Source organism: Streptomyces sp. NPDC039736 (genome assembly GCF_055596485.1).
The window spans coordinates 55,133-111,176 of sequence record NZ_JBVIUQ010000014.1; the positions used below are offsets into that span (position 1 = coordinate 55,133).

The 56,044-nt window shown below is 74.0% G+C and carries 49 protein-coding genes and 1 pseudogene (2 of these 50 cut by a window edge); 19 read left to right on the plus strand and 31 right to left on the minus strand.

Annotation, left to right across the window (positions count from 1 at the left end; all coding sequences use genetic code 11):
• From meaB to ACZ56L_RS32210, 5 genes are all read right to left on the minus strand, one after another.
• Positions 1-286, minus strand: partial view of a methylmalonyl Co-A mutase-associated GTPase MeaB gene (meaB, locus tag ACZ56L_RS32190; protein WP_468690645.1) — the start only. It extends 710 nt beyond the left edge of the window; the window shows 286 of its 996 coding nt (coding positions 1-286); its start codon is at positions 284-286; the stop codon falls past the left edge of the window.
• A gap of 7 nt (positions 287-293) precedes the next feature.
• Positions 294-2,525, minus strand: a complete 2,232-nt coding sequence (gene scpA, locus ACZ56L_RS32195; protein ID WP_471068151.1) for a methylmalonyl-CoA mutase — start codon at positions 2,523-2,525, stop codon at positions 294-296.
• Positions 2,525-4,411 (minus strand): methylmalonyl-CoA mutase small subunit, encoded by a 1,887-nt coding sequence (mutA, locus tag ACZ56L_RS32200; protein WP_471068155.1) that lies wholly within the window; start codon positions 4,409-4,411, stop codon positions 2,525-2,527. Before mutA ends, scpA begins: the two co-directional genes overlap by 1 nt.
• A 241-nt stretch (positions 4,412-4,652) precedes the next feature.
• Entirely contained in the window at positions 4,653-5,081 is a 429-nt protein-coding gene (locus ACZ56L_RS32205) for a VOC family protein (RefSeq protein WP_345225613.1), read from the minus strand.
• 231 nt (positions 5,082-5,312) lie between these two features.
• Positions 5,313-5,960: a maleylpyruvate isomerase family mycothiol-dependent enzyme gene (locus tag ACZ56L_RS32210; protein WP_471068159.1), complete on the minus strand. Its 648-nt coding sequence runs from the start codon at positions 5,958-5,960 to the stop codon at positions 5,313-5,315.
• An 85-nt stretch (positions 5,961-6,045) separates the two neighbouring features.
• Between ACZ56L_RS32210 and ACZ56L_RS32215 the strand changes: the two genes are divergently transcribed.
• Positions 6,046-6,987, plus strand: a complete 942-nt coding sequence (locus ACZ56L_RS32215; RefSeq protein ID WP_471068162.1) for a LysR family transcriptional regulator — start codon at positions 6,046-6,048, stop codon at positions 6,985-6,987.
• A gap of 84 nt (positions 6,988-7,071) precedes the next feature.
• On the opposite strand, the gene ACZ56L_RS32220 is transcribed toward ACZ56L_RS32215, so the two are convergent.
• From ACZ56L_RS32220 to ACZ56L_RS32230, 3 genes are all read right to left on the minus strand, one after another.
• On the minus strand, positions 7,072-8,127 hold the full coding sequence (locus ACZ56L_RS32220) for an enoyl-CoA hydratase/isomerase family protein (RefSeq protein ID WP_471068165.1): 1,056 nt from the start codon (positions 8,125-8,127) through the stop codon (positions 7,072-7,074).
• Between the two features lie 93 nt (positions 8,128-8,220).
• On the minus strand, positions 8,221-8,421 hold the full coding sequence (locus tag ACZ56L_RS32225; RefSeq protein WP_471068168.1) for a hypothetical protein: 201 nt from the start codon (positions 8,419-8,421) through the stop codon (positions 8,221-8,223).
• Between the two features lie 91 nt (positions 8,422-8,512).
• Entirely contained in the window at positions 8,513-10,069 is a 1,557-nt protein-coding gene (locus tag ACZ56L_RS32230) for an MFS transporter (RefSeq protein ID WP_345225624.1), read from the minus strand.
• A 179-nt stretch (positions 10,070-10,248) separates the two neighbouring features.
• On the opposite strand from ACZ56L_RS32230, the gene ACZ56L_RS32235 reads away from it, so the two are divergent.
• On the plus strand, positions 10,249-10,737 hold the full coding sequence (locus ACZ56L_RS32235; RefSeq protein WP_401763149.1) for a GNAT family N-acetyltransferase: 489 nt from the start codon (positions 10,249-10,251) through the stop codon (positions 10,735-10,737).
• Between the two features lie 149 nt (positions 10,738-10,886).
• On the opposite strand, the gene ACZ56L_RS32240 is transcribed toward ACZ56L_RS32235, so the two are convergent.
• From ACZ56L_RS32240 to ACZ56L_RS32265, 6 genes are all read right to left on the minus strand, one after another.
• Positions 10,887-11,108: a hypothetical protein gene (locus ACZ56L_RS32240; protein WP_468690624.1), complete on the minus strand. Its 222-nt coding sequence runs from the start codon at positions 11,106-11,108 to the stop codon at positions 10,887-10,889.
• A gap of 107 nt (positions 11,109-11,215) precedes the next feature.
• Entirely contained in the window at positions 11,216-11,596 is a 381-nt protein-coding gene (locus tag ACZ56L_RS32245; RefSeq protein ID WP_468690622.1) for a hypothetical protein, read from the minus strand.
• A 197-nt stretch (positions 11,597-11,793) separates the two neighbouring features.
• Positions 11,794-12,186 (minus strand): hypothetical protein, encoded by a 393-nt coding sequence (locus ACZ56L_RS32250; protein WP_471068173.1) that lies wholly within the window; start codon positions 12,184-12,186, stop codon positions 11,794-11,796.
• Positions 12,187-12,251: 65 nt separating this feature from the next.
• A complete protein-coding gene (locus ACZ56L_RS32255) occupies positions 12,252-13,112 on the minus strand; it encodes a C40 family peptidase (RefSeq protein WP_401763140.1) in 861 nt (286 codons plus the stop codon).
• A gap of 251 nt (positions 13,113-13,363) precedes the next feature.
• Positions 13,364-17,101, minus strand: coding sequence for an nSTAND1 domain-containing NTPase (locus ACZ56L_RS32260; RefSeq protein ID WP_471068176.1), 3,738 nt, complete (start codon positions 17,099-17,101; stop codon positions 13,364-13,366).
• A gap of 92 nt (positions 17,102-17,193) precedes the next feature.
• Positions 17,194-17,490, minus strand: coding sequence for a hypothetical protein (locus ACZ56L_RS32265; protein WP_468690616.1), 297 nt, complete (start codon positions 17,488-17,490; stop codon positions 17,194-17,196).
• Positions 17,491-17,608: 118 nt separating this feature from the next.
• On the opposite strand from ACZ56L_RS32265, the gene ACZ56L_RS32270 reads away from it, so the two are divergent.
• On the plus strand, positions 17,609-17,800 hold the full coding sequence (locus tag ACZ56L_RS32270) for a hypothetical protein (protein WP_345225640.1): 192 nt from the start codon (positions 17,609-17,611) through the stop codon (positions 17,798-17,800).
• 206 nt (positions 17,801-18,006) lie between these two features.
• Here the strand turns inward: ACZ56L_RS32270 and ACZ56L_RS32275 are convergent, their stop codons facing one another.
• Positions 18,007-18,426 (minus strand): CBS domain-containing protein, encoded by a 420-nt coding sequence (locus ACZ56L_RS32275; RefSeq protein WP_345225642.1) that lies wholly within the window; start codon positions 18,424-18,426, stop codon positions 18,007-18,009.
• 405 nt (positions 18,427-18,831) lie between these two features.
• Between ACZ56L_RS32275 and ACZ56L_RS32280 the strand changes: the two genes are divergently transcribed.
• From ACZ56L_RS32280 to ACZ56L_RS32290, 3 genes are all read left to right on the plus strand, one after another.
• Positions 18,832-19,833 carry a MerR family transcriptional regulator gene (locus ACZ56L_RS32280; protein WP_471068181.1) on the plus strand — a complete coding sequence of 334 codons (1,002 nt, stop codon included), beginning with the start codon at positions 18,832-18,834 and terminating at the stop codon, positions 19,831-19,833.
• Positions 19,834-19,950: 117 nt separating this feature from the next.
• Positions 19,951-21,144, plus strand: a complete 1,194-nt coding sequence (locus ACZ56L_RS32285; protein WP_401763131.1) for an acyl-CoA dehydrogenase family protein — start codon at positions 19,951-19,953, stop codon at positions 21,142-21,144.
• A gap of 215 nt (positions 21,145-21,359) precedes the next feature.
• The gene (locus ACZ56L_RS32290) at positions 21,360-23,627 is read left to right on the plus strand and encodes a serine/threonine-protein kinase (RefSeq protein ID WP_471068185.1); all 2,268 of its coding nucleotides are present in this window, start codon (positions 21,360-21,362) and stop codon (positions 23,625-23,627) included.
• A gap of 62 nt (positions 23,628-23,689) precedes the next feature.
• On the opposite strand, the gene ACZ56L_RS32295 is transcribed toward ACZ56L_RS32290, so the two are convergent.
• Positions 23,690-24,766: a copper resistance D family protein gene (locus ACZ56L_RS32295; RefSeq protein WP_471068188.1), complete on the minus strand. Its 1,077-nt coding sequence runs from the start codon at positions 24,764-24,766 to the stop codon at positions 23,690-23,692.
• 144 nt (positions 24,767-24,910) lie between these two features.
• On the opposite strand from ACZ56L_RS32295, the gene ACZ56L_RS32300 reads away from it, so the two are divergent.
• Positions 24,911-26,485 (plus strand): phytoene desaturase family protein, encoded by a 1,575-nt coding sequence (locus ACZ56L_RS32300; RefSeq protein WP_471068192.1) that lies wholly within the window; start codon positions 24,911-24,913, stop codon positions 26,483-26,485.
• A gap of 75 nt (positions 26,486-26,560) precedes the next feature.
• Here the strand turns inward: ACZ56L_RS32300 and ACZ56L_RS32305 are convergent, their stop codons facing one another.
• Entirely contained in the window at positions 26,561-28,384 is a 1,824-nt protein-coding gene (locus tag ACZ56L_RS32305; RefSeq protein WP_471068195.1) for a serine hydrolase domain-containing protein, read from the minus strand.
• A 118-nt stretch (positions 28,385-28,502) separates the two neighbouring features.
• Here ACZ56L_RS32305 and ACZ56L_RS32310 point away from each other — a divergent pair, with 118 nt between their 5' ends.
• Together ACZ56L_RS32310 and ACZ56L_RS32315 are read left to right on the plus strand one after the other, a co-directional pair.
• Positions 28,503-29,639 carry an NAD(P)H-dependent flavin oxidoreductase gene (locus ACZ56L_RS32310; protein ID WP_468690599.1) on the plus strand — a complete coding sequence of 379 codons (1,137 nt, stop codon included), beginning with the start codon at positions 28,503-28,505 and terminating at the stop codon, positions 29,637-29,639.
• Positions 29,636-31,201, plus strand: a complete 1,566-nt coding sequence (locus tag ACZ56L_RS32315) for an acyl-CoA synthetase (protein ID WP_471068198.1) — start codon at positions 29,636-29,638, stop codon at positions 31,199-31,201. Before ACZ56L_RS32310 ends, ACZ56L_RS32315 begins: the two co-directional genes overlap by 4 nt.
• 155 nt (positions 31,202-31,356) lie before the next feature.
• Here ACZ56L_RS32315 and ACZ56L_RS32320 read toward each other — a convergent pair whose 3' ends face one another.
• From ACZ56L_RS32320 to ACZ56L_RS32330, 3 genes are all read right to left on the minus strand, one after another.
• Complete coding sequence (locus ACZ56L_RS32320) at positions 31,357-31,530, minus strand: CsbD family protein (protein ID WP_471068201.1); 174 nt, start codon at positions 31,528-31,530, stop codon at positions 31,357-31,359.
• Between the two features lie 79 nt (positions 31,531-31,609).
• Positions 31,610-33,856, minus strand: a complete 2,247-nt coding sequence (locus ACZ56L_RS32325; RefSeq protein WP_471068204.1) for a terpene synthase family protein — start codon at positions 33,854-33,856, stop codon at positions 31,610-31,612.
• A gap of 175 nt (positions 33,857-34,031) precedes the next feature.
• Complete coding sequence (locus tag ACZ56L_RS32330; RefSeq protein ID WP_471068207.1) at positions 34,032-36,404, minus strand: penicillin acylase family protein; 2,373 nt, start codon at positions 36,402-36,404, stop codon at positions 34,032-34,034.
• 152 nt (positions 36,405-36,556) lie between these two features.
• Between ACZ56L_RS32330 and ACZ56L_RS32335 the strand changes: the two genes are divergently transcribed.
• The gene (locus ACZ56L_RS32335) at positions 36,557-38,065 is read left to right on the plus strand and encodes a fatty acyl-CoA synthetase (RefSeq protein WP_471068210.1); all 1,509 of its coding nucleotides are present in this window, start codon (positions 36,557-36,559) and stop codon (positions 38,063-38,065) included.
• A 6-nt stretch (positions 38,066-38,071) separates the two neighbouring features.
• On the opposite strand, the gene paaK is transcribed toward ACZ56L_RS32335, so the two are convergent.
• Positions 38,072-39,358, minus strand: a complete 1,287-nt coding sequence (gene paaK, locus ACZ56L_RS32340) for a phenylacetate--CoA ligase PaaK (protein ID WP_345225674.1) — start codon at positions 39,356-39,358, stop codon at positions 38,072-38,074.
• A 246-nt stretch (positions 39,359-39,604) separates the two neighbouring features.
• Between paaK and ACZ56L_RS32345 the strand changes: the two genes are divergently transcribed.
• A complete protein-coding gene (locus tag ACZ56L_RS32345) occupies positions 39,605-40,090 on the plus strand; it encodes a hypothetical protein (protein WP_468690586.1) in 486 nt (161 codons plus the stop codon).
• Positions 40,091-40,180: 90 nt separating this feature from the next.
• Positions 40,181-40,957: an alpha/beta fold hydrolase gene (locus ACZ56L_RS32350; RefSeq protein WP_471068214.1), complete on the plus strand. Its 777-nt coding sequence runs from the start codon at positions 40,181-40,183 to the stop codon at positions 40,955-40,957.
• Positions 40,958-41,008: 51 nt separating this feature from the next.
• Here the strand turns inward: ACZ56L_RS32350 and ACZ56L_RS32355 are convergent, their stop codons facing one another.
• Positions 41,009-41,212: a DUF4236 domain-containing protein gene (locus ACZ56L_RS32355; protein WP_345225680.1), complete on the minus strand. Its 204-nt coding sequence runs from the start codon at positions 41,210-41,212 to the stop codon at positions 41,009-41,011.
• Positions 41,213-41,342: 130 nt separating this feature from the next.
• Between ACZ56L_RS32355 and ACZ56L_RS32360 the strand changes: the two genes are divergently transcribed.
• Complete coding sequence (locus ACZ56L_RS32360; RefSeq protein WP_471068217.1) at positions 41,343-42,287, plus strand: ketopantoate reductase family protein; 945 nt, start codon at positions 41,343-41,345, stop codon at positions 42,285-42,287.
• A gap of 4 nt (positions 42,288-42,291) precedes the next feature.
• On the opposite strand, the gene ACZ56L_RS32365 is transcribed toward ACZ56L_RS32360, so the two are convergent.
• Positions 42,292-42,795 carry a DUF4232 domain-containing protein gene (locus ACZ56L_RS32365; protein ID WP_471068220.1) on the minus strand — a complete coding sequence of 168 codons (504 nt, stop codon included), beginning with the start codon at positions 42,793-42,795 and terminating at the stop codon, positions 42,292-42,294.
• A 113-nt stretch (positions 42,796-42,908) separates the two neighbouring features.
• On the opposite strand from ACZ56L_RS32365, the gene ACZ56L_RS32370 reads away from it, so the two are divergent.
• Positions 42,909-43,340, plus strand: coding sequence for an SRPBCC family protein (locus tag ACZ56L_RS32370; RefSeq protein WP_471068223.1), 432 nt, complete (start codon positions 42,909-42,911; stop codon positions 43,338-43,340).
• A 115-nt stretch (positions 43,341-43,455) separates the two neighbouring features.
• On the opposite strand, the gene ACZ56L_RS32375 is transcribed toward ACZ56L_RS32370, so the two are convergent.
• A complete protein-coding gene (locus ACZ56L_RS32375) occupies positions 43,456-45,072 on the minus strand; it encodes an acyl-CoA synthetase (RefSeq protein WP_471068226.1) in 1,617 nt (538 codons plus the stop codon).
• A 176-nt stretch (positions 45,073-45,248) separates the two neighbouring features.
• Here ACZ56L_RS32375 and ACZ56L_RS32380 point away from each other — a divergent pair, with 176 nt between their 5' ends.
• From ACZ56L_RS32380 to ACZ56L_RS32395, 4 genes are all read left to right on the plus strand, one after another.
• Entirely contained in the window at positions 45,249-46,070 is an 822-nt protein-coding gene (locus tag ACZ56L_RS32380) for a crotonase/enoyl-CoA hydratase family protein (RefSeq protein WP_468690577.1), read from the plus strand.
• A 282-nt stretch (positions 46,071-46,352) separates the two neighbouring features.
• The gene (locus tag ACZ56L_RS32385) at positions 46,353-47,294 is read left to right on the plus strand and encodes a Zn-ribbon domain-containing OB-fold protein (RefSeq protein ID WP_468690574.1); all 942 of its coding nucleotides are present in this window, start codon (positions 46,353-46,355) and stop codon (positions 47,292-47,294) included.
• 3 nt (positions 47,295-47,297) lie between these two features.
• Positions 47,298-48,383, plus strand: a complete 1,086-nt coding sequence (locus ACZ56L_RS32390) for a thiolase domain-containing protein (RefSeq protein WP_471068229.1) — start codon at positions 47,298-47,300, stop codon at positions 48,381-48,383.
• Positions 48,364-49,548, plus strand: coding sequence for a thiolase domain-containing protein (locus ACZ56L_RS32395; protein ID WP_471068232.1), 1,185 nt, complete (start codon positions 48,364-48,366; stop codon positions 49,546-49,548). Before ACZ56L_RS32390 ends, ACZ56L_RS32395 begins: the two co-directional genes overlap by 20 nt.
• Before the next feature lie 15 nt (positions 49,549-49,563).
• On the opposite strand, the gene ACZ56L_RS32400 is transcribed toward ACZ56L_RS32395, so the two are convergent.
• Positions 49,564-50,349 (minus strand): DivIVA domain-containing protein, encoded by a 786-nt coding sequence (locus ACZ56L_RS32400; protein ID WP_471068235.1) that lies wholly within the window; start codon positions 50,347-50,349, stop codon positions 49,564-49,566.
• Positions 50,350-50,563: 214 nt separating this feature from the next.
• Here ACZ56L_RS32400 and ACZ56L_RS32405 point away from each other — a divergent pair, with 214 nt between their 5' ends.
• A complete protein-coding gene (locus ACZ56L_RS32405; RefSeq protein WP_345225700.1) occupies positions 50,564-50,800 on the plus strand; it encodes a DUF397 domain-containing protein in 237 nt (78 codons plus the stop codon).
• Here ACZ56L_RS32405 and ACZ56L_RS32410 read toward each other — a convergent pair whose 3' ends face one another.
• From ACZ56L_RS32410 to ACZ56L_RS32435, 6 genes and pseudogenes are all read right to left on the minus strand, one after another.
• The gene (locus ACZ56L_RS32410; RefSeq protein WP_471068238.1) at positions 50,801-51,802 is read right to left on the minus strand and encodes an endo alpha-1,4 polygalactosaminidase; all 1,002 of its coding nucleotides are present in this window, start codon (positions 51,800-51,802) and stop codon (positions 50,801-50,803) included.
• A complete protein-coding gene (locus ACZ56L_RS32415) occupies positions 51,799-52,461 on the minus strand; it encodes a spherulation-specific family 4 protein (RefSeq protein ID WP_345225704.1) in 663 nt (220 codons plus the stop codon). Before ACZ56L_RS32415 ends, ACZ56L_RS32410 begins: the two co-directional genes overlap by 4 nt.
• 317 nt (positions 52,462-52,778) lie before the next feature.
• Positions 52,779-53,660: pseudogene (locus ACZ56L_RS32420) on the minus strand (NAD-dependent epimerase/dehydratase family protein); the annotation flags it as partial.
• A gap of 6 nt (positions 53,661-53,666) precedes the next feature.
• The gene (locus ACZ56L_RS32425) at positions 53,667-54,380 is read right to left on the minus strand and encodes a nucleotidyltransferase family protein (RefSeq protein ID WP_345225706.1); all 714 of its coding nucleotides are present in this window, start codon (positions 54,378-54,380) and stop codon (positions 53,667-53,669) included.
• Positions 54,381-54,472: 92 nt separating this feature from the next.
• A complete protein-coding gene (locus ACZ56L_RS32430) occupies positions 54,473-55,474 on the minus strand; it encodes an SDR family NAD(P)-dependent oxidoreductase (protein WP_401763073.1) in 1,002 nt (333 codons plus the stop codon).
• Positions 55,475-55,575: 101 nt separating this feature from the next.
• On the minus strand, positions 55,576-56,044 hold the 3' portion of the coding sequence (locus ACZ56L_RS32435; protein ID WP_471068241.1) for a hypothetical protein. 929 nt of this gene lie beyond the right edge of the window; only the last 469 of its 1,398 coding nucleotides appear in the window; its start codon lies beyond the right edge, outside the window — the gene reads right to left on this strand; its stop codon occupies positions 55,576-55,578.

Sequence of the window (56,044 nt, forward strand, 5' to 3'; positions counted from 1 at the left end):
GGCTGGAGGAGGGGTCCACGGCGAGCACCGCCACCCGGTGGCCCAGCCCCGTCAGCATCGTGCCGAACGCGTCGATGAACGTCGACTTGCCGACACCGGGGACCCCGCTGATGCCGACGCGGCGCGCCGAGCCGGAGTGCGGCAGCAGCGCGGTCAGGAGCTGCTGGGCGAGCACCCGGTGGTCGGCGCGGGACGACTCGACGAGGGTGATCGCACGGGCCACGAAGGACCGCTTCCCGTCGAGCACGCCCTTGGCGTACGCCTCGATGTCGATCTTCGGGGGCATGCGGTTCTCACTCCCCGCCCGGCGCCGCCGGCTCGTGGCCCAGGTCCGCCGCCAGCCGCCGCACCAGGTCGAACGCGGCGTCCGGGATGACCGTGCCCGGCGGGAAGACCGCCGTCGCACCCGCCTCGTGCAGCGCGGGCACGTCCTGCGGCGGGATGACACCGCCGACGACGATCATCACGTCCTCCCGGCCCTCCGCCGCCAGCTCCTCCCGCAGCGCCGGGACCAGGGTGAGGTGCCCGGCCGCGAGGGACGACACGCCGACGATGTGCACGTCCGCCTCGACGGCCTGCCGCGCCACCTCCGCCGGAGTCTGGAACAGCGGGCCGACGTCCACGTCGAAGCCCAGGTCGGCGAAGGCGGTCGCGATCACCTTCTGGCCGCGGTCGTGCCCGTCCTGGCCCATCTTGGCGACCAGGATGCGCGGCCGCCGGCCCTCCGCCTCGGCGAAGGCGTCGACCAGGGCACGGGTGCGCTCCACGGAAGGGGACTCTCCTGCCTCGTTGCGGTACACACCGGCGATCGTACGGATCTGGCCCGCGTGCCGCCCGTACACCTTCTCCAGCGCGTCCGAGATCTCGCCGACGGTGGCCTTCGCGCGCGCCGCGTTCACGGCCAGCGCGAGGAGGTTGTCGTCCAGGCCGCCGGAGGAACCGCGCTCGGCGGAGGCCGTCAGGGCGCGCAGGGCGTCCTGGCAGGCCGCCTCGTCGCGCTCCTCGCGCAGCCGCTTCAGCTTGGCGATCTGCTGGGCGCGCACCGAGCTGTTGTCGACCTTGAGGACGTCGATCTCCTCGTCGGTCTCCACCCGGTACTTGTTCACGCCGATCACCGGCTGACGGCCCGAGTCGATCCGCGCCTGGGTGCGGGCCGCGGCCTCCTCGATGCGGAGCTTGGGGATGCCCGCGTCGATCGCCTTCGCCATGCCGCCGGCCGCCTCCACCTCCTCGATGTGCTGCCAGGCGCGCCGCGCCAGGTCGTACGTCAGCTTCTCCACGTACGCGGAGCCGCCCCACGGGTCGATGACCCGGCCGGTGCCCGACTCCTGCTGGAGCAGCAGCTGCGTGTTGCGGGCGATGCGCGCCGAGAAGTCCGTCGGCAGCGCGAGGGCCTCGTCGAGGGCGTTGGTGTGCAGCGACTGGGTGTGGCCCTGGGTCGCGGCCATCGCCTCGATGCAGGTGCGCGGCACGTTGTTGAAGACGTCCTGCGCGGTCAGCGACCAGCCCGAGGTCTGCGAATGGGTGCGCAGCGACAGGGACTTGGGGTTCTTCGGGTCGAACTGCTTGACCAGCTTGGCCCACAGCAGGCGCGCCGCCCGCAGCTTGGCGACCTCCATGAAGAAGTTCATGCCGATCGCCCAGAAGAAGGACAGCCGGGGCGCGAACGCGTCGACGTCCAGGCCGACTTCGAGCCCGGCGCGCAGGTACTCCACCCCGTCCGCGAGGGTGTACGCCAGCTCCAGGTCGGCCGTCGCCCCCGCCTCCTGGATGTGGTAGCCGGAGATGGAGATGGAGTTGTAGCGCGGCATCTTCTGCGAGGTGAACGCGAAGATGTCGGAGATGATCCGCATCGAGGGCTTCGGCGGATAGATGTAGGTGTTGCGGACCATGAACTCCTTGAGGATGTCGTTCTGGATGGTCCCCGCGAGCTTCTCGGGCGGCACCCCCTGCTCCTCGGCCGCCACGATGTACAGCGCCAGCACGGGAAGCACCGCGCCGTTCATCGTCATGGACACCGACATCCTGTCCAGCGGGATGCCGTCGAAGAGCTGGCGCATGTCGTAGATGGAGTCGATCGCGACACCCGCCATGCCGACGTCGCCGGTCACCCGCGGGTGGTCGCTGTCGTACCCCCGGTGCGTCGGCAGGTCGAAGGCGACGGAGAGGCCCTTCTGCCCGGCCGCGAGGTTGCGCCGGTAGAAGGCGTTGGACTCCTCGGCGGTGGAGAAGCCCGCGTACTGGCGGATCGTCCACGGCTGGTTGACGTACATGGTCGGGTAGGGGCCGCGCAGGTACGGGGCCACACCCGGGTAGGTGTTCAGGAAGTCCAGGCCCTCGGTGTCCCGGTCGGTGTAGAGGGGCTTGACCGGGATGCCCTCGGGCGTGTCCCAGACGAGGTCCGCCACGTCGCGCCCGGTCGACTCCTTGACGGCGGCCTGCCACTGCTCCTCGGCGGGAGCGGCCTTCCCGGACGCGAGCGGAACCTGGGAGAAGTCGGGAATCCCCGGGGAGTCGGTGCCCATCACTTCACTTCCATACGGTCGAGGACGGAGGTGAGCGTCGCCACCGCGTCCGAGCCCGCGAAGACGAACGCGTCCACGCCGGCACTCCGGTACGTCTCTTCGGCTTCCCCGGGGCGGCCGGCGAGGAACACCGTCCGCGCCCCCGCGTCCTTGAGGGCGCGTGCCATGTCGGCCGCCTGCTCGGCGTACAGGGCGTCACTGGAGCAGAGGCAGGCGACGCCCGCACCGCTGGCGGCGAACGCCTCCGCCGCCGTCGCGGCGTCCACCGTCACCGGGTCGTGGACCGGCTCGATGCCGCCCGCCTGGAAGAGGTTCGCGGCGAAGGTGACCCGCCCGGTGTGCGCGGCGGCCGGGCCCAGCGCGGCCAGGAAGACACGCGGGCGCGCCCCGGTCCGTGCCAGGTGCGCGTCGGAGCGGGCCCGCAGCGCCTCGTACGCCTCGTCGCGCCGGACGCGGGGGAGCCCCCCGGCGGGCCGCTCGGGGGCGGGGTCGCGGCTGACCTCCCGCTCGGCGAGCAGCGGGAACTCGCTGACGCCGGTGATGGGCTCCTTACGCCGCGCGAGGTCCTTCGAGCGGCGCTCCCAGGCGGCGGCGATCCGGTCGGCGACCAGGCCCGAGCGCAGGGCGTCGGCCTGGCCGCCCGCCCGCTCGATCTCCTGGAACCACGCCCAGGCGGCCTCGGCCACCTGGTCCGTGAGCTGCTCCACGTACCAGGAACCGCCCGCCGGGTCGACGACCCGGGACAGGTGCGACTCCTCGACCAGGATCGTCGAGGTGTTGCGGGCGATCCGGCGGGCGAACGCGTCGGGGAGTCCGATCGCCTGGTCGAAGGGGAGCACGGTGACGGCGTCGGCGCCGCCCACCCCGGCCGCCATGCAGGCGATCGTGGTGCGGAGCATGTTCACCCAGGGGTCGCGGCGCGTCATCATCACCGACGACGTCACCGCGTGCTGCCGCTGGGCCCCGGCCTCCGGTGCGCCGCACGCCTCGGCGACCCGCGCCCACAGGCGGCGCGCCGCACGGAACTTGGCGATGGTCAGGAACTGGTCGGCCGTCGCCGCGTACCGGAAGTCGAGCTGCCCGCAGGCCGCTTCGACGCCGAGCCCGGCCTCGGTGAGCTGCCGCAGATAGGCGACCCCGGTGGCCAGGGAGCAGCCCAGCTCCTGGGCGGCCGACGCGCCCGCCTCATGGTACGGCAGGGCGTCCACCACCAGGGCGCGCAGCGACGGGTACTGACGTGCCGTCAGCTGTGCGAGCCCGGTGGCCGAGGCCGTCAGGGCGGGATCGTGGACGCCGGTACGGGCGGCGCAGCCCAGCGGGTCCGCGCCCAGGTTGCCGCGCACGTCCTGCGGTGCCAGGCCGCGCAGCTCGTACAGCCGGAGCATCTCCCGTGCGGCGGCGTCGAATTCGGCCCCCGCGTCCAGGGCGACGGGCGCCAGGTCCAGGAGGACGCCCTCCAGTGCCCGCTCCAGGCCGGACACCGGGAGCCCGGCGCCGCCGACGGCGAGCCAGAGCGAGGACACGCCGTTCTCCAGGTCCGCCAGCACGGCTTCGTTGGCGCGCGCCGGATCGGGGTGCTCGTGCCGCTGCCGTACGTCCCAGCCCCCCGCGGCCGTCGTGCCCGCGGCGAACGCCCCTCGGGTGAAAGGTGCGAAACCGGGCAGTCCGGGCGAGTCGCCCCGGTGGACGGCGTCGTCGGCGGTGTACAGCGGGCGTGTCGTCAGCCCGTCGTCGAGGGAAGTGGAGAGGGCTTCTTCGGCCGCGTGCCCCGTGACGTCTTTACCCGATTTGCGCAGCACGCCTTCCACCAGGCGCTGCCACTGCTCATGGGTCGCATCAGGGAACTCGGCGGCCAGGGAGAGCCCGTCGTCAGGCAGGACCGTCATGCTCAGATGCTAGGGCAGCCCGGCAAAGGAGCAGCAGGGGTAACCGTTGTGACCTTGACCTCTCCTGACCTGCCTTGATCCGTTCGGCCGAATGCCCTAGGGGAGCGGAGGCCGGGCCTTCCCGCGACCCGGCGGCCCCGGGAAGGGGCTGCCCGGCCCTGGAGCCCCCGGGGCGCCGTTCTCCGGACGCCGGACGCCGGACGCCGGAACCGGCCCCGCGCCCGGGGGGCGCGAACTGCGCTCAGGCCAGCCGCAGTTCACCCTCTGGCTGCTCCCGGCCGCCGCCGGTCGGCGAGGCGACCAGCGAGAAGGGGTGTCCGGCCGGGTCGGAGAAGCGGCGCACGTCCCGGCTGAGACCCGTGTTGTTCGGGGTCTCCAGTGGGCGGGCGCCCAGCCCGATCACCTCGCGCTCCGCCTCGTCCATGTCCTCCGTCGCCACCAGGATGCGCAGGTGCGCCTGCTGGGAGTCGTCGGGGCGCGGCCAGCTCGGCGGCGCGTACCCGTGGTCGCGCCGGATCGCCAGGTGCACCCCGTTGTGCCCGACGATCTCCACGAAGTCCATGTCCTCGCCCCGACGGGTCTCCGCGTCGAACAACCGGGCGTAGAACTGGGCCAGTTCGTCCGCCTCCGAGCAGTCCAGCACCAGTACCGTCCGCTTTTCCACCGCCATGTCCAAGCCCCGTCTCTGCTTCAGCCGCGCGATGCCGTGCCCGTCGTGCGACACCGCTGTGTGCTGCGAGTACCCCCGACGGGCGGGGAAACGCCATCGGGAGGGCGACGGACTTCCCGGGGCGGCGGGGCACCCGTACGCGGCACCCCGCCCCCGTGCGGACCCGCGAGTCTGCGGCACCCCGCCCCTGCGCGGACCCACGAGGGTGCGGCTCCCCGACCCCGCGCGGGCTCACGCGGAGGTGAAGCGCCCGGCCGCCTCGCCGCGCAGGCGTCCCGGCGGCACCTTCCGCCCGAACAGCACCGCCACCAGGTCCTGCGCCGCCCCGGTCACCTCGCTGCCGCTGCCGTACGACCACTCCAGGTCCTCCGCCCGCAGCCGTACGCCGCCCAGCTTCGCCCCGAAGAACCGCGCGCTCATCGGGCTCGCCGTGCCCAGCACCACGCGCAGCCGGTCCTGCGGCACCCGCCGGTCCAGGCCCAGCGGGATCGTGATGTCCAGGCCGTGCACCACGTCGTGGCCCAGCGCCGCCGCGACGCCGCCCACCGGGGGCGTCCACGGGTGCTGCGCGTGTTCCCGCAGCGCGGACGCCATCTCCTCGCGGGACATCCCCCGCGCCTCCCGGCGGGCGACCCGGTCGGCCATCCGGTCCATGCTGCCGCGCGCGCCCACCAGCTCCCGCACCACGCTGCGCAGGGGGTGGCGGAAGCCGAACGACAGGTGCGCCGCCACCTCCCGCACCCGCCACCCGGCGCACAGCGTCGGCTCGTCCCAGCGTTCCTCCGGCAGCCGGTCCAACAGGTCGGCCAGGTCACGGCGTTCGGCCGCGACGGCTTCCCTGATCGTCGCGTCATCGGCCCGCAGCTTCGTCTTCGCCATGCCGTCAAGGGTGGGCGGCCCGCGCGCACAAGTCCAAGAAGGGTTCCTGCTGGCGGTCAGCAGCTCGGCTTCTAGCATCACCGGCATGGAACTGCGCCAACTGCACTGCTTCGTCACCGTGGTGGAGGAGGCCGGCTTCACCCGCGCCGCCGCCCGCCTGCACCTCGCCCAGCCCGGGGTCAGCGCCCAGGTGCGGCAGTTGGAGAAGGAGCTCGGGCAGCGACTGCTCGACAGGTCGGGGCGCACGGTCGTCCTCACCGAGGCGGGCGAGGCGATCCTGCCGCACGCGCGGGCCGCGCTCGCCGCCGCCGACGCGATGCGCGAGACGGCCGCGCAGTTCGGCGGCCTGCTGCGCGGGCGGGTCAGGCTGGGCTCCCTGCTGGGCGCCCCGCCGGGGACGTTCGACCTGGCGGAGGCGCTGGCCGACTTCCACCGCACGTACCCGGGAGTCGAGTTCTCGCTGACGGAGGACACCTCGGAGCGGCTGCTGGCGGCCGTGCGGCGCGGCGCGCTGGACATGGCGCTGGCCTCGCCGGCCGAGGAGACGCCCCCGCCCGGCGTGGACCTGGAGATCCTGCTGGACGAACCGCTGGTGGCGCTGGTCGCCGACGCCGACCCGCTGGCCGGGGCGGCGGCCGTCCCGCTCGCCGCCCTCCGCGACCGCCCGCTGATCACCCTCCCGTCCGGCACGGGGGTGCGGGCGGTGTGGCAACGAGCCTGCGCCGAGGCCGGATTCGCGCCCCGCGTCGCCTTCGAGGCGTCCGCCCCGCAGGCTCTGCTGCATCTCGCCGCGCGAGGTTTCGGGGTCGCCGTGCTGCCCGCGGGCATCGCCCGGCAGCGCGGCCCCGGGCTGCGCACGGTCGCCCTCACCGACCCCGTTCCCCGGGCGCGCGTGGCCCTCGCGCACCCGGCCGGGGGACCGGCGGGCCCGGCCGCCCGCGCCTTCCTCGGCCACCTCTCCGGCGCGCTCCGGGACGGGTTCACGGGCGCGGGCACCGCGGCCGGCCCGCTGCCGCCTTCCGGATGATCCCCGCCCGGGCCCGTGGTCCTGCCGACGCCGACACGCGCATTCCGCCCACGGGCCGCCCGCGCCGAGGCCCAGCCGACGGACTCAGCCGAACGTCAGCTCCCGCCCCGGCTCGCGCGGCGCGAAGAACCCGGCCACCGTCTGCGCGTCCACCGCCTCCAGCGCGGTCGGCGACCACCGCGGGGCACGGTCCTTGTCGACGATCTGCGCGCGCACGCCCTCCACCATGTCGGGCCGGCGCAGCGCCACGCACGACACCCGGTACTCCTGCTCCAGCACCGCCTCCAGCGAGCCCAGCGCGCGGGCCCGCCGCACGGCCTCCAGGGTGACCTTCACCGACGTCGGGGACTTCGCCAGGATCGTCCCGGCCGCCTCCTTGGCCGCCCGCTCCCCGCTGTCGGCCAGCCGCCGGACGATCTCCTCGACGGTGTCCGCCGCGTAGCAGTGGTCGATCCACGCACGGGCCCGCGCGAGCACCCCCTCCTCCGGAGCCGACGCGTGCCGCCGTACCGCCTCCGCCGCCGGTACGGACGCCAGGTCGGCCCGCAGCGCGGCCAGCCGCCGCGCCGGTACGAAGTGGTCGGCCAGCCCGCACAGCAGCGCGTCCGCCGCGCCCACCGCGTCCCCCGTCAGCGCGAGATGCGTGCCCAGTTCCCCGGGCGCGCGGGACAGCAGGAACGTGCCGCCGACGTCCGGTACGAAGCCGATGCCGGTCTCGGGCATCGCCACCCGCGAACGCTCGGTGACGACGCGCACGCTGCCGTGCGCGCCGACCCCGACGCCGCCGCCCATCACGATGCCGTCCATGAGGGCGACGTACGGCTTGGGGAAGCGGGCGATCCGCGCGTTCAGCCGGTACTCGTCCCGCCAGAACTCCTCCGTGGCCGTCCCGTCGCCGTCGCGCGCGTCGTCGTGCATGGCGCGGATGTCGCCGCCCGCGCACAGGCCGCGTTCGCCCGCGCCGGAGAGGACCACGGTGTCGATGTCCGGATCCCGCGCCCAGGCGTCGAGCGTCGCGGCCAGGGTGCGGACCATGGGGTGGGTGAGGGAGTTGAGGGCCCGGGGCCGGTTGAGCACGAGGTGCCCGGCGCGGCCCTCGACGTGGACGAGGACCGGGGGCGGGGTCTGCTGATCGGTCATGCGTGCGCCTTTCGGGGGAGGGGAGGCGGAAGCGGGTCGCGGACGGTGCGCCGGCCGTGCGTGTCGGCGGCGGACAGCGGCCCGCCGCGGCCGTCACCGGGCCGGTGCGCGCGGATGCCGTCCGGCCTGCGTACGGCCCCGGCGGGGCCGTCCACCCGGGCAGAGCCCCGGGAGTCCGGCGGGGCCGCCGTCCGCGCGGAGCCGCAGAGCCCCGGCGGGGCCGCCGTCCGGGCGGGGCCCCACCACCTCGGCGGCTGTCCCGCGCAGGATGCCGGTGGGCTCGTCGATCCGCATGATCGCCAGGCTAACGGCACCCCGCGCGGCCCTCCGGCGCGGTCCCGCAGGTCCCCCCGGGCCTCGGCGGGCATTGTCCGCCGAGGCCCGGTCAGTGGGCGTTCTCCGTCGGCCGCAGGTCGCGCGGCACCCACGCCCACGCGATCACCGCCGCGCCCAGCGTGAGCAGCGCGCCGATCAGGAAGGCCGGGGTGATGGCCGTCGTGTACGCCGCCGAGACCGTCTCCAGCAGCGAGCGGCCCGCCTCGCCGCCCAAGCCCTGTGCCACGTGCGCGGCCTCGCCGACCGAGCCCCGGACGGTCTCCGCCGTCGCCCCGTCCAGGCTCAGCGCGGGCAGATTCGCGCGGTACAGCGCGGTGGCGAGGCTGCCCAGGAGGGCGACGCCGAGTGCCGCGCCCAGCTCGTAACAGGTCTCCTCGACGGCGGCGGCACCGCCGACCTCGTGCGCCGGGGTCGCCGCCATCAAGGTCACCGAGGCGACCGTGGTGGCGACGCCGACGCCCATGCCGAGGACCGCCAGCGCGACGGCGACCGCCGGGTAGCCGATCGGGGCGAACTGCTGCACCGTCCACGGCAGGGCGAGCCCGGCCGTCATCACGAGCAGGCCGAGGCCCAGCACGTGCCGGATCGGGAAGCGCTGCATCAGGGCGGGGGTCACCATCGAGGTGACGACCAGGCCGAGGGAGGCGGGCAGCAGGCGGACGCCCGCCTCCAGGGGCGTGTACCCCTGCCCGTACTGGAACCACTGCGTCACCAGGAAGAGCACCGCGCCCATCCCGACCATCCCGAGGAAGATCGACACGGCGGCGATGGAGAAGGACCGGTTGGTGAACAGCCGGACCTGGAGCAGCGGGCTCTCCAGGCGGAGCTGACGGCGCACGAAGACCGTCAGCGCGACGGCGGCGAGCACCAGCAGCGCCCACGGCAGCGGGTCGGCGAAGCCGCTCTTGCCCAACTGCTTGATGCCGCCCGCGAGGGCGAGCATGCCGACGACCGACTGGCCGACGCCCCACCAGTCCCAGCGGCCACTGCGCGGCGCGTGCGACTCGGGCAGGAACCAGGCGCCCAGCGCGATGACCAGGGCGGCCACCGGCAGGTTCAGCAGGAACGCCGACTGCCAGCCGAAGTCCTCCACCAGCAGACCGCCGACCACCGGGCCGAGCGCCATGCCGCCGCCGAAGACCGCCGCCCACACGGCGTACGCGAAGGCCCGCTCCTTGGCGTCGGTGAAGACGTGCCGGAGGATCGACAGGGTGGAAGGCATGATCGCCGCGCCGCCGACGCCGAGCAGCGCCCGCGCGCCGATCACGTGCCACGCCTCGGTGGCGAACACCGCGAGCAGCGACGCCAGCGCGAAGACCGCGAAACCGGTCAGCAGCATCCGCTTGCGGCCGAACCGGTCGCCCAGCGCGCCCGCCGTCACCAGCAGTCCGGACAGGGCGAGCGCGTACACGTCGATGATCCACAACTGCTCGACCGACCCCGGCTGCAGATCGGACACCAGCGAGGGGAACGCCACGTTGAGGATCGTGGTGTCCATCGAGATCAACAGCAGGCTGCCCGACAGGATCGCCAGAACGATCCAGCGCCGGGGGTCCGGCGACGGGGCGGCCTCGGCGTCGGGCCGGGTGGCGGCGGGGGAGGACATGAGACATCCGTTTCGGTGAGTAGGGCGTCGAGACGAGACTGGCCAGCCTCGTATGAGACGCCAGTGTCTCACACGGAAGAGTGATGTCCCACTTTTTTATGAGGGGGCCGCGCGCCCGTCTGCCGCCGGTACGGGAAAAGGGGCTGGTGGCGGGCCCCTCCGACCGGCACCCTGTCCCCATGCTGATCAGAGAAGCCACCGCCGACGACTGGGCCGCGATCTGGCCCTTCTTCCACGAGATCACCGCGGCCGGCGACACCTTCACCTTCCCCGTCGACCTCGACCGCGAGAGCGGCCGCGGCTGGTGGATGCTGAACGCCCCGAACCGCACGGTCGTGGCCGTGGACGACGACGGCACCGTCCTCGGCACGGCCAAGATGAACAACAACCAGCACGGCAACGGCGCCCACGTCGCCAGTGCCAGCTACATGGTCGACCCCGCCCACGGCGGCCGCGGCGTGGGCCGCGCCCTGGTCGAGCACACCCTCGACTGGGCCCGCGCCCAGGGCTTCCGGGGCATGCAGTTCAACGCAGTCGCCGCCACCAACACCCACGCCGTGCGGCTCTACGAACGCCTCGGCTTCGGCGTCGTCGGTACGGTCCCGGACGCCTTCCGGCACCCGGAGCACGGGTACGTCGGCCTGCACGTCATGTACCGCGCGCTGTGACCGGCTCCCGGCGGGCGCCCGGGACCGCGTCCGTACGGACCGTGCTGGACCGTGTGGTGCTGCCGGCGCTGGACGCGCTGCACGCGGACTGGGACACCGCGCGGGGCCCTGGACGCCGTACGGCACCCAGGGCCCCGCGGGGAACCGGATCAGCCCTGGTCGCGGCCGGGCTCCGACGCCGCGCGGCGGACCGGACCGGACCGGTCGCCGTCCGGGCGCTCCGCGCCGAGGCGTTCGGCCCGGCGTTCGACGGACGGGCGCGGGACGGCCTCGGGGGTGCGCTGCGCGATCGGTGACGGGCCGGTGTCGGAGGAGCGGCGGACCTCGGCGCGGATCATGGCGTTCAGGGCGACGAACGGGTCGAAGGGCATGGCTGATGTGTCCTTTGCGGTACGGAGGGGCCCCGCGCACCTCTGACGGGCGCGGGCCGGCACGGGGCGTACCGGCCACGACGAGCCGGAGCCGGTACGGGGCCCTCTCAGCAGCGCAGCACCGCCCACCGCGCCGCGTGCGGCGCGGAGCCACGGGCGGGGAAGGCGTGGGGCGGCCGGGCGGGCGAGGTGCGCGCCCTCCGCGTCGGCGGGCCGTTGCGGAGCCGCTCCCGGCCCGGGGCGGACAGGGGCTGAACCCGGCGCCCACCGCCCGGCAGCAGCCGCAGTTCGGGGTCGGCGGAACCGTCCGGGACTCCCTCGCCCTCGGCGGGCCCCGGACCCGGCAGCACGCCCGCCGACCGGGCGTCGGCCCCGGCGACCGCGCCGTCCGTGCCCGGCTCCGCGCCCACCAGCAGCGCGCACACGGCGGTGAACGCCAGCAGCGCGACGAGCACGCGCCGGAGCACCGTCCGCGAAGGGAGGGGCACGCAAGCCATGGGGCACAGGTCCCCCCGCGCGCCGCCGCGGCGGCCCCGCCGACGCCGTTTTCCCCTGATCGTAGTGCGCCGAACGGCGCAACGCCGCCCGTGCTCCGCCCCCGGCGAGGAGGGCGGCCCACGGGCGGCGCGTCCGGCAGCCCGTGCGGGGGCTGCCGGACCGGTGGCGGATCGGGCGGACGAGGGCCTCAGCACTCCTTCAGGTGGGGCGCCGGGTCGACCGGGGTGTGCACGTCGACAGCGGGCATGTTGCCCCACCGGCCGTTGTCGAGCTTGGTCCAGTACCAGATGTCGTTGCCGCCGTCGTGGCGGTCACCGCGGCCCCAGCACTGGAACCAGCTGAACGACGTGTTCATCTGCCCGCGCACCTCCGAGTTGAACGAACGGTGGGCGAACCCCCTGGCGCCCGGCCTGTTGCCGCAGTACAGCTTCCCGTCGGACCGCACCCCGCACTCGGCGGCGACGCCCTGCGGGGCGGCGACTGCCTGCGGGACGGCGGCCCCGGGGGCGCTCGCCGCGGTGAGCCCGGCGGTGAGCGCGGCGGCGGCGAGGGCGACGGCGAACTTCTTGGTGGGGTTCATGAACTGCTCCTGATTTCTCTGTCGGTGGGGGACCTGCGGGATGTCGGCAGAGCCGGCGTGCGAAGTCACGGGCAGGTCGGCACGCCGTCCAGCCAGGCCGGTCCCTTGATGTAGATGTTGGTGATCCACGACTTGTGGTCGGGCAGGTACGACCAGGCGTCGTTGGTGATGCCCTCGGCGGTCACCGGCTGGGCGCGCTTCTGGCACTGGATGCGCACCGCCGTCGGCCCGGCGAACTTGTGCACCCGCGGGCTCGTCGTGGACGGCTCGGTGTGCGTCCACACGTCCGTGCCCCAGGTGCTGTGGCGGGTGCCCTGGCCGGGAGCGGCGCTGACGCGCACCGCGCCGAAGTAGTCGCCGCCCAGCCGGACGTCACTGACCATGATCTTGGTGCCGGACTCCCTGGCCTCGACCATCTTCCCGGCGCCCAGGTAGATCGCGATGTGGTGCACCTTGCGGGCGTTGCCCCAGACGACGAGATCACCCGGCAGCAGCGGCCCGAGCCCCTGCGCGGCGGTGAAACGCGCGCTCACCCGCCCGGAGTTGTACTGGCTGTGCGCGTTGCCGTTGAGGATGTCCTGACCGGTGGCCTGCGCGTACGCCCACCGCACGAAGCCCGAGCAGTCGAACCCCTTGCGGTAGGGGTCCTGGGAGCTGTCCGGGTCGCTCGGGTCGACCTGGCCGTACGTGGGTCCGGGCTGCGGCCCGTGCCCGCCGCCCCAGGAGTACCAGACGCCGAGCTGTGTGCAGGCGGCCCGCACCGCCTTCTCGGCGGCGGCGGAGGCGCCGGAGGACAGGACGTCGCAGGCCGCCGGCGCCGGTGCCGCCGCGCTCGCCTGACCGAGCGTCAGCGGGGTCGCGGCGAGGGCGAGGGCGGTGAGGAGGGCGGCGGCGGTCCGGGTGGGATGGCGGGTGCGGTTGTGCATGGGAGGTCCCCGTTCGTCGTGGTGAGCGTGTCGCCGGAGGTGTGTCCGGCCCTTTCGAGACTGGGCGTCCGCCACTGTGACTGTCGAGACTCCTGGTGTCTCCCGACGCGAAGGGAAACGGGAAACGCCCAGGGAAACCGGGGTACGGGGACCTCGGGGCCACCAAGCCACCGGGCCGCCGAGCCGCCGGGACCACCGGGCCGCCGAGGCCGCCGGGCCGCCGAGCCCCGCCGACGACGCGTGACACGCGCTCAGTCCCGCGGGCACCCGGCCAGCTCGCACACCGCCTTCTCCCGGCGGTCCACCGAGGTGTCCCACAGCCGGACCGTGCCATCGTTGCTGCTGCTGGCGAGCAGGCCCGTGCCGCGGTCGAAGGCGATGCCCCACACCGCGCCCTGGTGACCGGCGAGGGTCGCCGTCGGCAGTCGGCGGGCGGCGTCCCACAGGCGCACCGTGCCGTCACTGCCGCTGCTCGCCAGGACGTCGCCGCCGCCGGGCGCGAAGGCCACCGCGCGCACCGCGCCGCTGTGCCCGGTGAGCGCCGCGACGGTGGCACCGCGCGCCAGGTCCCACAGCCGGACGCCGCCGTCGTTGCCGCCCGACGCCAGGGTGCGGCCGTCCCCGGCGAAGGCGAGCGCGCGCACCGACCCGGTGTGCCCGTGCAGCACCGCGCCCGGCCGCCCGTCCCGGACGCCCCACAGACGTACCGTCAGATCGTCGCCGCCACTGGCGAGAGTGCGCCCGTCGGGGGCGAAGGCCACCGCGTTGGCGAAGTCCCGGTGCCCGGTCAGCGTCGCGGCGGGCCGCAGCGTGCGGGCGTCCCAGAGCCGTACCGTGCGGTCCGCGCTCGCCGACGCCAGCCGGTGCCCGTCCGGCGACCAGGCGAGACCCAGCACCGAACCGGTGTGCCCGGTGAGGGACTTCAGCAGGCGGCGCGAGCCGATGTCCCACACCCGCACCGTGCGGTCCGCGCCCGCGGAGGCGAGCCGGCGGCCGTCCGGCGACCACACCACCTGGAACACCGACCCGGTGTGCCCGTCCAGCGACCCCCGGGGCCGGTGCGCGCGGGCGTCCCACAGCTTCACCGTGCGATCGGCGCTCGCGGCCGCCAGCCGACTCCCGTCCGGCGAGAACGCGGGCTGCCAGGACTCCGCGAACGGGCGCGTGGTCAGCGCCGCCCGCCCCAGGTCCCAGCGCACCACCGTCCCGTCGAAACCGGCCGTCGCCAGGACGGTGCCGCTCCCGACGGCGACCCCCAGCACGTAGTCGGTGTGCCCGGACAGCGTCGCCACCGTGCGTCGGCCCGCCACGTCCCACAGGCGGGCGCCGCCGTCACCGCCGGTGCTCACCACGGTGGTCCCGTCCCGGAAGTACGCCACGGAATTGACGTCGTCGCTGTGCCCCGCCAGCACCTGGAGCACCTGCCGCCGCCGTACGTCCCACAGGCGCACGGTGCGGTCCGCGCCGCCGGACGCGACCTGCCGGCCGTCCGGCGACCAGGCGACCCCCAGCACCCCGTCACCGTGTCCCGTGAGCACCGCCGCCGGCGCCCGCTGCGCCACCTCCCACAGGCGCACCGTCCGGTCCGTGCCGGCGGACACCACGCGCCGCGCGTCCGGCGACCAGGCGACGGCCATCACCGCGTCGGTGTGGCCGTGCCACGTCGTGCGCAGCGTGTGCCGCCGCGCGTCCCACAGGCGTACGGTGCGGTCCGCGCCGCCCGTCACCAGGGTGTGCCCGTCCGGGGCGAACGCCACCGCCCGCACCGCGCCGCTGTGCCCGAGCAGCGTTCCGGCCCCCTGGTGGTCCCGCACCCGCCACAGCCGGACGGTCCCGTCCACGCCCGCCGACGCGAGCACCGCGCCGTCAGGGCTGAACGCGAGCCCCAGCACCTGTCCGCCGTGCCCGGTCAGCACCGCCAGCGACCGCCGGTGCCCCGGACCGCCCCACAGCCGCACGGTGCCGTCGTTGCCGCCCGACGCCAGCGTCAGCCCGTCGGGGGCGAACGCGACCGCGTTCACCGGCCCGGTGTGCCCCCGCAGCCGCCCCGCGAAGGGCTGCGCCTGGGTGCTGAGCAGTGCGCCGCGCGCCTCCACGGTCGGCGCGGTGCGGTACGCGCGCAGGGCCAGCCGCATCGCCTCCTCGGGCCGGCCGGCGGCGAGTGTCTGGGCCCGCACCGCCATGGCCTGCGACTGGGCGGTCAGCCTCTCCCGATAGGCGCGTTCGCGCTGTTCGTACGCCACCGTGCCCGCCCCCACCGCGAGCACCAGCAGCGCCGCCAGCGTGGCCAGCAGCACCCGGCGGGTACGCACCCGCAGCGTCTCGGTGCGCTGCCTGGCCCGTTCCTCCGCCTGCCCCGCAGCAATGAACTCGGCCTCGGCGGCCCCCAGTTCGACCCGGGCGTCGCGCTGCTCGGCCCACCGGGTGAGCCGGTGCAGCCGCGAACCCCGGGGGAGGAGCGCCGGGTCGCGGCCGGCCCGCGCCCACTCGGCGGCCGAAGCGGCGAGCTGCTGGCGCAGCAGCAGGCCCGCCCGGTCGGCGTCGATCCAGTCCCGCAGCCGGGGCCAGGCCCGCAGCAGGGCCTCGTGCGTGATCTCCACGCGGTCCGCCCCGGCCGTGAGCAGCCGGGCCGCGACGAACGCGTCGAGCGCGGCCTGCGCGCCGCGCGGATCGGGCAGCCGGGCCACCAGGTGCTCCCGCCCGCTGCGCCGCCGCGACTCGCTGCCGTCGTCCCCCAGGTGCACCAGCCGCACCAGCAGCCGCCGCGCCATGTCGCGCTCGCCGGGCAACAGGGCGGTGAACACCTCCTCCGCACTGCGCGCGACGGCCCCGCGGATGCCGCCGGTCCGCTCGTACCCGGCGACGGTGAGGGTGTGCCCGGTGCGGTGCTGCCAGGTCACCCGCAGGGCGTGCGCGAGCAGCGGCAGCGCCCCGGGGGCGTCCGGCCCGCGCCCCGCGGCCGCCCCCGCCCCCAGGTCGCGCAGCAGCAACTCGACGAGCCCCGGCTCCAGGGCCAGCCCGCACCGGTCGGCGGGCAGCGTCACCGCCTCGCGCAGCTCGTCCTCGCTCATCGGCCCGAGAGCGAACAACCCGTGCGTGAACACCGGTACCAGCGCGGGCACTTCGAGGCACCGCCCGGTGAAGTCCGCCCGCAGCCCGAGCACCACGACCGCCGGCCCGCCGGGCCCGGCGAGCGCGCACAGCGCCCCGACGAAGGCCTGCCGCTCCCGCGCGTCGCCGCACAGCGTGAAGGCCTCCTCGAACTGGTCGACGAGCAGGACGAGGCGTGAGCCGCCGCCCGGGTCCCCCGCCGGGCGCAGCACCTCGGCGAGCCGCTCCGGACGTACCGCCAGCGAATCCGGTGTGACGTCGTCCGGTACGGCCTCGAAGACCTCGCCCACGCACCGCAGCAGCTCCCTCAGGGGGTGCGCCGTCGGCGTGCACAACGCCACCGGCCACGCGTGCGACCCCGGCACCGGCAGCTCCCCGCGCCGCAGCGCCGGCACCAGACCGGCCCGCAGCAGCGAGGACTTGCCCGCGCCCGACGGCGCCGCCACCACCAGCGGCCCGGTCCCGGCCCGCTCCGCCAGTCTGGCCAGCAGCGCGGCCGTGGCCCGCTGCCGTCCGAAGAACCACCGCGCGTCCGGTACGTCGAAGGAGGCGAGCCCCCGGTACGGGCACTCCCCGGCGGAGGCGTCGGCCGCCGCGCCCGCCGCGTCGGGCTCCGCCGGGGAGGTGCGCGGCGCCGGGACGTCCGGCACGAGCCGCAGCAGGGTGCCGCCCGCGCCCAGCACGTCGTCGCAGCGGCGCGCCACGTCGCAGGTCGGTGGCTTGCCCCCGGTCTCGATCTTGCTGAGGTAGCCCTTGCTGTAGTGGACCGACCGGGCCAGCGCGGAGAGCGACATCCCGCGCTCGGCCCGCAACCGCCTCAACTCGGCCCCGAACGCGCCGGATTCCTCGCGGGGGCGTGTGCCCCGTACCCCGTCCATGCCCGGCACCGTACCGCGCGGACATGGACATTTCAGCCGTCACCGGGCACATTCACCTGAACTCGCGAACGCGGCCCCGTCCCACCCGCGGCTCAGCCGCCGTCCGTCGAATCGAGGTCCAGCTCGTCGGCGTACTCCTCGCCGGTCTCGTCCCCCGCGGGCTGCGGAAGCTCCGGTTCCTCCTCGGCGAGCAGTTGGTCCAGGGACTCGCCGCGCCGGGCCTCCTCGGCGGTCGTGCCGAAGGACTCGGCGGGCGACCAGTGGTCCGGCGGCGTGATGCCGGAGTCCAGGGGGTCGTAGTCCAGCCGGTCGGTGATCAGGGTGTCCTCGGCGTCCAGCACCCCGTCGTCCTCGGGGAGGCCGCCGTCGCTGTCGTACGTGTCGCTCATGACCCCACGCTGCCGCACCCGGACGGAGCACGCATCCCGGAGGTGCGGACCGCGCGCAGGGGCACAAGAATCGAGGCAGAAGAGGCAGAAAACGGACGACACCACCGAAGGAGACGGCATGAGCGCCCAGGGCCCCGACCCGTCCGAAGTGACCCCCGACAGCCGGCTGCACAGCGGCGGCAGCGACGACGCGACCCCCGAGGACCTGGTGCTCGCGTCGGGCCGTGACCTGACCCCCGAGAACCTGGAGTGGGCGCGCCGGCGACTGGAGAAGGAGGGCCGCGCCGCCATCGAGGGCGAACTGCCCTGACCGGCCGCGATCCCGTCCGCCGCGCGATCCGTCCCGGCCCGCCGCGCGACCGGCCCTGACCTCTCCCGCGAGCCGCCCCGGCCCGCCGCGCGGGCCGTCCCGGAGTGCCGCGCGCCAGTCCCGGCCTGCCGCGTTCCGTCGCGGCGCGCCTGTGCCCCGCCCGGACACGACGACCGGGCGGGGCACACCCGCGGCGCGTACGGGCCTCAGCGCCCGGCGTACACCGCGCTGACGAACGTCACCAGCTGGTCGGCGGGCAGCGCCCGGGCGAGGTCGGCCTCGGTGACCATGCCGACGGGCGCGCCGTCCTCCAGCACCAGCAGCCGCCGGATGCGCGCGTCGCTCATGATCCGTACGGCCTCGTCGGCGTCCGCCGAGACGTCCACGGACAGGGGGGCGCCCTCGGCGAGGTCGCCCGCGGTCTTCTTCGACGGGTCGTGCCCCGCCGCGACGCACTTCACGACGATGTCGCGGTCGGTGACGATGCCGGTGAGCGTGCCGTCACCGCCCTCGACGGGAAGCGCACCGATGTGGTGCTCCCGCATGAGCTGGGCGGCCCGGTCGAGGTTCTCGGTCGCCGGGATGGTCCGGACTTCGGGGGTCATCAGGTCACGGACGGTGGTCATGGGGAGCCTCCGGATGTCGGTGGGAAGAACGCACCGTCATGCTCCGGCGGCCTCCCCGCGAAGGCGACCGCACACTGCCGTACGGGTGACGCCCGGGGGAGGGGGGCTTCGCCGACGAGGGCGGGCGGCGCGGCACGCGCGCCCCGGAGGTCCGGCGAGGGGATCGCCGTCCCGCCGGACGGATGCCGGCGGGCCACGGGCGGCCGATCATCCGCCCGTGACACCACCCCGCAGCCCGGTCCGCCCAGCTCAGCTCCCCGCAAGGGTGCTCCGCACCTCCTCCGCAACGCCGGCGACGGAGGACGCGCATGCCGTGGACCCGGCTGCTGTTCCTGCGCGGCCCACCTTCGCCGCAGTTGTGCGAAGCGGGCAACTCGCGTCGCTCGTGCGTCGTATCGTCGGCCCATGAACGGCAGTCGGCGCAGCAACGGCGTCCCGTCGCGTCCCCTCCCGCCCGGCGCGGGAATGACCACCGGGGACGTCGCCCGTCGGCTCGGCGTCGCCCCCACCACCCTGCGTTCCTGGGACCGCCGCTACGGGATCGGCCCCGCGGTCCGTGGCGACGGCAGGCACCGCCGCTGGTCCCCCGCGGACGTGGAACTGCTGGAGCGCATGTGCGCGCTGACCGCGCGCGGCGTCCCGCCGGCCGAGGCGGCCAGGCTGGCCGGGGAGAGCGCGGCCGGGCCCGCCCTCCCCCCGCCGCCCCGGCCGCCGGACCGCGGTGCGGCGGTGCCCGCCCCCCGGGACCCGGCGGACGGCGTCCCGGCCGGGACCGTGCGCGGGCTGCGCAAGGCCGCCGTGCGCCTCGACTCGCCGCTCATCGACCGGCTGCTCGCGGCGACCGTCCACGCGCACGGCCTCACCGCCTCCTGGGAGGGGGCGATGTCCCCGGCCCTGCGGGCGATCGGCCGCACCTGGGCGAGCTCGGGCGACGCGGCGGCCGAACGGTACGTGGAGGCGGAGCACCTGCTCTCCTGGCACATCTCCACCACCCTGCGGCGCAGTGCCGACATGCAGGAGACCGACGGCGACCACCCCGTCCTCCTGGCCTGCCTGCCCGGCGAGATGCACACCCTCGCCCTGGAGGCCCTCGCCGCGACCCTCGCCGAACGGGGGCTTCCGGTACGCATGTTCGGCGCGGCCGTACCGCTGCGCGCGCTCGGCGAGGCGGTGCGCCGGACGGGCCCGCGCGCCGTCGTCCTGTGGTCCCAGACCCGCCCCACCGCCGACCGGGCCGTGCTCGGCCTGATCCGCTCCACGGTGCGCGGCATCCGGGGCGCCCGCACCCACCCGGCGGTCCTCGCCGCCGGACCCGGCTGGGCGCGCACCGCCCCCAGCGAGGGCGTGCACCGGCCGCACAGCCTGGCCGAGGCGCTCGAACTGGTCGAGTCGGCCCCGTACTCCTGACGGAACCGGCGCCGCCCCCGGGCGGGCCCGGGGGCGGCCCTCCCCTTCCGGATTCCTGCAACACGTTCTACTGTGTGCGCCGCCGACGGAACCCCGTGCCACACGCCTGGAGGGCCCGTGCATCTCGCCCACACCCCCGAACAGCAGCGACTGCGCACCGAACTGCGCGCCTACTTCGCCGAGTTGGTACCCGACGAGGCCCGCGCCCGGGCCCGCCACGGCGATCCCGCCGCCCAGAAGCGGTTCTACCGCGAGACGATCCGCCGGCTCGGCGCGGACGGCTGGCTCGGCGTCGGCTGGCCGCGGGAGTACGGCGGGCGGGGCCTGACCCCGATGGAGCAGTACGTCTTCTTCGACGAGGCAGCCCAGGCGGGCGTCCCGCTGCCGCTGATGGCCCTCAACACCGTGGGGCCGACGATCATGCAGTACGGCACGGACGAGCAGAAGACGTACTTCCTGCCCGGCATCCTCGCCGGCGAACTCGACTTCGCCATCGGCTACAGCGAGCCAGACGCGGGCACCGACCTCGCGGCCCTGAAGACGCGGGCCGTCCGCGAGGGCGACCACTACGTCGTCAACGGCCAGAAGATCTGGACCACCAACGGGGACACCGCCGACTGGGTCTGGCTCGCCGTGCGCACCACCCCCCGGGAAGAAGGAGTTCCGCCGCACAAGGGCATCACCATGCTCCTGGTCCCCACCAGCGACCCCGGCTACTCCTGCACCCTCATCAACACCCTCGCCTCCCACGACACCACCGCGAGCTACTACGAGAACGTCCGCGTGCCCCTCTCCCGGCGCGTCGGCGAGGAGAACGAGGGCTGGCGGCTCATCACCAACCAGCTCAACCACGAACGCGTCACCCTCGCCGCCCACGGCACCATGGCCGTGCGCGCCCTGCACGACGTGCAGCGCTGGGCCATGGACACCCGGCTCTCCGACGGCCGCCGCGTCATCGACCTCACCTGGGTGCGCGGCCGCCTCGCCCGCACCCACACCCGGCTCGACGCGATGAAGCTCCTCAACTGGAGGATGGTCAATGCCGTCCACGACGGCACCCTCACCCCGCAGGACGCCTCCGCCGTCAAGGTGTACGGCTCCGAGGCCCGCCGGGACGCCTACGCCTGGCTCATGGAGGTCGTGGGCGCGGCCGGCCCGCTGCGGGAGGGCTCCGCCGGCGCCGTCCTGCACGGCGAGCTGGAACGCGGCTACCGCTCCGCCGTGATCTTCACCTTCGGCGGCGGCAACAACGAGATCCAGCGCGAGATCATCTCCTGGATCGGCCTGGGAATGCCGCGGGTCCGGCGTTGACGGGCGGCGACGACCGCCGCGCGCGGGCGCGCCCGCCCGCCCGGCGGCCGGTACCACCGCCCACGGCACCCGAGCCGCCGACCGGTCACATCTTGAAGGCAGTTGGCCGTCCGGGACCCGGCAGCCGCCCCGCCCCGTACAAACTGAAGCGCCAGGCGGCCATACTGGACGGGCCGGGGAGGGCGCAGCGGAACTGACGGGGGCGACAGCGGGAAATGGCGGACACCAGGCTGATCCAGGGCCGGTACCGGCTGCTCGACCTGATCGGGCGCGGGGGCATGGGCGAAGTGTGGCGTGCCCGCGACGAATCGCTCGGCCGACGGGTCGCGGTCAAGTGCCTCAAGCCCATCGGAACCCAGCACGACCAGCAGATCTCCGGGGTGCTCCGGGAACGCTTCCGGCGCGAGGCCCGGGTGGCGGCCGCGCTCCAGCACCGGGGCGTCACCGTCGTGCACGACTTCGGCGAGTACGAGGGCGTGCTGTACCTGGTGATGGAGTTGCTGGAGGGACGCAACCTCAGCCAGCTCCTGGAGGACAACAAACAGCACCCGCTGCCCGTCCACGACGTCGTCGACATCGCCGAGCAGGTCGCCTGGGCGCTGGCCTACACCCATGAACAGGGCATCGTCCACCGCGACCTGAAGCCCGCCAACATCATGCGGCTCGCCGACGGCACCGTGAAGATCTGCGACTTCGGCATAGCGCGCCTGGGCCACGACATCGGCTTCACCTCCCGCCTCACCGGCACCGGCATCGCCATGGGCACCCCGCACTACATGTCGCCCGAGCAGATCAGCGGGGTGAACGTGGACCACCGCAGTGACCTGTACTCCCTGGGCTGCGTGCTGTACGAGATCGCCACCGGCGTGCCGCCCTTCGACCTGGACGACGCCTGGGCGGTGCTCGTCGGGCACCGCGACACCGCGCCTGAACCGCCGCGCACCCACCGCGAGGAACTGCCCGAGTTCTTCGACCGGATAGTCCTGGACCTGCTGGCCAAGACCCCCGACGGGCGGCCCGCGGACGCCAAGGACCTCGGGCGGCGGCTCACCGACGGGCGGACCGGCCCGGCCGGCGTCGCCCTGCTCGGGCGCTCGGCCACCGTGCCGGCCGCGGCCCCGCCCGAGCTGCGCCCGCCCGCCGAGCAGCCCGGGCAGCGGGCCGGCCGGGCGCCCCGGCTGCCGTCCTGGACCCGGGGCATGACCACGGGGCACAAGGCCGGCGGCACCGGCACCCTCACCCCGGCCCACGGCGACCCGGCGGCCGGGCTGACGGGGGAGTGGACCAGCGGCGGCGGCCTGCGCGCGCCCGCGGCGCCCCCGGCCCGCACCGAACGGCCCACTCCGCCGCCCGAGGTCCTGGAGGTCCTCGACAACCGGCACAACGCGGGCCTGAGCCTGGGCCGCCTCGGCCGCTGGGAGGAGGCGGGCGAGGTGCACCGTTCGGTCGCCGCCGAGCGCGAGCACGCGCTGGGCCCCGACCACCCCGACACCCTGGCCAGCCACTACGAGGTCGGGTTCACCCTCAGCCGGACCGGACGGCCGGCGGACGCGCTGCGGGAGTTCACGAAGGTCACCGAGGGGCGCACGCGGACGATGGGCGCGGACCACCCGGAGACCCTCGCCGCCCGGCAGGAGACCGCGTACGTCCTGGGACAGCTGGGACGGCACTTCGACGCCCACCAGGTGTACACGGCGGTGCTCGCGGCGCGCGAGCGGACGATGGGCCCCGACCACGTCGACACCTTGCGGTGCCGGCACAACCTGGCCTTCAACCTGAGCCGTCTGGGCCGGCTGGAGGACTCCTACCGGATGGCCCGGGACGTCGCGTCCGCGCGGGCGCGGGTGCTCGGCGCGACCCATCCGGACACCCTGGTGACGCGGTACGAGGTGGCGTACGCGCTCGGGCAGCTCGGCCGGTGGACCGAGGCGCTGCAGACGTACCGGGAGGTGGCCGCCGCGCGGGCGCAGGCCCTGGGGGCCGACCACCCGGACACGCTGTCGGCGCGGTACGAGGTCGGCATCTGCCTGGGCCGGCTGGGGCGCAGCGCGGAGGCGCTGGAGCTGTACCGGGACCTGGTGGACGACCGGACGCGCACCGGCGGCCCGGCCGACGCGGAGACCCTGCGGGCCCGGCACGGGCTCGGGGTCAACCTGGGACGCCTGGCGCGCTGGGAGGAGGCCCTCGCCGAGGCGCGGGACGTGTGCGCGGTACGGGAGCGGGTGCTCGGGCCCGACCACCCGGACACGCTGGTCTCGCGGCGTGAGGTGGCCGTGGGGCTGGGGTGGCTGGGGAGGTGGGCGGACGCGCTGGCGGTGTACCGCGAGGTGGCGCGGTCGCGGGAGCGGGTGCTGGGGGCGGACCACCCGGACGCGCTGGCGAGCCGGAACGACGAGGCGCAGTGTCTGGAGCAGCTCGGGCGGGGGGCGGAGGCGGCGGAGATCTACCGCCGGGTGGCGGCGCTGCGGAGGGGGCGGGGGTAGCTTCCGGGCGGTGCGCCCCGTGGCCGCGGTGCGGGCCGGGGGCGCTGCCCCCTTCCGGGGTGCTACCAGGTCGGGGTGGGGACCACCGTCAGGAGGGCGGAGACGGCCACGACGCCCACCAGCATCACGACCTCCGCGCGGGCCGCCTTCGCCGCGCCGTCCGGGTCCACCCGGCGGTGGGCCGACTGCTTGCGGTGCAGACGGGAGCGGGCGACCAGGGCCAGCACGCTGACGACCGCGAAGAGGACCAGCTTGACCAGCAGGGTGCGGCCGTAGGCCGTGATGAGGATGTTCTCCAGGGGGAGCCGGCGCAAGGTGCTGAAGGTGCCCGTCACCGCCAGGGCCACGTAGAGGTAGGCCGCCAGGTGCGCGTAGCGGGCCAGCAGGCGGCGGCCCGCGCCCGGTTCGGCGTCCGGGCGGGAGCGCCACTGGTGCATCGCGCGCAGCGCGTAGACCAGCCCGCCGGTCCACAGGGCCGAGGCCGTCAGGTGGATCGTGGTGAGGAGGACGCCGATCTCGGGGGTGTCCTGCTCGGGGTGGGCCCGTACCGCCTCGGAGAGGATCACCGCCGCCAGCGGCAGGAGCGCCCAGACCGGCTTCTTGAGGAGCCAGGCGCAGGCGGCCGCCGCCAGGAACGCGTTCGCCTGGAGCAGCAGCATGCCGCCCGGCTCGGTCGCGTACGTCTCCGTGAAGGTCAGCCCGCTGTAGTCGGCCATCTGGACGATCTGGCCGAACGAGGCCGCCGCCCCGGCCAGTGACAGCGTGACCCCCCGCATGGGCGGCCGGGCCTGCGGGGCGCCGGCGACCGTGCGCGCCATCCGGTGGCCGACGACCTCGCCGACGTGGAGGAAGAGGACGGCCAGGAACACCGAGCGCAGCAGCGTCGTGGTCCCGGCGCCGGGTATGTGCAGTTCGCCCGTGTCGCGCGACACGATGCCCATGCCCAGCAGGGCGACGACCACGAGCACCGCGACGGCCGCCGCCGGGGTGGTGAACGTCCGTGCCCGCCGCCGCCAGTCCTCGCGCGCGGGCAGCGGCGCGCTCAGCGGTGTGCTGAGGGGTGCGCCGGGGGGCGCACTCAGGGATGCGTCCGGACGTCGGTCGTCGTGGGTCGGGGTGGGAGGCTCCGGATAGGTCACCTCCTGATTTTCCCTATACGGACGAGGTGGCACAAAGCGACCCCCCTCGCGGTCGTCCCCGCCCGGTCTGTACTCCTGCCGCTCCACGGCCATCTGTGTCACCGCCCCCTGTCGTACCTGTGACGTACGGCATAGGGTCCGGCCATGCCGATGCCCTCGCCGATCCGTTCCTCGTACGACGTCGTGATCGTCGGTGGCGGCCACAACGGTCTCGTCGCCGCCGCCTACCTCGCCCGCGCCGGTCGCTCGGTGCTCCTGCTGGAGCGCCTCGATGCCACCGGCGGCGCCGCCGTGTCCGCCCGGCCGTTCGCCGGCACGGACGCGCGGCTCTCGCGCTACTCGTATCTCGTGTCTCTCCTCCCCGCAGCCATTGTGCGCGACCTCGGACTCCCGTTCGGCGTCCGGAAGCGGACAATCTCCTCGTACACCCCCAAGGGGGACGGCGGTCTGCTGGTCGGCGGTTCCGGTACGCGGGCCTCCTTCGCGGAACTGACCGGGGGAGACGCCGAGTTCCGTGCCTGGGAGGAGTTCTACGGGCGGCTGCGCCGGGTCGCCGGGCGGGTCTTCCCGACCTTCACCGAGCCGCTGCCCACCCGCGACGAACTGCGCCGCCGGGTGGACGACCCGGTGGCCTGGCGGATGCTCTTCGAGGAACCGATCGGTGTCGCCGTCGAGTCGGCCTTCGCCCACGACCTGGTGCGGGGAGTGGTGCTCACCGACGCGCTGATCGGCACGTTCGCCGACGCGCACGAACCCTCACTGGTCCAGAACCGCTGCTTCCTCTACCACGTCGTCGGCGGCGGGACCGGCGACTGGGACGTGCCCGTCGGCGGCATGGGCGCCCTCACCGACGCCCTCGCCCACGCCGCGCGGGCGGCCGGCGCCACCCTCCGCACCGGGCACGACGTGACCCGGATCGAGACCGACGGCGTCCGTGCCGAGGTCGCGTACCGGACGGGCGAGGGGGCGGGCGGAAGCGTCGGCGCCGGTCACGTGCTGGTCAACGCGGCGCCGCGCCACCTCGGCGCGCTGCTCGGTGAGGGCGGGGGCGAGGGCGAGGGCGGCTCGTCCTTCGCTCCGCCTCCCGAGGGGGCCCAGTTCAAGGTCAACATGCTGCTGAAGCGGCTGCCGAGGCTCCGGGACCCCGCCGTCGACCCGCGCGACGCGTTCTCCGGGACCTTCCACGTGGGGGAGGGGTACGAGGAGCTGCGCGCGGCGTACGCGCAGGCGGCGGACGGGCGGCTGCCGAGCGCGCCGCCGTCGGAGATCTACTGCCACTCGCTGACCGACCCCTCCGTCCTCGGCCCGGACCTGGTGGCGAGCGGGCACCACACCCTCACCCTGTTCGGTCTGCACACCCCGGCCCGTCTCTTCGCGGCCGACAACGACGCCGCCCGCGCCGCACTCCTGCGCACCACCCTCGCCCGGCTCGACGAGCACCTCGCCGAACCGATCGCCGACTGCCTGGCCACGGACGCGAACGGCGACCCCTGCGTCGAGGCCAGGACCCCCCTCGACCTGGAACGCGACCTGCGCATGCCGGGCGGGCACATCTTCCACGGCGACCTCACCTTCCCGTACGCGGCCGGCCCCGGCGACCGCTGGGGGGTGGCCACCGCGCACCCCAACGTCCTGCTCTGCGGGGCCGGTGCCGTGCGGGGCGGAGGCGTCAGCGGAATCGGCGGGCACAACGCGGCGATGGCGGTGCTGGGGCGGTAGCACGGGTTCCGGGCCGCGTGCGGGGCCGCGGACGGGGTCGTGCGGCGGGAGCCGCCGTGCTGCTCCCGCTCCGGTTCAGTCCCGGGACGCCGTCCAGCCCCGCGCCACGACGCGGGCGGCGTCCCGGGGCCGGGCCTCGTCGAACACCGTCCGGCGCCCGTCCTCGACCCGCAGCCCGTCGACGTACACCCCGCGCCCGACGTAACGCACCTCGGTCGTGTACCGCCAGCGCAGCACGAGGTCCTTCCCCTCGTACGCGGCGAGGTCCGCGCCCGCGCGGTGCCAGACCCGGCCGGACCACCCCGTCACCGTGCCCCCGGGGCGCGGACGCGGCCGTTCCCCCGGGCGCACGGTCGTGAACGGCACCGGCTGCCAGGTCGCCCCCGCGTCCGCCGACGCCTCCAGCGTGAGCGTGTCGGCGGTGGGCTCGGTGTCCCACCACAGGTCGCAGCGGAACAGCCCCCGCGCGGTGCCCAGCCGCAGCGCGGGCAGGGCGAGCGTGGCCGTCGTCGCGGAGGCCATGCCGGAGAACCAGGCGGTACGGCCGCGCTCCGGACGCACCGCGACCGCGCGGGCCAGCGCGTCCGCGGTCGCCACCCGGGGCGCCGAACCGGAGCGCCAACTGCGCACCGGGTGGACGGAGTTGCCGAGCAGGACGAGGAAGGAGTCGGTGGTCGGGTCGAGGACGAGGCTGGTACCGGTGAAACCCGTGTGGCCCGCGGTGCGCGGGGTGGCCATCGCGCCCATGTACCAGTGCTGGTGGAGCTCGAAGCCGAGGCCGTGCTCGTCGCCGGGGAAGGCGGTGTTGAAGTCCGTGAACATCAGGTCCACGGACGCCGGCTCCAGGACGCGGGCGCGGCCGTAGGCGCCGCCGTTGAGGAGGGTGCGGGCGAGGATCGCGAGGTCCCAGGCCGTGGAGAAGACCCCGGCGTGGCCCGCGACCCCGCCGAAGCCGTACGCGTTCTCGTCGTGCACCTCGCCCCACACCAGCCCCCGGTCGAGCCCCGACCACGGCTTGCGGGCGTCCTCGGTGGCGGCGATCTTCGGTTTCCAGGAGGGCGGCGGGTTGAAACGCGTGCGGCGCATCCCGAGCGGAGCAGTGATCTCGTCGTGGAGCAGGGCGTCCAGGGGGCGAGCGGTGATCTTCTCCAGGACGAGCTGGAGCGAGATCAGGTTGAGGTCCGAGTAGAGGTACGCGGTCCCCGGCGGGCTCGCCGGGACCTCGTTCCACAGCATCCTCAGCTTCCCCTCGCGAGACGGCTGCGCGTACAGCGGAAGCCACGCCCGGAACCCCGAGGTGTGCGTGAGCAGGTGCCGTACGGTGATGTCCGCCTTGCCCGCCGCGCCGAACTCCGGCAGGTACGCGGCGACCCTGCCCTCCAGCTCCAGCGCGCCCCGCTCGATCTGCTGCACCGCCAGCATCGAGGTGAACAGCTTGGACACCGAGGCCAGGTCGAAGACGGTGTCCCGGGCCATCGCGATCTGCCGTTCCGGCGGGAACTCCACCGCCGTGTCCGTCTTCTCGTCGTACGCCGCGTAGCGCACCGCCATGCCGACCGGCTCGTGCAGCGCGACCGTGCCGCCGCGCCCGGCCAGCACCACCGCGCCCGCGTACCACGGGTGCCGGGGGGAGGGGCCCAGGAACCGCTCGGTCTCGGCGAGCACCCGGTCCAGGTGCGCGGGCAGCAGCCCGGCGCGCGCGGCCGACCCGTACCGCAGGGTCGGCCGGGGCCGACCGCCGGGGCCGCCCCGCGCGCCGTCCGCCGCCCGGGCGGCGGAAATCGGGCCCAGCATCAGCGCACCTCCCAGTGCCAGGGCCCCGCCCCCGAAGTGCCTTCGCCCCATGCCCCGGCGACCGCTTCCGTGACCGTCACCCCTGTGCGCACCATCCTCAGTCATGGCCACCAGCAGGCCAAAGCGCACCGCCCGTGTCAACGGTCCCGGCCGTCCACGCATATCTGACGCAGCATCAGGAAAACTCTTCCGCTCTGCGCCCTCCTGCGGCATCCTGCCGCCCATGAAGACGGAGCTGAGCCAGAAACTGGGAGTCGAGCACGCCATCTTCGGCTTCACGCCGTTCCCCGCGGTGGCGGCGGCCCTCACCCGGGCGGGCGGATTCGGCGTGCTGGGCGCGGTCCGCTACACCGCCCCCGACGACCTCGCCCGCGACCTCGACTGGCTGGACGCCCACACCGGGGGCAAGCCCTACGGACTGGACGTCGTCATGCCCGCCAGGAAGGTCGAGGGCGTCACCGAGGCCGAGGTCGAGGCCATGATCCCCGAAGGGCACCGGGCGTACGCGCGCAAGATCCTCGCCCGGCACGGCGTGCCCGAACTCGCCGACGGCGAGGCGTCCGGCTGGCGCATCACGGGCTGGATGGAACAGGTCGCCCGCGGCCAGCTCGACGTCGCCTTCGACCACCCGATCAAGCTCCTCGCCAACGCCCTCGGCTCCCCGCCCGCCGACGTCGTCGCCCGCGCCCACTCCCACGGCATCCCGGTCGCCGCCCTCGCCGGAAGCCCCCAGCACGCCCGGCGGCACGCGGAGGCGGGCATCGACGTCGTCGTCGCGCAGGGGTACGAGGCGGGCGGCCACACCGGTGAGATCGCCACCATGGTCCTGGTCCCCGAAGTCGTCGACGCGGTGGGGGAGCTGCCCGTGCTCGCGGCCGGCGGGATCGGCACCGGCGAGCAGCTCGCCGCGGCCTTCGCGCTCGGCGCGCAGGGCGCCTGGCTCGGCTCCCTCTGGCTCACCACCGAGGAGGCCGACCTGCACTCCCGTGCGCTCACCGCCAAACTCCTCGCCGCGGGCTGCGGCGACACGGTCCGCTCCCGCGCCCTCACCGGCAAGCCCGCACGCCAGTTGCGCACCGGGTGGACCGACGCCTGGGACGACCCCGACGGGCCCGGCACGCTGCCCATGCCGCTCCAGGGCCTGCTGGTCGCCGAGGCCAACTCCCGCATCCAGAAGTACGAAGTGGGACCGCTGCTGGGCACCCCGGTCGGGCAGATCGTCGGCCGGATGAACTCCGAACGCAGCGTCCAGGCCGTCTTCGACGACCTCACCCGGGGCTTCGAGAAGGCCATGGCCCGCCTCAACCGCATCGCAGGCACCGCATCGCCGCGAGGACCGCAAGGAGCTGAGCGCGCATGACCGCAGCCGCCGCCGACACGGCGCGTCCCCCGAACGGCTTCTGGGCGCAGGCGGCCGCCGACCCCGGCCGCACCGTCCTCACCGCCCCCGACGGAACGCGCTGGACGGCCGCCGAACTCCACGCCGCCGCCAACCAGTTGGTGCACGGCCTGCGCCGGGCGGGCCTGTCGCGGGGCGACGCCTTCGCCGTCGTCCTGCCCAACGGCGTGGAGTTCCTGACCGCCTATCTGGCCGCCTCGCAGGCGGGCTTCTACCTCGTCCCCGTCAACCACCACCTGACGGGCCCGGAGATCGCCTGGATCGTCGCGGACTCCGCCGCGAAGGTCCTGATCGCCCACGAGCGCTTCGCCCCCGCGGCGACGGCCGCCGCCGACGAGGCGGACCTTCCCGCCACCCACCGGTACGTCGTCGGAGCGGCCCCCGGCTTCCGGCCGTACCCCGAGCTCCTGCACGGGCAGCCGACGTCGCCGCCGCCCGGCCGCACGCTCGGCTGGGTCATGAACTACACGTCCGGCACGACCGGCCGCCCGCGCGGCATCCGCCGCCCGCTGCCGGGAAAGCTCCCCGAGGAGTCCCACCTGGGCGGCTTCCTCGGCATCTTCGGCATCAAGCCCTTCGACGGGAACGTCCACCTGGTCTGCTCGCCGCTCTACCACACGGCGGTCCTCCAGTTCGCGGGCGCGGCCCTGCACATCGGCCACCCCCTGGTCCTCATGGACAAGTGGACCCCCCGGGAGATGCTCCGCCTGATCGACACCCACCGCTGCACCCACACCCACATGGTCCCCACCCAGTTCCACCGGCTGCTCGCCCTCCCCGAGGAGACCCGGCGCGCGTACGACGTCTCCTCGCTGCGGCACGCGATCCACGGGGCCGCGCCCTGCCCGGACCACGTCAAGCGCGCCATGATCGACTGGTGGGGCAACTGCGTCGAGGAGTACTACGCGGCGAGCGAGGGCGGCGGGGCGTTCGCCACGGCGCAGGACTGGCTGAAGAAGCCAGGGACGGTGGGCCGGGCCTGGCCGATCAGCGAACTGGCCGTCTTCGACGACGACGGGAAGCGGCTGCCGCCGGGGGAGCTCGGCACGGTCTACATGAAGATGAACACGGGCGGCTTCAGCTACCACAAGGACGAGACGAAGACCCGCGAGAACCGCATCGGCGACTTCTTCACGGTCGGCGACCTGGGAGTGCTGGACGAGGACGGCTACCTCTTCCTCCGCGACCGCAAGACAGACATGATCATCTCGGGCGGGGTGAACATCTACCCCGCCGAGATCGAGGCGGTCCTGCTCTCCCACCCCGGGGTGGCGGACGCGGCGGTCTTCGGCATCCCGCACGGCGACTGGGGCGAGGAGGTCAAGGCGGTCGTGGAGCCGGCCGAGGCCCCGTCGCAGGCGCTGGCCGCCGCGATCCTCGACCACTGCGCGGGCCGCCTGGCGGCGTTCAAACACCCGAAGTCCCTGGACTTCGTCGCCTCGATGCCCCGCGACCCCAACGGCAAGCTCTACAAGCGCCGTCTGCGGGAGCCGTACTGGCAGGACGAGGACCGGACGCCCTAGGCACGGGCCGATCGAGCCGCACGGGCCGTCATCCGCCCGGTCGCACGAGAAAGGGCCACGTCCCGGCGGAAAGGGGAGAATCCGCCGGGTCGTGGCCCTCAGATCACCGCGGTGCGCTGGGACGCGGCGACCCTGTCAATGACGCCCGGAGAGCGTCACCGCTTGAACGCGTCCTTGGCCTTTTCGAACGACTCCCGTCCGTCGCCCTTGGCCCGCTGTGCGCGGCCTTCGGCGGTGAGCCGCTCATTGCCCACGAGGCGTCCCGCGGTTTCCTTCACGGCGCCCTGGACCTGGTCGGACTTGGCCTTGGTCTTCTTCTGCGCGGTCATGGCGTGCGCGCTCCCTTGCGTCTTGAGGCGTTTCCCTGACAGAAGATCGCCTGCCCCCGCATTCCGCCCGGAAACCCCCTCATCCCGATACGGCGACCCGGCCCGCCCACAGTTCCCCGACCCGCGCCGCCGAGGTGCCGATCCCGCTGGGCCCCGCCCAGGCGGGCCCGGCCGGCGGCAGGGTCGGCGCGTTGTGCCGTACGAGGTCCTCCTCCCGGTAGCGCGCACACCCCTCGTGCCAGGTCAGAATTCCCGAGAGCCAGTTCTTCAGCTCCTCCGCGTAATGCATCAGCACTCCGCGCGCCGCCGCGTCCAGCTCGTATTCCTCGCACAGCGCGGGGATCTCCCCGCTCAGCACGTGCTGGAATTCCGTCATGCGCGCCTTCATCAAATCGACGACGACGTCCCGCGCCTGTTCGACCCCGCACTGCAGGAAGTGCTGGACGACCAGCACCCCGTTGTGCATTTCCCCTTCGAATTCGATCTCCTTCTGATAGGAGAAGAGGTCGTTCAGCAGGCACGCGTAATCCATTGCCGCGCGTTCCATGGTCAGGAACGGCCGCGAGCGGTAGATCTCGGGGGGCAGCGTGTTTCCGTGGGAGAGCCGCGACAGGCTCATCGTCAGATCGGAGCCGAAGGTGAAGCGGCGCATCTCGAAGTAGTCGACCGGGTCCGGCACCCGGTCCTGCGCCTGGTTGGCCAGCTCCCACAGCCAGCTCGCCGTCATGTCCTCGACGGCCTTGCGGAACCGCCGCCGGGCGTCCCCCGCCATCGGCCCCGCGGTCCGCCGCCACAGGTCGTCCAGGCTCCGCTCCAGCGGCGTCACCGGCGTCGGCACCGGCTCGCCGTCCACCGGCATGAACAGCGAGAGCCGGTCGTTGGCCGCCTTCGCCCCGGCGAGGTCCAGTGTCCGCCCGTACAGCACGGGGAACAGGTCGTCCCCGTACGTGCCCCAGGCCAGCCAGCCCGAGGTGAGGTCCAGTTCGGCGAGCGTGGCGTCCGGGTGGATGCCGGCCGAGCACAGCGGCAGGTCGTACGCCCGGATCTTCGCCTCGTTCCAGACGCCCGACCCCGGCAGGCCCGGCACCTCGTCCAGGATGCCCATGGCCGCGGCCCAGACGACGACGTTCTCCCGGGACGCCTCCAGGTACGGGCTCAGCCGGGTCCGGTACGGCATGCCCAGGTCCGGGATCTCCAGGTGGCCCACCTTCTCGAACCGGTGCACGGCCACGTTCCTCAGCCGGGCCGGAACGCCCACCGCGAGCGACGCCAGCAGTTGCGAGGCCGCCGTCCCGAGACCCTGGGGGCCGCCCGGCGTGTACGCCTGCGCGCCGCCCCCGCCGTTCATGTACCGGCTGGAGCGCAGGTGCCACTCGTGGCCGCCCGCCTGCCAGTCCTGGAGCCCCTTGACGTACGCGAGGACGTCGAGCCGCTCCGCGGGGCCGATGCCGAACTCGGCGAAGAGCGGCTCCAGTTCGGTGAGGACGGTCGTCTCGAACTGCTGGAGGCGCGAGGTCAGCAGGTCGTTGACGTGGTCCGCCGCCTGCTGCGTGGGGCAGTCCAGGAAGGTCTCCATGACCAGCACCCCGTTGGACAGCTCGCCCTCGTCGAGGATCTCCCGCTCGTAGCTGAACAGGTCGTTGCGCAGGTGCACCCCGTCGGAGAACGCGTCCCGCAGCACGCACATCGGCCGCGAGGCCGCGATCGCGTCCGGGACCTCCGCGTTCGCCACGTACTCCACCAGGCCCGCCGACCACGGCGCGCCGCCCACCTTGCGGCGCATCTCGATGTACTCGATGGGGTTGGAGATCCGCCCCTCGCTGATGTTCATCAGCTCCCACATCGACTCTTCCAGGAGGTGCTCGGTGGCGACGGCGAACCGCCTCCGCCACGCCTGCGACATCGAAGGGCAGGTCCGCCGCCACAGGTCGGCGAGCCCCGCCTCCACCGCGTTCGTCGGCTCCGGCGGCTCCACGCCCGCGTCCACCGGCATGAACATCGGCAGCCGGTCCAGGTACGCCTTCGCCCCCCGCATGTCGGGGCTGCGCTTGTACAGCTCCACGAAGTGGTCGTCGAAGAAGAACACCCACACGTACCAGTCGGTGACCAGCGCCAACTGCTCGGCCGTGCAGTCGGGATGGGTGTACGCGCACAGCAGCGCGTAGTCGTGGCTGTCGAAGTCGTGCTCGTCCCAGATGTCCGAGCCCTCGATCATCACCATCTCCCGCGCCCACGCCTTGGAGTGCGTGCGCGCGTGCTCCAGGTGCGGATTGAGCCGGGCCGGATACGGCATGTAGAACTCGGGCAGCGTGAAGGGCTGGGGCATGGTTCGGGTGATCGCCTTCCGTACGACAACGGACCGCTTCACGCTAGGCAGGTCGGAGGAGGAACGATCCCGGCCCCGGACGATCACCTCCGAAGTGGTGAATCCGCGCCCGGGGCCGATTAACGATCTTGTCAGTGGCGCAGGAGGCCGCTCACCGCCTCCGCGCGGGGGACCCTCAGCGCTCCCTCGCCCACACCACCCTCAGCTTCGGCGAGGTGAGGATGTCCCCCTCGCAGAACCGCGACGTCACCCACTTCTCGCCCGCGTACAGCTCGGTCTGGTCGCTGTGGTACGGGGAGACGGGGTTCGAGGACTGGCTGTACGTCAGCAGGGTCTTCGCCACCGGGCAGGGCCCGCCGTTCCAGCCGACCGCCTGGAGGTAGCTCGACCCGGTGGTCACCTCGGTGTAGCCCCCGCCGGCCGCGTTCCACACGGGCTCGACCTTGTTCCACACGCCCAGCGACTCCGTGCCCCCGTGGACCGGGATGCGCTTGCCGCCGCGCACGACGAACTGGTGCCGGCCCAGCGGCGCGTCCAGCGGGATGCCCGCCGCCCGCAACTCCGCCACCGCGCCCCTGAGGGCCGTCGCGAAGCCCGGGGCCGCCGTGTTGAGCCCGCGCGGCGTGCGCACCGGATCGGCCGCGTCGAACGGCGTCCGCCACAGCGCGGCCGCCGGAACCGAGGGGAGCAGCGCACGCCAGAACCGGTCGAAGAGCAGCGCGCCCCGGCTCCCGGTGTCCGTCTTCCGGTCCCACGTCCGCAGGACGTCACAGGGGGCGCCCAGCCGGAGGTCCTCGCAGCCCTTGACGACCTCGTCGACGGTCAGGTCGGCGGCCGGGACCCGGTTGGCGAACTGCTGCCGCTGGAGGTCGGCCACCGTGAGCCGCCCCTTCCCCGCCATCGCCGCCACGTCCTCGACCGCACCCCGGGTGCGCATCGACCGCTGCGTGCCGTACGAGCCGAAGACCCGCTCGTACCCGCTGATCGGCCGGTCCGCGTTGGTCAGCCAGGCACTGTCGTTGGAGTTCTCCGCGTACGGCGCGTTCTTCAGCGTCGGCATCTTCGACGGGCCGAAGATCCCCGGCTCGATCGCGTCCCGGTCGCTGCCCAGCGCGCAGTCCGTCCGCGAACCGTCCAGCACCGCGAGCCCCGACGTGGGATACGTGGCCCTGCCGAGCGGCGTCGAGCACCGCTGCGCCAGCTCGTCCGTGATGCGCGGCAGCACCTGCGACTGCGAGAAGAACGAGCCGCCCGAGGAGTCGGCGGCGATCGTGTTCACCCACGGCAGGCCCTGGGTGCGGCGCAGCGCCTCTTGGACGCCGTTCACGTCGCGCGCCCTGCTGAAGCCGAGCGCGGTGTCCCCGGCGCGCAGGTTCGTCGCGTTCGGGTCGTTCAGCGCGTACGCCGTCGTGGCCGTCCAGGGCAGCGGGAGCTGGGCGCCGAGCCCGGTGACGACCGGCCCGTACCGGGTCCACCACTGGGTGCGGGTCACCGGAGCGCCGTCCTTGACCGGCACGGTCACCGTCCGCCTGGTCATCTTCTCGGGCCTGCCGTCCACGACGTACGCCGTCGGGTCGCCGGGGGCGAGCGTGAGCTGGTGCAGGTTCATGGTGGTGCCGGTGGCGACGGTGTGGCTCCAGGCGATGCGCGCGGTGTGCCCGATGGACACCGTCGTGGAGCCGATCAGCGAACCGCCCGAGACGTTGATCTCACCGGGGATCGTCTGCTGCGACTGCCAGAACCGCCGCCCGCCCGACCACGGGTAGTGCGGGTTGCCCAGCAGCAGCCCCCGCTTGTTCGCCGTGGTGCTCCCGCTGAAGGCGACCGCGTTGGAACCCATCGCCGCGTCCGAGGTGTCGAAGAACCTCCGCGCCGCCTCGCCGGGGTCCGTGGCCGCCGTCCGGGGCGCCGCGCCGCTCGGCGGCTGCGCGGCCGTGATGCCGTCCGCGCCGCGCCCCTGCCCGCCCAGCACCGAGAACGAGTAGTTCAGGTGGTGCACGTCGGACAGGGTCACCGGGCGCAGCCAGGCGGCTCCCCGGCACGCGGGGTCGGTGACCCGGTTCTGCTTCAGCCAGGCGTTGTACCCGGCCGTCCAGCCCCGCATCAGCTCCTCGACCTGCCGGCCAGGACCCACCGGGGCCGGGCGTGCCATCAGCCGGGCGACGGTGCCGGCGTCCCGGATCCCCCGGAAGAACAGGTCGCTCGCCAGGTTGGTCGACGCCGACGACAGCGAGCCGTCCGGCTTCCCCTGCGCGCCGAAGAAGCGCGAGCGCTCGCCCCGGACGGTCGCGAAGCCCTCGGCCAGCGTGCAGGCCTGGTCATTGGCCTGCGCCCACCCGTTGCCGAAGCCCAGGTTCGCGTAGTCCTTGGCGAGGATGTGCGGAATGCCGTGCTCGGTGTACCGGATGAGGGCCGACAGGCCGCCGCCCGAGGGGCGCAGCTCCGCACCCCCGGGGTCGGCGGAGGCCGTCGGCGAGAGGGCGGTGGCCGCCGTGAGCAGGGCGACCGCGGCGACGGCGCAGGATCTCGTACGGGTGCGGAGGGACAATGTGCCTCCCAACAGGGCGTCGCAACGCGGACGTTGCGATCGGTGACCGTGATGTCATCCGCCACTCAGTCATTACCGACCGGTACCTGTCAACATCCCGTGCGGTATGCGACTCCCTTGATTTGCCGCGCGCCGCACCGCAGGATCACGCCATGACGACACCAGGAGCCCCCGGCCTGCTCACCGGCACCGTGGACGACGTGCTGCGCCGCACGGCCCACCGCGTCCCCGGCAGCCCCGCCCTGCACTACCGGGACCGTTCCTGGACGTACGCCGCACTCGACGCGGCCGTCAGCACCGCCGCCGCCCACCTGCGCACCGCCCACGGCCTGACCGAGGGCGACCGGGTGGCGACCTACGGGCACAACTCGGACGCGTACCTCATCGCCTACCTGGGCTGCGCCCGCGCCGGACTCGTCCACGTCCCCGTCAACCAGAACCTCACCGGCGGCGACCTGGCGTACCTCCTCGGCCAGTCCGGCAGCTCCCTGGTCCTGGCCGACCCGGACCTCGCCGCCCGCGTCCCCGAGGGCTTCCCGGTCCTGCCGCTGCGGGACGCGCCCGGCTCCTTCCTCGACGCCCTGACGACGCCCGTCCCGTACGCCTCGGACAGCGACCCGCTCGCCCCCGTGCAGCTCCTCTACACCTCCGGCACCACCGCCGACCCCAAGGGCGCGATCATGACGCACCGCGCCCTGGTCCACGAATACGCCAGTGCCGTCGAGGCGCTGGACCTCGCCGGGACCGACCGGCCGGTCCACGCGCTGCCGCTCTACCACTCCGCCCAGACGCACGTCTTCCTGCTGCCCTACCTCGCGGTCGGCGCGGAGAACACCCTCCTGGACGGCCCGGACGCCGACAGGCTCTTCGACCTGGTCGAGGCGGGCCGCGCCGACAGCTTCTTCGCGCCGCCGACCGTGTGGATCGGCATCGCGAACCACCCCGGGTTCGCGACCCGGACGCTGGACGGGCTCCGCAAGGCCTACTACGGGGCGTCGGTCATGCCCGTACCGGTGCTGGAGCGGCTGCGCGCCCGCCTGCCCTCGCTGGCCTTCTACAACTGCTTCGGACAGAGCGAGATCGGGCCGCTCGCCACCGTGCTGCGCCCGGAGGAGCACGAGGGCCGGATGGACTCCTGCGGACGGCCCGTGCGCCACGTCGAGGCACGGATCGTCGACGAGCAGGGCGAGGAGGTCCCCGACGGCACGGCGGGCGAGATCGCCTACCGCTCGCCCCAGCTCTGCCTCGGCTACTGGGGGGTGGACGACCCGGACCTCTTCGCCGACGGCTGGTTCCGCTCGGGCGACCTCGCGGTGCGGGACGCCGAGGGGTACTTCACGATCGTCGACCGGGTGAAGGACGTCATCAACTCCGGGGGAGTGCTGGTCGCCTCCCGGCAGGTCGAGGACGCGCTCTACACCCACCCCGCCGTGGCGGAGGCGGCCGTGATCGGGCTCCCCGACGAGCGCTGGATCGAGGCGGTCACAGCCGTCGTCGTACGGCGCGACCCCTCCCTGACGGAGGATCAGCTCCGGTCGTACGCACGCGAGAGGCTCGCCCACTTCAAGGCGCCGAAGCGCGTCGTGTTCGTGGACGCGCTGCCGCGCAACGCGAGCGGGAAGATCCTCAAGCGGGAACTGCGGGACAGGCTCACGGAGTAGGGGCGGCTACTTCGGGCGGCGGTCGACGATCCGCCTGAACTTGCCGACCGACCGCTCCAGCGTCTCCGGGTCGACCACCTCGACCCGCACGCTCACCCCGATGCCGTCCTTGACGGCCGCCGTGACCGCCCGCGCGGCGGCCTCGCGCTCCGCGCCGCTCGCGTCGGCCCGCGCCTCGGCCCGTACCGTCAGGCAGTCCATCCGCCCCTCGCGGGTCAGCACCAGCTGGAAGTGCGGAGCGAGGGCGGGGGTGCGCAGCACGATCTCCTCGACCTGCGTGGGGAACAGATTCACCCCGCGCACGATGACCAGGTCGTCGCTGCGCCCGGTGATCCGCTCCATCCGGCGGAAGACGCGCGCGGTGCCCGGCAGGAGCCGCGTCAGGTCCCGGGTCCGGTAGCGGACGACCGGCATGGCCTCCTTGGTCAGGGAGGTGAAGACCAGCTCCCCCTCCGCGCCGTCCGGCAGCACCTCGCCGGTGACCGGGTCCACGACCTCCGGGTAGAAGTGGTCCTCCCAGATGTGCAGCCCGTCCTTGGTCTCCACGCACTCCTGGGCGACGCCGGGCCCGATGACCTCGGAGAGCCCGTATATGTCGACCGCGTCGATCGCGAACCGCTCCTCGATCTCCCGGCGCATCTCCTGCGTCCACGGCTCCGCCCCGAAGACGCCCACCTTGAGGGAGGTGGAGCGGGGATCGACGCCCTGGCGCTCGAACTCGTCGAGCAGGGTGAGCATGTACGAGGGGGTCAGCATGATGACCTCGGGCCGGAAGTCCTGGATCAGCTGCACCTGGCGGGCGGTCATCCCGCCGGACGCGGGGACGACCGTACAGCCGAGGCGTTCCGCGCCGTAGTGCGCGCCGAGGCCGCCGGTGAACAGGCCGTACCCGTACGCCACATGGACCTTGTGGCCGGGCCGGGCCCCGGCGGCCCGCAGGGAGCGGGCCACCACGTCGGCCCACATCGAGAGGTCGTTCCCGGTGTACCCGACGACGGTCGGGCGGCCCGTGGTGCCGCTGGACGCGTGCAGCCGGCGGATCTCGTCCTGCGGCACGGCGAACATCCCGAAGGGGTAGTTCTCCCGCAGATCGGCCTTGGTGGTGAACGGGAAGAGGGCGAGATCGGCGAGCGAGCGGCAGTCCTCGGGCGTGAGCCCCGCCTTGTCGAAGGCCGCCCGGTAGTGCGGCACGTTCGTGTAGGCGTGCCGCAGGCTGCTCCGCAACCGCTCCAGTTGGAGGACCTCCAGCTCCTCGCGGCCGAGCCGTTCCGTCGCGTCGAGCAGCGCCTTCATGGATCACTCTCCCGTTCTCCGCACCTGCCGGAGTGCGTCCCGCCCGCACTCCCAAAATGGACGACCGATCATTCGGTCGTGGTGCTTCCGGGTCAGTAATGCAGGACACCGGGGCTTCTGGCAAGAGGCGTACGGGGCGGAACGGCGGACTCGCGGGTGTCCCGGCCGGGCGGGCGAGGAAAAACACCTCAAACTGTTGGGTACCGGCAGAACAGGGAACAACCGAACCGAAGGCAAGGACCAGACATGCACCTGCCCGTGACGCAGCGTCGATTCCGCAGAACCGCAGTGGCCCTGCTGATGGGGATGGCGGGAGCGGCGGCACTCGCCGCCTGCGGCGGCGGCAGGCCCGCCCCCGCCGTGACGACCACGGTGACCGCTCCCGCCCCGACCGTCACGGTGACGGCCCCGCCGGCCACGCCGACCCCGCCGGCCACACCGACCCAGCCCCCGCCCGCGTCCGCGGCGCCCACCGGACAGCCCTCGCAGGGCTCGGGCAAACCGGACGTGACCCTCACGGGGGACCCGGACGCCGCCTCCAAGGAGCTGGAGCGGCTGAAGGGGACGGGCTGGTGGAACCCCGACAAGATCGAGTACGCGGACGACCCGGTGACGGCGCTCCAGCAGTTCGACAAGTGGCTGGCCAAGGGGTACGTCGCACCGGACGGCGGATGGACACAGGAGGGCCTGGCGGCGGTGCAGGCGGCGAACGACGGGGGACCGGAGATGTAGGGCTCGGCCGGGCGGGCCCGGGGCGTCGGGGTGTGCGGGAAGCGGGGGCCCGGCGGCGGAGGGGGCCGGGGGTCTGTTTGGATGAGCGGTATGTCTGCCTTCACCAGTTCCGACGAGAGCCCCGCCGCCCACCGGCCCGGTCCGGAGACGCGCCCGTACCCCGACCCGGCCGTCGAGAGCGTGCGGCTGGCCGCCGGGAACCGGGTCGCCTACCGCACGTGGGGCGATCCGGCGGACCCGCCGGTCGTCCTGCTGCACGGCCGGACCGCCAACAGCGCCGACTGGGCCGACGTCGCCGAAGCTCTGTCCGCAACCCGCCGGGTCTACGCCCCGGACGTGCGCGGACACGCCCTGAGCGACTGGCCCGGCGGATACACCTACCCCCGACTGACCGCCGACATCTGTGAGTTCCTGGACGTCCTCGGGCTGGACCGGGTCGACCTCGTCGGGCATTCGATGGGCGGTGCGATCGCGCTCCAGGTGGCGCAGGCCCGGCCGGAGAAGGTCGCCCGGATGGTCCTCGAGGACGCGCTGCCGCCGTTCCCCCTGGACCCGCCGCGAGACCCCGAGCCGCGCCCCGCACAGGACGAGATCGACGCCCTGGACTTCGACTGGGACGTGATACCGGCGACCGACGAGGGAGCCAACCACCCCGATCCCGCGTGGCAGGCGGGCCTGGCGGGGATCACCGCGCCGGTGCTCGTGGTGTCGGGCGGGGAGGCGAGTTTCCTGCCCGATGCGGGCCAGCAGAGGTTGACGGACCTGATCCCCGGCGCACGGCGGGTGACGATTCCGGTCGGGCACCTGATCCACCGGAATGACCCGGCCGGATTCCTGGCGGAACTCAAGGAGTTCGGCGTGTACTGACGGCGCACCCCTACGGCGGCGTTCCGGCGCGCTGTCCTGCTTCGGGCCGGGTCAGCGGTTGCGGCGGCGCTTCGTCGTCGTCCTGCGCCAGCCGAAGGGGCCCGGGAGGTCCATCGAGGTCGTGCGGCGGCCGGTGCTGCTGTGGGTGTGGCGGGGGCCGTGGCTGCCGCCGGTGGTGATGGACCAGGAGTGCCGGTTGATGTTCAGGCGGACACCGGGGAGGATGCGGAAGCTCTTGCGGAAGGTCAGGGGCACGGGGAACTCCTCGGGTTCGGGCGAAGGGCCGACGAATGCCGTACGGATTGCCGCTCCCGGCGCAACAATGCGCGGGGCTCCGTCCGGGCCCGCGCACCTCGCTCCCGGGCCCCCGGCCTACGCTGGTGCCATGCGCATACTCGTCATCGGCGCCGGTGCCACCGGCGGATATTTCGGCGCCCGGCTCGTCCAGGCCGGACACGACGTCACCTTCCTGGTCCGCCCGGCCCGCGCCGACGCGCTCCGTCGCCGGGGCCTGCGCCTCACCGGTCTCGGTGAGCCCGAGGAACGCGTCGAGCCACGGCTGCTCACCGCCGCCGAGGTCTCCGAGGGGTCCGGCGCCGAGCCGTACGACCTCATTCTCCTGACCGTGAAGGCCACCGGCCTCGCCCGCGCGGTCGAGGACTTCGCCCCGCTCGTCGGGCCCGGCACCGTCATCCTGCCCGTACTCAACGGTCTCGCCCACCTCGGCCTCCTCGCCGGCCGCTTCGGTGCGCACCGCGTCTGGGGCGGCGTCGCCAAGGTCATCACCACCCTCGGCGACGACGGCGACATCGTCCGTCTGGCGCCCATGGCCGCCCTCGGCTTCGGGCCGCTCGACGGCGCCGACCCAGGCCGGGCCGAGCGGACGGCCGCTCTGTTCGACGCCGTGGCGGGCATGGAGGCGACGGCGTCCGCGGACATCGTCGGCGACATGTGGGCCAAGTGGTCGTTCATCGTGACGATCAGCAGCGTCAACATCCTCGGACGCGGAAGCGTCGGTGACGTCGTCGCCGTGCCGGGCGGCGACGCCCTCGGACCGGCCGTGTTCGCCGAGGCGGCAGCGGTGGCCGCCGCCTCGGGGCACGAACTGGCCCAGGACGTACGGGACATGGCGGTCGGGATGGCGACCGGGGCCGGGTCCCCGCTGACCACCTCCCTCTACCGGGACGTGGCGGCGGGCCTGCCCTCCGAGGCCGAGCACCTCTTCGGTGACCTGGTGGCCAGGGCCCGCGCCCGGCGCGTGCCCACTCCGCTGCTCGACCTGGCCACCCTGCAACTGCGGGTGCAGGAGGGCAGGTTGCGCACGGTCTGAGAGGCTACGGGGCCTTCGGCTGCCACAGGGTGGTCACCGGGTCGTAGACCCTGACGCCCTTCGGCAGGCCGAGCGCCGCGGCCGTGATCCGGACCCCGCGGTGGGCCGGGTCCGCAGCCACCCCGATGTCCCGTACGACACGTACGTCGGCAGGCGTCGGCGGGGCGAGGACCGTGCGGACCGTGGCGTACGCGCTCGCGCCGGCCGCCACCCGGTACGGCCCGCTGTCGGCCGGCGGATTCGGACGGGCCGCGCCGTCGAGGTCGCCGAAGGTGACGGTGGGGATGCGGTCGACGACGCAGGCCTGGCGGCCGAGGTTGGTGAAGCGGAGGGAGAGGACGTCCGGGGTCGGGACGGCCGTCACCTTCAGGGACAGGTCCCGCTCCGCGCAGCGCGGAAGCGGTGCCTTCGTGGACGGGGCGACAGAGGCCGCGGCCGTGGCCGAGGCGGCGAGCAGGAAGGCGCCGGCGAGCGCGCCGACCGCGGGGAAACGCTGGTGCGTGTACATATGTCCATACTGCGCCCGAAAGGGCTGTTCCAGGGAGAGTGCCACCCTTTCGTGTGACAAGGCCGTGACACTCCGACGGGTGCCGGACGCGTGGAGTGCGTACCGTGGGTCCCGTGGCCCTCTTCCGTATCACCGACCGCACGGACCTCGCCCCCGACGAGGCGTGGCGCAGGCTCACCGCCTGGGAACGGCATGCCGCCCAGGTCCCCTTCACCCGGATGGTCTTCGGCACCGATCCGCCGACCCGGCAGGGCACCCGCTTCGTGGCGCGCACCCGGCTGGGCCGGATCGGGTTCGACGACCCGATGGAGGTCGTGGTGTGGCGGCCCCCGGAGCACTGCCGCCTGGAGAAGAGCGGGCGGGTGGTGACGGGCTGGGCCGAGATCGACGTCCGCCCCGAGCCGGGGGGAGGGCCCGGGGCGCACGTGACCTGGACCGAGGACCTGCGGCTGCGCGGGCTGCCCCGGTTCTGCGATCCGCTGCTGGCGGCGGCGGGCCGGGCGGTGTTCGGGCGGGCGATGCGGGCACTGCTTGAGGAGCGGTAGGAGGGCGGGGCGCGGTTCCGGCGGGTGATGCCGGCACTGCTGGAGGAGCGGTGGGCGGGGGACGGTCCTGGCGGGCAGTGTGGACACTGCCGGAGGAGCGAGGGGCGGGCGGGGGTCAGTCCTGGCGGGCTGCCGTCGCCTTCGCCCAGCGGTAGTCGGCCTTGCCGCTCGGTGAGCGGTGGACACGGTCGGTGAGCACCAGCTTGCGGGGGATCTTGTAACCCGCGAGCCGGGTGCGGCAGTGGTCCTGGATCGCGGCCAGGTCCGGCGGGGCGGCGCCCTCGCGGACCTGGACGACGGCCGCCACCCGGTTGCCCCAGGTGGGGTCCGGCACTCCGGTGACCAGCGCGTCGTACACGTCCGGATGGGACTTCAGCGCCTGCTCGACCTCCTCCGGGTAGACCTTCTCGCCGCCGGTGTTGATGCACTGTGAGCCCCGGCCGAGGACGGTCACGACGCCGTCCGCGTCGACGGTCGCCATGTCGCCGAGGAGCACCCAGCGCGCGCCGTCGCGCTGGAAGAAGGTCTCCGCCGTCTTCCCCGGGTCGTTGTAGTAGCCGAGCGGGACGTGGCCGCACTGGGCGAGGCGGCCGATCTTGCCGGTGCCCACGGGTGCGTACGTCGCCGGATCGACCACCTTCGTCCGCTCGTTGACCTCCAGCCGGAAGCCCTTCTCGGGGCCGGAGTCGTCGGTGGCCCTGCCGTTGGAACCGGACTCGGAGGAGCCGAAGTTGTTCAGCAGCAGTACGTTCGGCACCAGCTCCTGGAACTGGGCGCGGACCGTCTCCGACATGATCGCCCCGGAGGAGGAGACGCTGAACAGCGAGGAGAGGTCGGTGCCCTTCAGGGGGCCGTTCAGGGCGTCCACCAGGGGGCGCAGCATCGCGTCGCCGACCAGCGACACGCTCGACACGCGCTCCTTCTCGATGGTCCGCAGCACCTCCTCGGGCACGTACTTGCGGTGGATGACGACCCGCTGGCCGTAGTGGAAGGCGATGAACGAGGTGAGCGTCGAGGTGCCGTGCATCAGCGGGGGAGCGGGGAAGAAGGCGAGGCCCGCACCGCCGGCCGCGACCCGCTCGGCCAGTTCCTCGGGACGCCGGACGGGACTGCCGGTGGGGTCGCCGCCGAACAGCCCCGCGAAGAACAGGTCCTCCTGACGCCACATCACCCCCTTGGGCATGCCGGTCGTGCCGCCCGTGTAGATGATGAAGAGGTCGTCGGCCGAGCGCTCCGGGAAGCCCCGCTCGGGGGACCCGGACGCCTCCGCCGCCGTGAACTCCACACAGCCGATGTCCGGGGCGTCACCGGCCGGCGGCCCCACCCGCAGCAGATGGCGCAGCTTCCGCGTGCGGGGGAGCGCGGCGGCCACCCGTTCGGTGAACTCCGCGTCGAAGACGAGCGCGGCGAGGTCCGCGTCGCGGTAGAGGTAGACCAACTCCTCCTCGACGTAGCGGTAGTTGACGTTCACGGGGACGAGGCGCGCCTTCAGGCAGGCGAGGACCGTCTGGAGGTACTCGACGCCGTTGTAGAGGTGCAGCCCCAGGTGCTCGCCCGGTTTCAGGCCCGCGTCCATCAGGTGGTGCGCGAGCCGGTTCGCGGCCGCGTCCAGCTCGGCGTAGGTGAGACGGCGTTCGGCGCCCGTACCGGGATGGTCGACGTACACGAGTGCCTCGCGGTCGGGGACCGCGTCGACGACCGACTCGAACAGGTCGGCAAGGTTGTACTCCACCGTTCCTCCTGAACCCCGGTTGCGCACGGGCGAGTTGACGTGCCGGTCATCACAGCAAAGGGCGCCTCAAGTGGGAAGGGCGTGCGCCGAACAAATCTGACTGACTGTCAGGAAACTCTTGAAGTGGCGGGTCCTCTCCTGCAACCTGTTCCAGGTCTGACGACGGGAGGACGGTCATGTCCGGTACGGACTCGGGTACGGAACACCTCACCGTGCGGCGCGAGGGCGCCACGCTGGTGCTCACCCTGAACAGGCCGGAGGCGAAGAACGCGTTGTCGTTGCCGATGCTGGTCGGGCTGTACGACGGCTGGCTGGAGGCCGACGCGGACGACTCCGTGCGGTCGGTGGTCCTGACAGGGGCGGGCGGCTGCTTCTGCGCGGGCATGGACCTCAAGGCGCTCGCCGGGCAGCGCGCGACGGGCGGCGACGCGGACGCGTACCGCGCCCGGATGAAGGCCGATCCCGACCTGCACTGGAAGGCGATGCTGCGCCACCACCGGCCGCGCAAGCCGGTGATCGCGGCCGTCGAGGGCCACTGCGTGGCGGGCGGCACGGAGATCCTCCAGGGCACGGACATCCGTGTGGCAGGGGCTTCGGCCACCTTCGGGCTCTTCGAGGTGCGGCGGGGGCTGTTCCCGATCGGCGGCTCGACGGTGCGGCTGCCGCGGCAGATCGCCCGCACGCACGCGCTGGAGATGCTGCTGACGGGGCGGCCGTACGGGGCCGAGGAGGCGGCCCGGATCGGGCTGGTCGGCCGGGTGGTCCCGGACGGGACGGCGCTGGACGCGGCGCTGGAGATCGCCGAACGGGTCAATGCCTGCGGTCCGTTGGCGGTGGAGGCGGTGAAGGCGTCGGTCTACGAGGCGGCGGAACTGCCGGAGGAGGAGGGCCTGGCGGCGGAGCTGAAGCGGGGGTGGCCCGTCTTCGACACCGAGGACGCGAAGGAGGGGGCGCGGGCGTTCGCGGAGGGGAGGGAGGCGGTGTTCCGGCGGCGGTAGGGGGGGCGGCGCGGACTGTCCGGCGGTCGACGGTCCGTCCGGCGGTCGACGGACCGGCCGCCGGCCGGGGACGCGTGGTCGGCGGCCGTGCGGCGGACCGGGGGACCGCCCCGGCCCCTGCCGCCAAGCCGTCGGCCTCGGACGAAGGGGTGGGGCTGGGGGCCGATCCGCCGGAAGCCGCCCGCACTCGCGGTGATCTGCCGAAAGGCTCTGCACACCCCCTCGGCCCCACCCGTCGGCGCAACCAACAACACATCCCCTCGCACACCGGAGGCCTCTCCCATGCCCATCCTGAAAGCCCCCCTCACCCTCGAATTCCCCTTCACCCGCTCCCTCGGGCCCGTCCAGTCCGCCTTCCTGTCCGGGCTGCGCCACCGCACCCTCCTCGGCGTGCGCACCGCATCGGGGCAGGTCCTCTGCCCGCCCACCGAGTACGATCCCGCCACCGCCGCCGAGCTCCGCGACCTCGTCGAGGTCGCCCCCACCGGCACGGTGACCACCTGGGCCTGGAACCCGCGGCCCCGCCCCTTCCAGCCCCTCGCCACCCCCTTCGCCTGGGTCCTCGTCCGGCTCGACGGCGCCGACACCGCCCTCCTGCACGCCCTCGACGCCCCCGGGCCGGAGCAGCTCCACTCGGGCATGCGCGTCCGCGTCCGCTGGGCCGGCGAACGCACCGGCGCCATCACCGACATCGCCTGCTTCGAACCGTACGAGAGCGAGAACGGGCACCAACCCGCCCCGCACAGCGGCGAGTTCGACGACATGACCACCCTCTTCACCGCGCCCGCCCGACTCGACTACACCTACACCCCCGGCCGGGCCCCCACCGACCACCTCACCGCCCTCGCCGACCACCGCATCGTCGGCGAACGCTGCCCCTCCTGCCACAAGGTGTACGTGCCGCCCCGCGGCGCCTGCCCCACCTGCGGCGTCGCCACCGCCGAGCGCGTCGAGGTCGGCCCCAGGGGCACCGTCACCACCTTCTGCATCGTCAACATCAAGGCGAAGAACCTGGACATCGAGGTGCCGTACGTCTACGCGCACATCGCCCTCGACGGCGCCGACCTCGCCCTGCACGGCCGCATCGCGGGCATCCCGTACGACCAGGTCCGGATGGGGCTGCGCGTCGAACCGGTGTGGACCGGGGACGCCCGCCACCCCGACCACTACCGGCCCACCGGCGAACCGGACGCCGACTACGACGCGTTCAAGGAGCTGATCTGAGCCATGCCCGCCACCCCCGCGCGGCCGCTGCGCGACGTCGCCGTCGTCGCCTTCGCGCAGACCGACCACCGCCGACGCACCGACGAGCTCTCCGAGGTCGAGATGCTCATGCCGGTCCTGCACCGGGTCCTCGCCGAGACCGGCCTGAAGACCAGCGACATCGGCTTCACCTGCTCCGGTTCCAGCGACTACCTCGCGGGCCGCGCCTTCTCCTTCACCATGGCCCTGGACGGCGTCGGCGCCTGGCCGCCGATCTCGGAGTCCCACGTCGAGATGGACGGGGCCTGGGCGCTGTACGAGGCCTGGGTGAAGATCCTCACCGGCGAGGCCGACACCGCGCTCGTGTACGCGTACGGCAAGTCCTCGCCCGGGCAGGTCCGCGACGTCCTGACCCGCCAGCTCGACCCGTACTACCTCGCCCCGCTGTGGCCCGACTCCGTGTCGCTCGCCGCCCTCCAGGCACAGGCCCTCATCGACGCCGGCGACACCGACGAACCCGCGCTCGCCGCCGTCGCCTCCCGCAGCAGGGCGGACGCCGTCGCCAACCCGCACGCCCAGCTCAAGGGCGACGTCCCGTCAGGCGACTACCTGGTGCGCCCCCTGCGCACCGCCGACTGTCCGCCCGTCTCCGACGGAGCCGCCGCCGTCGTCCTCGCGGCGGGCGACCGCGCCCGCGAACTCTGCGCGCGGCCCGCCTGGATACGCGGCATCGACCACCGCATCGAGGCCCATGGCCTCGGTGTCCGCGACCTCACCGACTCGCCGTCCACCCGGCTCGCCGCCGAACGCGCCGGGGCGTACGAGATCGACCTGGACACCGCCGAGCTGCACACCCCCTTCACCTCCCAGGAAGTCGTCCTGCGCAAGGCGCTCGGCCTCGGCGACGACATCACCGTCAACCCTTCCGGCGGGGCGCTCGCCGCCAACCCGATCATGGCGGCCGGCCTCATCCGCATCGGCGAGGCCGCCGCCCGCATCCACCGCGGCGCGTCCGACGCCGCGCTGGCGCACGCCACGTCGGGCCCGTGCCTTCAGCAGAACCTGGTAGCAATCCTGGAGGGGGAGCCCCATGAGCACCGAACGCGCTAGCCACAAGGAGCCCGTCGCCGTCGTCGGCGTCGGCCAGACCGCCCACGTCTCCGCCCGGCACGACGTCTCGATCGCGGGACTGGTCCGCGAGGCCGCCCAACGCGCCCTCGCCGACGCCGAATTGGCGTGGGCGGACATCGACGCCGTCGTCATCGGCAAGGCCCCCGACTTCTTCGAGGGCGTCATGATGCCGGAGCTCTACCTCGCCGACGCGCTCGGCGCGGTCGGCAAGCCCATGCTCCGCGTGCACACGGCGGGTTCCGTCGGCGGCTCCACCGCCCTCGTCGCCGCCAACCTGGTCGCCGCCCGTGTGCACGGCACCGTCCTCACCCTCGCCTTCGAGAAGCAGTCCGAGTCCAACGCCATGTGGGGCCTGTCCCTCCCCGTCCCCTTCCAGCAGCCCCTCCTCGCCGGGGCGGGCGGCTTCTTCGCCCCGCACGTCCGCGCGTACATGCGCCGCTCGGGCGCGCCCGACCACATCGGCTCCCTCGTCGCGTACAAGGACCGCCGCAACGCCCTCAAGAACCCCTACGCCCACCTCAAGGACCCCACCCTCACCCTGGAGAAGGTCCAGGCGTCCCCCATGCTGTGGGACCCCGTCCGCTACTCCGAGACCTGCCCCTCGTCCGACGGCGCCTGCGCCATGGTCCTGACCGACCGGGCGGGCGCGGCCCGCGCCCCGCACCCGCCCGCCTGGGTGCGCGGCGGCGCCATGCGCAGCGAGCCCACCCTCTTCGCGGGCAAGGACTTCGTCTCGCCGCAGGCGGGCAAGGACTGCGCCGCCGACGTCTACCGGCAGGCGGGCATCACCGATCCGCGCCGCCAGATCGACGTGGTCGAGATGTACGTCCCGTTCTCCTGGTACGAGCCCATGTGGCTGGAGAACCTGGGCTTCGCCGCCGAGGGCGAGGGCTGGAAACTCACCGAGGCCGGCGTCACCGGACTCGACGGCGACCTTCCCGTGAACCCCTCGGGCGGCGTCCTGTCCACCAATCCCATCGGCGCATCGGGCATGATCCGCTTCGCCGAGGCGGCCCTCCAGGTGCGCGGCCGGGCGGGCGAGCACCAGATCGACGGCGCGCGCACCGCGCTGGGGCACGCCTACGGCGGCGGGTCGCAGTTCTTCGCGATGTGGGTGGTGGGGGCGGAGCAGCCGGGCGGGTGAGCGGGGGTGCGGGGGTCAGCCGGTGCGGAGGGAGCCCGCGAGAGCGGTGAGGAAGGCGGTGACGGCGCGCCGGTCGTAACCCGCCTGCCGGTGGCCCGCCGTGCCGAAGACGGCCCCGCCGATCCGCGCGGGGCTCACGGCGGGGCCCGTCCCCAGGAGACCGGCGCGGATACGGGCGAGGAACGTGTCGACCTCCGCCTGGTCGTACCCCGGCTGCAGGCGTGACGCCGGGAACCGGACGCCCGCCAGCTCCTCGGCCAACTGCTCCTGGAGGGTCGGCGTACGAGGCGGGGCGGGGCGGACCGGCCCGGGGGCGGGTCGGGTGGCCGGGTTCGGGTTCGCCGTGGTTCGCACAGTGGGCCGGGGAGCGGGCCGGGCGGCCGGGTTCGGGCTCGCAGAGCGCCGTGTGGCTGCGGGAGCCGGGCCCAGAGGGGACGGGGAGGCAGGCGACGGCGGGGCCGGCCGTGCACGGGACCTGCGGCGTGCGGCGGAGCGCAGGCTCCCTGCCGCGTCGGCGACGGGGCCGACGGCCAGGGCCGTGCCCCCGGCCAGGACGAGGCCGCCGCCCACGCGCAGCAGCCAGTACGAGGCCTGGCCCGCCTGCTCCCGCTTCTCCTCGTAGCCGTCGTACGCCCCGCCGCCGACACAGGCGTCCCCCGGCTTCATGCTCTCGCCGCCGCACCGGGGGGACTCGGAGTCCGCCGCCGCGCAGCCGCCGCCCAGCAGGAGGAACGCCCCGATGACCAGGCCCATGGCCCCCAGGCCCCGCCTGGTGTCGCCGCCACTGCTGTACCGCGCCATGTCCGCCCCCGTTCGGTCGAGTCCGTGATCAGAGTTTTCCGGGAATGGTAGGGGCCGTTCCCCGTGCGGGACAGCGAAAGGGCACCGCCGGGGCGGACAAGTGCCTTCCCCGGAAAGCACGTTGCCGGTCCGGCCGCCGACCGCACCCTGTCCGTCGTCCGGTGCGGTGACTAGGGTGGCTCGCGGACGACGGCGATGCGGGAGGAGCACGACGGTGGCGACGAGTACGCGGTACGGGGCGGTGGGGCGGGCGCGGCAGGAGCTCGATCTCAGCGGGGCGGACTGGCAGTCCGGGGCCGGGGGAGCGGGAGACGTGCAGATCGCCTTCGTGGAAGGGTTCATCGCGATGCGCAACGCCGCGCATCCGGTGGCGACTTCGGTCGTCTTCGATCCCGCGCAGTGGCGGACCTTCGTGCTGAACGCCCGGGCCGGAGCCTTCGACGTGCGCTGATCAGCAGGGCTTGCGCCAGGAGTCCAGGTCGAGGTTCTTGCGCATCGAGGACAGCCCGAGCCGGCGCGCGGCGGCGCAGAACTCGCCGTTGGGCACGGCGTACTCGACGTGGAAGACCGCCTTGCCCGCCGCGATGAAGGGGCGCAGGCGCTCGCACTCGTCGAACTCCGCGCACTGCTCGTTGACCGCGAAGTCGAAGTGGCGCACGAGCTGCGGGACGTGCTCCAGGTCGTTCTTGAGTCCGACGGCCAGGCCGCGTTCGTGGGCGATCGTGGAGAGCATCCTGTTGTACGTGAGCTGGTGGGCGGCGGTCAGCGGAAAACCGGTGTCGTTCTGGTAGCCGTCCATCAGGTCGGGCTCGACCGCGTCGAAGCCCTTCGCCCTGCACATGTCGAAGCGTTTCTCCATGAGCGGGCGCAGCACGTCGACGCGGCGGATGTCGAGCCAGCGCTCGCCCGCCCAGCCGTTCGCGCCGCCGAGGACCGCCTCGGGGAAGTCGCCCTTGTCGGGCCGGAAGTCCTCCCACGCGCCCGCGTTGATGTAGCAGATCACCTTCCGGCCGTCCGCGTGCAGCCGTGCCACGTCGGCCGCGGTGTTCTCGAAGCCGTCGATGTCGTAGACGGGCACGTCGGTACGGGGGTCCACCCGCCCGTCCAACTGCCACTGCCAGGCCGTGCCCGGGCGGGGCTGCCAGATGCGGCGGGCGGCGGGACGGGTGGCCGTGTCCCTGCGGGACGGCGGCGCGGAGGACGGCGGGCGGGAGGCGCTGCCGGGGGCCGCCGTGCCGGTGGGGAGCGGGGACGTGGCGGGCGACGGCGCGGGGGTGACGGGTGCGGGAGCAGTACCTGCGGCCTCCGGGGACCCGCCCGGATCGCCGTCCGTACCGGTGGACGAGCACCCCGCGACCCCGAGCAGCACCAGAAGCACCAGGAGCACCACGGGAAGCACCGGGCGCGCCCGCCTCTTCCGTACGGGAGCGGCCCGGTGCGGCAGGGGGTTCATGACGCGTGCTCCAGGAGTTCGGGCGGCAGCGCCGTCCACGGGTTGGGGAGTTCGCCGCCGACCGCGCAGCTCACCGCCGCGCCCCGGGCGCGCGCGGTGCGGGCCGCCACCCCGGACAGGGCGCGGGGGACTCCGTACACCAGATGACAGAAGCGTTCCGGAGGGTGGTGTTCCGTCCAGCGGGGGCGGTGGAATCCGGCGACGTACGTCGTCCAGTGCCCCTCGAAGGTAACGACCAGGTCGGCGATGCGGGCGTACCCCGGGGAGGGGTGCACGCCCGGGTTGAGGACCACGGTCCGCGCACCCGTGCGGCGTGCGGAGCGGACCGTCCTGCGGCAGGCCGCGAGCCCGGCGCGCTCGGCGGGGGCCCGGTCGAAGAACCAGCCGTCGACGCCGAACCACTCCCGGTGCCGGCCGAGGTCGGCGGCGACCTCGGGGGCCGGGCGCGCCCCGTAGTCCAGGTCGACGTAGCCCAGCACGGGCACCCCCGCCGCACGCAGGTCGGCGGCGGCGGAGGCGAACGCGGGGTCGAGCCGCCCGCCGGGACCGTCGGCGGCGTTCAGCACCACGCCGCGGACCCGGTCCCCGGCGCGCGCGGCGAGCCGCCACGCCTCGGGGTCCACGGCGGGGTGCGCGTACAGCGGCAGCAGGTAGCTCACCGCGGGGCGTCCGGGAGCGGCGTCCGGGCGGGCCCCCCGGCACGGGCGTTGCGGGCCGGGGATTCCGTCCGGGAGCGCACCGCCGCCCCCGGCCCGTGGGCGTCCGGGTGGGAGCCGGCCCTGACCCCCGGGGCGTGCGGTCCCGGACGGTGAGCGGTGCCCGGGCCCGGCGTGTGCGGGGCCGCGGGCGCGTGGGTCTGCCCGGAACCCGGCGCGGGAGCCGGTCCAGCCCCCTGCCCGTGCTCAGGACCGGCGTTCGCCGCCTCCCCGTGTCCCCCACGAGGAGCGCACTCCCGCCGCCCCTGCCCCCATGCTGTCGCCTCCCACAGCGCCCGTGCCGACTCCTCCAGCGAGTGCCGGGGGCGCCAGCCCAGGGTGCTGCCCGTGTAGCTGATGTCCGAGCACTGCCAGGACACCTCCGCCGTGCGCGAGGGCGCCTCCCCCGTGTTCTCCGCCAGCCGTCCCCGGAAGCCCGAGACGCGGACCAGGCACTGGACCAGCTCGCGCACCGGCAGGGCCCGGCCGCCCGAGACGTTGAGGACGGGCGGGAGCGGGCCCGGCGCCGTGACCGCGAGCGCCACGGCCTCCGCCACGTCCCGCGCGTCCACGAAGTCGCGGAACGCGGAGAGGTCGCCGAGCCGGATCACCGCGTCCGCGTCCGTGCCCGCCGCCAGGAGCTCACCGGCCAGCCTGCCCGGCAGTCCCGCCGACGGTGCGCCGGGGCCCACCGGATTGCCGACCCGGAGCACCACCGCGTCCAGGCCCGAGGCCGTCACGGCCACCGTCCCGGCGAGCTTGGTGGCCCCGTACAGGCCCACCGGGCGGGTCGGGTCGGTCTCGGTGACCCGGATGCCGTGGGAGGTCGGCCCGTACTCGGCCGCCGAGCCCAGCTGGACCAGGCGGGCCCCGGGCGCGGCCCGGCGCAGGGCCGCCGCCAGCACGGCCGGGCCGCGCGCGTTGACCTCGGCCAGCGTGACCGCGTCACCGCCCACCGCGCCCGCGCAGTTGACCACCGCGTCCGGGCCGAACTCCCCGACCGCGTCCGACAGTTCACCGACGCCGACCGAGCCCAGGTCCACCCGCAGACCGGCCCCGGGCCCCCGGCCGCCGCTCAGCAGCCGGACGTCCGCGAGGGACCCCAGCCGCTCCACGACGTGCCGGCCCAGATAGCCGGTCGCCCCCAGTACGAGTACGCGCATCGTTCCTCAGGCTCCCTTGAGCAGCAGCGAGCGGTGCGTCGTGAACTCCGCGTTCGCCCGGTCGTAGTCGTCCGGGCGGCCGATGTCGAGCCAGTAGCCGTCGAACGCGTAGGCGTGCGGGGGAGTGCCCTCCCGCAGCAGGTCGAGGACCAACTCGTCGAAGCCGAGCGGCAGGCCGGCGGTGTAGTTCGCGAGGGTGTCGCGGGAGACGCCGTACACCCCCATCGAGACCCGGTAGTCCATGCTGGGCTTCTCCGTGAAGGCCACCACCTCGCTCTCCCGCGTGGTCAGCACCCCGAAGTCGATGCGGACTTGACGGGCGTACGTGGCGATGGTGAGCGGTGCGGCCGAGGCGCGGTGGCTCGCCAGCACGTCCGCGTAGTCGAGGTCGGTGAGGATGTCGCCGTTCATCACGAGGAACGACTCCGGGAGCTTGTCGCGCAGGTTGAGCAGCGGGCCGATGGTGCCCAGCGGGCTGTCCTCGGTGGCGTAGTCGACCTTCAGGCCCCACTGTTCGCCGTCGCCGACATAGGCGCGGATGATGTGCCCGAGGTGCCCGATCGCGAGCGTGACACTGGTGAATCCGGCGGACGACAGCTGCCGCAGCACGATCTCCAGGATGGCGTGCTGGTCGCCGATCGGAACGAGCGGCTTGGGCAGGGCGGTGGTGTACGGCCGCAGCCGGACGCCCTTGCCTCCGGCGAGTATCACAGCGTGCATGGTGGCCTCCCTGAGTGGAACGCGGAACCGGCGGGGTGAGTGGTGCTGTGCGCAGTCGAGCGAGGGGTGACGCCGCGTGAGGTGATGCTGCGTCAGATGTTGTAGATGTCCGTCTTGTAGCGGGCCAGGTTCGCCGGGTCGCCGAAGAATCGAGCCGTGGCGGCGAGGCCCTGCTCCAGGTCGTACGCCGGGCTCCACCCGGTGGCCGCGGCCAGCCGGGACGCGTCCGCGACCAGGCGCATCACCTCGGAGTTCGCGGGCCGGATGCGCTGCTCGTCCTCCCGCACGTCGAGGTCGGCCTCCATCACCTTGCCGATCAGCCGCACCAGGTCGCCGACCGAGATCTCGCCGCCGGTACCGGCGTTGAAGGTCCGCCCCACCACGTCCTCGGCGGGCGCGGTGCCCACCGCGAGGAACGCCTGCGCGGTGTCCTTGACGAAGGTGAAGTCCCGGGTGGGGCGCAGGTCGCCCAGGGTGATGGTGCGCGAGCCCGCCGCGACCTGGCCGATCACGGTCGGGATGACCGCCCGCATCGACTGCCGGGGGCCGAAGGTGTTGAAGGGGCGCAGCGTGACGACCGGGGTGGCGAAGCTGGCGTGGTAACTGTCGGCCAGCCGGTCGCCGCCCGCCTTCGAAGCGGCGTACGGGGACTGGGTGTTGATCGGGTGGTCCTCGGTGATCGGCACGGTCTGCGCGGTGCCGTACGTCTCGCTGGTGGAGGTGTGCACCAGGCGCGGGGTGCCCAGCGCCCGTACCGCTTCCAGGACGTTGAGGGTGCCGGTGACGTTGGTGTCCACGTAACTGTGCGGCGCCTGGTAGGAGTACGGGATCGCGATGAGGGCCGCCAGGTGGTAGACGGCCTCCGCGCCCTCCGCCAGGGCCCGCACCGAACCGGGGTCGCGGACGTCGCCCAGGACGATCTCGACCTGGTCCAGGACGTCCGGCGCGAGGGTCTCCAGCCAGCCGAAGGAGGAGAAGGAGTTGTACTGCGCCATGGCACGCACCCGGAACCCGGCGGCCACGAGCGCTTCGGTGAGGTGGGAGCCGATGAAGCCCTCGGCCCCGGTGACGGCGGCGAGCGGTGAGGTGGTCAAGGTGAGCGTCCTTACGGGTTGTCGGGAGGAAAGGGGCAGGAGTCGCCCCGGAGGAGCCCCGGGGGCCGGGGTGTCCCGGAGACCGGGGAGGGAGAAGGGGCTCAGGCGTGCGCCGTGGGACGCCCGAGCAGGTGCAGCGCGCACGCCAGCAGCCCCACGGCCGCGACCCCGCACCACAGCAGCGGCACCAGCGGGCCCGCCGGTGGTCGCAGGAGGGCGTCCGCCGCCACCCCGGCCGCCGCGCACAGCGTCAGCGCCGCCGGAATCCAGGCGATTCCGAACGCCTGGAGGAGCAGCGCCGTCCACAGAACGGCGGCCAGCGCGAGGAGCGGCGCGATCCCGGCCCCGGCGACGTACGCCGCCGGCGCCAGCGGCAGCAGGTAGACGGCCAGACAACCGCCCAGCACGAGCGCCGACGTGCGCCGGAATCCGGCCGGTGTCCTGGCCCGGCGCAGCGCCGCGACCGACAGCCCCCGGTAGCGGAAGAGCAGCCACTCGGCCGGGCCCATGCTGAGCGTGAGCACGATCACCGCCCACGGATGCCGGAGCCCCGCGCACATCACCAGCACG

What these genes read in the sequence shown, in the direction of transcription:
- ACZ56L_RS32230 (WP_345225624.1), bottom strand. Translation starts at nt 10,069, where the DNA reads ATGTCCTCCCCCGCCGCCACCCGGCCCGACGCCGAGGCCGCCCCGTCG.
- ACZ56L_RS32325 (WP_471068204.1), bottom strand. Translation starts at nt 33,856, where the DNA reads ATGCCCCAGCCCTTCACGCTGCCCGAGTTCTACATGCCGTATCCGGCC.
- ACZ56L_RS32320 (WP_471068201.1), bottom strand. Translation starts at nt 31,530, where the DNA reads ATGACCGCGCAGAAGAAGACCAAGGCCAAGTCCGACCAGGTCCAGGGC.
- ACZ56L_RS32335 (WP_471068210.1), top strand. Translation starts at nt 36,557, where the DNA reads ATGACGACACCAGGAGCCCCCGGCCTGCTCACCGGCACCGTGGACGAC.
- ACZ56L_RS32290 (WP_471068185.1), top strand. Translation starts at nt 21,360, where the DNA reads ATGGCGGACACCAGGCTGATCCAGGGCCGGTACCGGCTGCTCGACCTG.
- ACZ56L_RS32280 (WP_471068181.1), top strand. Translation starts at nt 18,832, where the DNA reads ATGAACGGCAGTCGGCGCAGCAACGGCGTCCCGTCGCGTCCCCTCCCG.
- ACZ56L_RS32305 (WP_471068195.1), bottom strand. Translation starts at nt 28,384, where the DNA reads ATGACTGAGGATGGTGCGCACAGGGGTGACGGTCACGGAAGCGGTCGC.
- ACZ56L_RS32265 (WP_468690616.1), bottom strand. Translation starts at nt 17,490, where the DNA reads ATGAGCGACACGTACGACAGCGACGGCGGCCTCCCCGAGGACGACGGG.
- ACZ56L_RS32410 (WP_471068238.1), bottom strand. Translation starts at nt 51,802, where the DNA reads ATGAACCCCCTGCCGCACCGGGCCGCTCCCGTACGGAAGAGGCGGGCG.
- ACZ56L_RS32225 (WP_471068168.1), bottom strand. Translation starts at nt 8,421, where the DNA reads ATGCGGATCGACGAGCCCACCGGCATCCTGCGCGGGACAGCCGCCGAG.
- ACZ56L_RS32210 (WP_471068159.1), bottom strand. Translation starts at nt 5,960, where the DNA reads ATGGCGAAGACGAAGCTGCGGGCCGATGACGCGACGATCAGGGAAGCC.
- mutA (WP_471068155.1), bottom strand. Translation starts at nt 4,411, where the DNA reads ATGACGGTCCTGCCTGACGACGGGCTCTCCCTGGCCGCCGAGTTCCCT.
- scpA (WP_471068151.1), bottom strand. Translation starts at nt 2,525, where the DNA reads ATGGGCACCGACTCCCCGGGGATTCCCGACTTCTCCCAGGTTCCGCTC.
- ACZ56L_RS32235 (WP_401763149.1), top strand. Translation starts at nt 10,249, where the DNA reads ATGCTGATCAGAGAAGCCACCGCCGACGACTGGGCCGCGATCTGGCCC.
- ACZ56L_RS32220 (WP_471068165.1), bottom strand. Translation starts at nt 8,127, where the DNA reads ATGACCGATCAGCAGACCCCGCCCCCGGTCCTCGTCCACGTCGAGGGC.
- ACZ56L_RS32350 (WP_471068214.1), top strand. Translation starts at nt 40,181, where the DNA reads ATGTCTGCCTTCACCAGTTCCGACGAGAGCCCCGCCGCCCACCGGCCC.
- ACZ56L_RS32240 (WP_468690624.1), bottom strand. Translation starts at nt 11,108, where the DNA reads ATGCCCTTCGACCCGTTCGTCGCCCTGAACGCCATGATCCGCGCCGAG.
- ACZ56L_RS32260 (WP_471068176.1), bottom strand. Translation starts at nt 17,101, where the DNA reads ATGGACGGGGTACGGGGCACACGCCCCCGCGAGGAATCCGGCGCGTTC.
- ACZ56L_RS32345 (WP_468690586.1), top strand. Translation starts at nt 39,605, where the DNA reads ATGCACCTGCCCGTGACGCAGCGTCGATTCCGCAGAACCGCAGTGGCC.
- ACZ56L_RS32380 (WP_468690577.1), top strand. Translation starts at nt 45,249, where the DNA reads ATGTCCGGTACGGACTCGGGTACGGAACACCTCACCGTGCGGCGCGAG.
- ACZ56L_RS32390 (WP_471068229.1), top strand. Translation starts at nt 47,298, where the DNA reads ATGCCCGCCACCCCCGCGCGGCCGCTGCGCGACGTCGCCGTCGTCGCC.
- ACZ56L_RS32395 (WP_471068232.1), top strand. Translation starts at nt 48,364, where the DNA reads ATGAGCACCGAACGCGCTAGCCACAAGGAGCCCGTCGCCGTCGTCGGC.
- ACZ56L_RS32205 (WP_345225613.1), bottom strand. Translation starts at nt 5,081, where the DNA reads ATGGCGGTGGAAAAGCGGACGGTACTGGTGCTGGACTGCTCGGAGGCG.
- ACZ56L_RS32365 (WP_471068220.1), bottom strand. Translation starts at nt 42,795, where the DNA reads ATGTACACGCACCAGCGTTTCCCCGCGGTCGGCGCGCTCGCCGGCGCC.
- ACZ56L_RS32360 (WP_471068217.1), top strand. Translation starts at nt 41,343, where the DNA reads ATGCGCATACTCGTCATCGGCGCCGGTGCCACCGGCGGATATTTCGGC.
- ACZ56L_RS32385 (WP_468690574.1), top strand. Translation starts at nt 46,353, where the DNA reads ATGCCCATCCTGAAAGCCCCCCTCACCCTCGAATTCCCCTTCACCCGC.
- ACZ56L_RS32300 (WP_471068192.1), top strand. Translation starts at nt 24,911, where the DNA reads ATGCCGATGCCCTCGCCGATCCGTTCCTCGTACGACGTCGTGATCGTC.
- ACZ56L_RS32250 (WP_471068173.1), bottom strand. Translation starts at nt 12,186, where the DNA reads ATGAACCCCACCAAGAAGTTCGCCGTCGCCCTCGCCGCCGCCGCGCTC.
- ACZ56L_RS32425 (WP_345225706.1), bottom strand. Translation starts at nt 54,380, where the DNA reads ATGCACGCTGTGATACTCGCCGGAGGCAAGGGCGTCCGGCTGCGGCCG.
- ACZ56L_RS32315 (WP_471068198.1), top strand. Translation starts at nt 29,636, where the DNA reads ATGACCGCAGCCGCCGCCGACACGGCGCGTCCCCCGAACGGCTTCTGG.
- ACZ56L_RS32400 (WP_471068235.1), bottom strand. Translation starts at nt 50,349, where the DNA reads ATGGCGCGGTACAGCAGTGGCGGCGACACCAGGCGGGGCCTGGGGGCC.
- ACZ56L_RS32270 (WP_345225640.1), top strand. Translation starts at nt 17,609, where the DNA reads ATGAGCGCCCAGGGCCCCGACCCGTCCGAAGTGACCCCCGACAGCCGG.
- ACZ56L_RS32310 (WP_468690599.1), top strand. Translation starts at nt 28,503, where the DNA reads ATGAAGACGGAGCTGAGCCAGAAACTGGGAGTCGAGCACGCCATCTTC.
- ACZ56L_RS32275 (WP_345225642.1), bottom strand. Translation starts at nt 18,426, where the DNA reads ATGACCACCGTCCGTGACCTGATGACCCCCGAAGTCCGGACCATCCCG.
- paaK (WP_345225674.1), bottom strand. Translation starts at nt 39,358, where the DNA reads ATGAAGGCGCTGCTCGACGCGACGGAACGGCTCGGCCGCGAGGAGCTG.
- ACZ56L_RS32215 (WP_471068162.1), top strand. Translation starts at nt 6,046, where the DNA reads ATGGAACTGCGCCAACTGCACTGCTTCGTCACCGTGGTGGAGGAGGCC.
- ACZ56L_RS32255 (WP_401763140.1), bottom strand. Translation starts at nt 13,112, where the DNA reads ATGCACAACCGCACCCGCCATCCCACCCGGACCGCCGCCGCCCTCCTC.